Consider the following 56,160-nt stretch of genomic DNA (forward strand, 5'->3'; position numbering starts at 1 on the left):
CACCCCCAAGTCATCCTGAGGCACCACCCTCAGGAATAGCGCCCGTCAAGGCGCTGCGCGCCATGCCTGGCGCACCACTAAAAAGGGCGCCACTGCTGCAGTGGCGCCCTTTCACGTTATACCAGCAGAGCAACCCTACGCGCTTTTCTTAATGGTTTTACTGTCTTTCTGGTTACTATCGGGTTTTTTGCTGTCGTCAGCATCGCTGGGTTGGGGCAGCGAAGGTAGTGACTTGGCTAGCATCTCAACGCTGTGACGATAGTAGAGTTGGCTCTTGTTATGCTCGCCAAGGCTTGCATAGAGGCGAGCAAGTTCAGCGCATACTTCGCCATTGGGGCGCTGGCGCTGGCTGGCTTCAAAGTATTCCAGGGCTTTATCCCATTTGCCAGTGCGCAGCGAGAGACGGCCACAGGTCAGCAGTAGCTCGGGGTCGTTGGGGCGCTCCTGAAGCCACTTTTCGGCTTTGGCCAGTTGACGCCCTGCATCTACGTTGAGCAAACCATAGCGTTTTACCAGGCGCGCATCCCAGTGGTGATCTAGCGAGTGATTGAGTAAGCGTTCCGCAATCGGCTCTTCATTAGCTTGGATAAGCGCTTCGGCGTAAAGCACGATCAGCTCGGTATTACCGCGCAGGTAGTCGGGCATATCAGCCCACAGGCCGCGCACGCGTTCAATATCGCTAGGGTTCTGAGCTTCAAAAATAATCAGCTCGCGGTAGGCTTTAAACTCCAGCTGTTCGCGTTCTTGCTGAGTGATGAGCTTCTGCGCCGCCAAGCGTGGAATCAAGCGCCGTAAGCCTTCCCAGTCATTGACGCTTAAATGCACCTGCTTGAGTAGCTTGAGCACTTGAGGGTGGTTAGTGAGCTTTTTATCCAGCCGATTGAGAATTGCCTGCGCTTCTTCAGGCTGCTGGCGCTCGATCATCATTTGCGCCTGCATTAAGCCGACCGCCGTATCGGCACCCTCGGTGGTGAGCTGGGCCTGGTTGAGGTGCTCCTGGGATTGCGAGTGGCGGCCCTGATAATGCGCTGCCAGCGCTGCAGATAAGTAATTGACCAGCGGTGTGCTGGAGTCATCGGCGGCGTTCATCAAGGTTTTTTCGGCTTTTTTCCAGCGGCCTTCCGTTAGCGCCACCAGTCCGCGCACGGTGCGCTGCATGGCGCGACGATTGCGGGCGCGGCTGTTCCAGCTGCGAAAGCGCCCCATGGGGCGAATAATCCCGCTGAGTAAGCGGAGCACAAAATGTAGGACAATAAAGGCCGCGAACAACAGCACCAAGCCAAACCAGAACGAGGTTTGCACGGAGGAGTCGCCCACGCGTATCAGCCAGTAGCCGGGCACTGACATCATCAGGTGCCCAAACAGGGCCCCGACGGCGAGGCCTGCGACAATCAGGAGAACGAGCTTTCTCATGATTCACCTCCGCTCTGATTACGCGACTCGTAGCGGTTCTCGATAAAGCGAGCGAGTTCCTGCTGTGAGCCGCTGATATCGGGCAGCTCCGGCTTTACTTGGGCTTGTTGAAGCTCTTGAAGGCGCGTAATCACGCTTTGTGTTTCTTCGCGAGAGGTATCGTAGTAGTCGTTCAGCAGCTGTAGCGCTTTGTCGATACTTGCATCATAAAGCTCTTTCTCTTCGTTGAGCAAAGCTAGCTGAGTCTGCTCCAGCACCAAGCGCAGGCTTTGGCGTAGGTAAGACTCTTGTTCCGGCGTAATCAATGCTTCCAACGCTTCATCGTGATGACGAACCACCACGAGGTCTTTGAGTTCTTCTCCAAAGCGTGCCAGCTGGCGTTGGAAAGTGCCGGTGGGCGGCTCTTCGATGCTAGAGGTGACGGCCTGTTCTGCAATCTCCTGCGAAAGACGCAGGCTGGAGATGCGCTCCTGCTGAGCATTTAACGCTAAGTAGAGGCCAGTGCGGTCAACCTGGGGTACGGCATCCAGCGCGGCTAGCTCATTGGCAATCTCGCTGCGGACCGGGGTCAGTGCGGGGTTGTCGGCATCGGCCAGGCGAGCATCGGCGGTACGCAGCAGTGCGGCCGCGCCTTCAACATCACCCTCCAGCTGCAAGCGCTGGTTGGCCAGGCGGAGCAGGTAGGCGGCTTCGGCGTGCAGCCACTCACGTTCGTCGGTGTCCTGCTCTTGAGAGAGCTGGTCGAGCACTTGACTTAGTGTCTCGTCGACGTCGCTGCGATAGCTGTCAAATTCGTCGCGTAGTTCACTTAGCGTACTCTGTAGCGCTTCATCGCGTTCGGCTTCGGCGCTATCGAGACGCGACTCAAGGTCGCTAACCGCCTGCTGGGACGCGCTTTGTTCCGTTTGTTGCGCCAGTTCATCAAGGCGCTGCTGCTGATTCTCTAAGCGCTGCCAGCCTTGCCAAGCAACGAACGCTAAAGCAATGGCCAGGATAATCACCAGCGCAATGGCAAAACCGCTGCCTTTACCGCCACTGCCTTGGGGGCTAGCGGTCGGCGGTGTAGCGCCGCTGCCCGCGCCGCCAGAGGACGATTTGGACGCTGCAGTAGAAGACGGAGCACTTGAACCTCTCGCGTTTGCAGACGCCGTGTCAGCCGATTTCGCCTTACTATCCTTGCTGTTTGATGGGCTGCCCGAAGTGCTATCTGACGTACTGTTCGAAGTGCTATTTGACGTACTTTCCGACGCACTGGCAGCGGTTGAGCTCGCCGTAGACGAGCCTTTTCCGCGACGGCGTGAGCGGCTGTTTTTATTGCCACCTTGAGGTGTCGACGCTGAGCTCGATGATTGGGTCGGCGGTGTGCTGGGTTCCGTTGCCTGGGTAGTGGAAGCAGCCTTGTCGGTCGTCTTCGTGGCGTCTGGGGTGGCATCTTGGGACGCCGGTTTTACGTCATCCTGATCGTTTACTTGTTTGCTCATCTGTCGCTAGCCCTTGAGTTAAGTTCCTTGATCGACATCGGCACCCTGTGGGTCGCAGGTCTCCAACGCCGCTATCAACGCAGCTGGCGTAGCTCCGGACGCCACCTTGAGGTCACAAAAACCTAGTCTGCCAGCCAGTGTAGCCAAACGTTGGCTGGAGACGATTAGCGGTTGGTTCAACGCCGCTTGATTGCACCATTTTGCCAGATGTTCCAGCAGTTCGCTGCTGGTGACGATCAACGCCCGGTAATTACCTGAAAATAAGCGTGTTTGTAAGGCCGGTGCAAGGGGCTGAAACGTGCGTCGATAAACGCCAACACGGGTGATGTTTGCCCCTCGCTCAGCCAGTGTTTGTGCTAACAGCGGGCGGCCACCTTCACCTGCCACCAGTAGAATGCGCTGATGATCTACCTGCTGAAGTGAGGGCAGTGCCAGTAGCGCCTCGCTAGTATCCTCACCCGCATCGGGCGAGGGCACGTGGACGCGAACGCCTAGCTGTTCAAACAGCGTTCTCGCCGTGGTGTTGCCGACGCTGTAATAATCAATCCCCACCGGCAGTTGCGGCCAATAGCGATCCAACGCCTCACTAAAACATACGGCAGCAAAGGGGCTGATGACTATTATCTTATGGTACTGATCGATATTCAGCCAGATTTGCCGCTGCGCAGGATCTTCCAGCAACGGTTCCAGCTGCATCACGGCGAGTGATTCTACCTGCTCGCCCTGTTCTCGTAACGCCGCCGCTAACGCTTCACCGCGCTCACCGGGACGGCAGATCAGTACCGGTTGTGTCATATCTCGCGGCCGTAAACCTCGGCCAAAATAGCCCCTGCGCCTTGGTCAAGTAGTTCTTCGGCAATACGAATACCCAACGCTTCAGGCTCATGCATTGAGCCACGGCCTTCGGCGCGCAGCACTTCGGTGCCTTCTGGGGTGCCGACTAGGCCGCGTAACCACAGGGTTTCATTGTCGATGTCCAGCACTGCGTGGCCGGCAATCGGTACTTGGCAGCCGCCTTCCAGGCGTGTGTTCATGGCTCGCTCGGCGCGCACGCGCGTGGCGGTGTCGGCGTCGTCAAGCGGCGCTAACAACGCAATCAGTTCAGGGTCGTGCAAACGGCATTCAATGCCTAAAGCCCCTTGACCACAGGCGGGTAGGCAAATTTCCGGCGGCAGTGCTTGGGCAATCCGCTCATCCAGCCCAAGCCGTTTCAAGCCGGAGGTGGCGAGAATAATGGCGTCAAAGTCGCCCGCATCTAACTTGGCCAACCGGGTTTGCACGCTGCCGCGCAGGTTAAGAATTTGCAGATCAGGACGGGCTTCGCGCATTTGCAGGCCACGGCGTAGGCTTGCGGTGCCAATTCGTGCCCCTTCGGGTAGCTCGTCAATGTTAGTGTAGTGATTCGATACAAACGCATCCGTGGGGTCGGCACCCTCTAAAATGACCGACAGGCCAAGCCCTTCGGGGAAGTGCATCGGCACATCCTTCATGGAATGCACAGCAATGTCGGCGCGGCCATCGAGCATGGCATCTTCGAGTTCTTTGACGAACAGCCCTTTACCGCCAATTTTTGCCAGCGGCGTATCGAGGATTTTGTCGCCTTTTGTCGAGAGCGCAACGAGCTCAACCTCTAGGCCGCTGTGTGCCGCCATTAAACGGTCGCGAACGTACTCAGCCTGCCACATGGCCAGTTGGCTTTTACGCGTGGCAATGCGCAGTTTGGTGATAGATGGCACGTTATTCTCCCTATACCGCAGACACGGCGAGTCAATCTATGATAAACCTCATCATAAAGCACCCGGCCACACAGTAAAAATAACCGCTCCAATTAAACGTTGGCGCCAGGTTGTTATTCACTCATTTTAATCAGGCCATGCCATGCTTCCGGTAGCCTCTCAATGCCAGCTAGACCATTTTTTTCTGCTCTCTAGGGACCTGTTCTGCTGCATCGACTTTGAAGGCACGCTGCTACAAGTCAATCCAGCCTTCGAGTCGCTGCTGGGGTATTCATCCGAACAATTGATCGGGCGTGCTTGTGGAATGGTGGTTGAGCCGCAGGATCATCCCGTCATTGAAGAAGCGCTTGAGCGTATGCGTCAACATGCCAAGGTGACGCCCTTTGAGGTTAGAGCTATCTCTTCGGCGGGTAAGCGGCATTGGTTAGAGGTCACCCCGTCGTTGGGCGATAATGTTATTTATGTGATCGCCCGGGTGATTACCCGGCGCAAAGCGAGTGAACACCAGCTAAAGCTGCTAGAGCGTAGCGTTGAATCAAGCACCAATGGGATGATTATTGTCGATGCGCAGAGCAGCGATCTGCCCCTGGTGTACGTCAATAGCGCTTTTGAGCGCATTACCGGCTATTCGCGTAGCCAAGCCCTGGGCCGTAACTGCCGTTTTCTACAGGGAGAGGAGACCGACCCTGAAACCATCAAGCAGCTGCGGGTAGCGATTGCCGAACAGCGCGAAGTGCACGTGGTCATTCGTAATTATCGGCGTGACGGCACGGAATTTTGGAACGACCTGCATATTTCGCCCGTGCGCGATGATAACGCCCAAGTCACCCACTTTATCGGGGTACAAAACGACATTTCTGAACAGCGTGAATATCAGGCTCAGCTCACCTATAACGCCAATCACGATGCCCTGACAGGGCTGCCAAATCGCATGATGCTTGCCGAGCGTCTACAGCAGGGGTGCTTGCTGGCGCGCCGTTATCAGCGCTATTTGGCGGTGTTGTTTATCGATCTGGACGATTTTAAACCGATCAACGATACGCTTGGCCATGAGGTAGGCGACTTTATTTTGGTCGAGGTTGCCAAGCGGCTGGAAAATGAACTGCGCCCTTGGGATACCGTCGCGCGCTTTGGTAGCGATGAGTTCGTGGTGGTGCTGCCGGATCTAGCCCATCAAAATGACGTGATACAAGTGGTAGAGCGGGTGCTACAGGGGCTTTCGCCACCTTATTGGTACCGTGACAGTGAGCTGCGTATTACGGCCAGTATCGGCATTGCTATCAATGACGGCAGCGTAAAAAATCCTCGCCAGCTTATCCAGCAGGCGGATTTGGCAATGTATAAAGCCAAACGACGCGGGCGCAATACCTACCACTGGTATACCGAAGACTTGAATCGCAAGGTGAGCGAACGAGTCAGCTTGCGCAGCGCGCTACAGCAAGCCATTGAGCAGCAGCAATTTGAGCTTCATTATCAGCCGCAAATCCACGCGCCCAGTGGTCGCGCGGTGGGGGTTGAAGCGCTGATTCGCTGGCAGCACCCGGAGCGCGGTAATATCCCGCCGTCTGAGTTTATTAGTCTTGCAGAAGATACCGGTCAGATTATGCCGATCAGCGAATGGGTGCTGGCCACGGCCTGTCGTGATGCCCGGGCGCTCAACGCCATGGGCGTTGGCCCGATTACCATGGCGGTTAATATCTCGCCTATGCATTTCCAGCGGTCGGGGTTTTTAGCCTCAATTCAGCAGGTGCTGACCGATACGGGCTTACCACCAGCGCTGCTCGAGTTGGAGATTACCGAAGGCGTGCTCATGGAGAGTGCCGAGCAAGCCATGCAAGTGCTGCAAGGATTACGCCACCTGGGTGCGCTTATTGCCCTGGATGATTTTGGCACCGGCTTCTCTAGCCTGAGCTATCTAAAACGCTTACCGATTAACCGTATCAAAATCGACCGCTCCTTCGTTCGCGATGTCATCAACGACCGTCACGACGCGGCGATTATCGACGGCGTGGTCGCCATGGCCGGCAAAATGGGGCTGGAGGTGCTGGTCGAAGGCGTGGAGGAGGCCGAGCAGCTTAACTACCTTCGACAGCACGGCTGCGACTATTTTCAGGGCTACTACTTTGCTCGTCCCATGCCCCTAAACGACCTCCGCACGTTTTTGCACAAACCGCCGACGTTTATCACGTCCCTCGCTTAGCCACCTTGGCTACGGCGGGGCGCAGAAATAAAAACGGCGTGCCGCTGACCGGGGCGATTCTGGTACACTTTCGGCCAACGACTCCTTTGTATTGTCAGCAGGATATACCTTCGATGAGCCAAGCTACGAATCAGTCTTGGGGCGGTCGCTTTAGCGAGCCCACCGACGCCTTTGTCGCCCGTTTCACCGCATCTGTTAATTTCGATCAGCGCCTGGCCCCCCAGGACATCCAGGGCTCCATTGCCCACGCCACCATGCTGGCTCGGGTCGGCGTGCTGACCGATGACGAACGCGATGCGATTATCAACGGCCTGAAAGAGATTCAGGGCGAGATCGAGCGAGGCGAGTTTAATTGGTCGGTGCCGCTGGAAGATGTGCACATGAACATTGAGGCACGGTTGACCGAAAAAATCGGCATTACCGGTAAAAAACTCCATACCGGGCGCTCACGCAACGACCAGGTCGCCACCGATATCCGGCTGTTTTTGCGCGATGAAATCGACGTTATCGAAGTGGAACTCAAGCGCCTGCGCGAAGGCATGATCGAGCTGGCTGACCGTGAGGCCGAGACTATCATGCCCGGCTTTACCCACCTGCAAACCGCCCAGCCGGTCACTTTTGGCCACCATATTTTAGCTTGGCAAGAGATGCTCGCGCGCGATCACGAACGCCTGCTGGACTGCCGTAAGCGGGTTAATGTTTTGCCGCTGGGCGCCGCTGCACTGGCGGGCACTACCTACCCGATTGACCGCCACGTTACCGCAGAACTGTTGGGCTTTGACCGTCCAACGGAGAACTCGCTTGACGCGGTCTCGGATCGTGACTTCGCTATCGAATTTACCAGCTTTGCCAGCATTTTATTAATGCACCTGTCGCGGATGAGCGAAGAGCTGGTGCTATGGACCAGTGCTCAGTTTGATTTTATCGACTTACCCGACCGCTTCTGCACTGGCTCCTCAATCATGCCGCAGAAGAAAAACCCCGACGTACCCGAGCTGGTACGCGGCAAAACCGGGCGTGTATACGGCCACCTGATGTCGCTGCTAACGCTGATGAAGTCCCAGCCGCTGGCCTATAATAAAGACAATCAGGAAGACAAGGAGCCGCTGTTCGACGCCGTGGACACCGTGCGCGACTGCCTGAAAGCCTTCGCCGATATGGTGCCCGCCATTGAACCCAAAAAAGCCAGCATGTATGAAGCGGCGCGTCGTGGTTTCTCTACCGCGACGGACTTGGCCGACTACCTGGTGCGTAAAGGCGTGGCCTTCCGCGATGCCCACGAAATCGTTGGTCAGTCCGTGGCTTACGGCCTTAAAACTGAAAAAGATCTCTCCGAAATGAGCCTTGACGAGCTTAAGCAGTTCTCCGCCACTATCGATCAGGATGTGTTCGAGGTGTTAACCCTGGAAGGCTCGGTAGCCGCCCGTAATCACATTGGTGGCACGGCGCCGAATCAGGTGCGGGCGGCCGCCCAGCGAGCGCGTGAGGCGCTGAATGTGCTCAAGGCGGGCGCATGAAAACGCTGGCATCTATGGCCCTTTTAGCGCTGCTGTTAACCGCGGTGGCCGGTTGTGGGCAAAAAGGGCCGCTGTATATGCCCGACGATGAAGTCGCCACCGAACAGTCGAACCCGTCGGCTAACTAGACAGGCGCTGGCGTAGGAGAAGGGGAGAGCAACATGGATTATTTTAACTACCGCGATGGCGTGCTGTACGCCGAAGATGTACCGCTATCACGGATTGCCGACGAGCACGGTACACCCTGCTATGTCTATTCAAAAGCGACCTTAACGCGCCACTTCCGCGCCTATACCGAAGCGCTGGGCAGCCACCCGCACCTGATTTGCTATGCCGTTAAGGCTAACTCCAACCTGGCGGTGCTAGGCCTGCTAGCCAAACTGGGCGCTGGGTTCGATATCGTCTCCATCGGCGAGCTTGAGCGGGTACTCAAGGCCGGTGGCGACCCGGCCAAGGTGGTGTTTTCCGGCGTTGCCAAACAGGCCCACGAAATGGCCCGTGCGCTGGACGTGGGCATTAAGTGCTTTAACGTTGAATCGCGCCCCGAGCTTGAGCGCTTGAATCGCGTCGCTGGCGAACAGGGTAAAATTGCCCCCGTTTCGCTACGCGTGAACCCCGATGTGGACGCGGGGACCCACCCGTATATCTCTACCGGTCTGAAAGACAACAAGTTCGGCATCCCAGTAGATGAAGCGCTGGCGGTTTACGAATTGGCGGCAAGCCTGCCGAACCTGCGGGTTAAGGGGCTCGATTGCCATATCGGCTCCCAGCTCACCGAAACTGCTCCGTTCCTTGACGCCCTCGATCGCTTGCTGATGCTCATGGAGCGCCTGCGTGAACGGGGTATTGAAATCGACCACCTCGATCTCGGCGGCGGCTTGGGCGTACCTTACCGCGATGAAAAACCACCCCAGCCGTTTGATTATGCCAGCCAGCTGTTGGCGCGGCTTTCGCGCTGGGAAGGCGGCGAAGCGCTGACATTGCTGTTTGAACCGGGACGATCCATTGCGGCCAATGCCGGGGTCATGCTGACCCGGGTAGAGTTTTTGAAGCCTGGCGAGACCAAAAATTTTGCCATTGTCGATGCGGCCATGAACGATTTGATCCGCCCGGCGTTGTATCAGGCGTGGCAGGCGATTGTGCCGGTGGATACCCGCGAAATACGCGCAAGCGCCCTTTACGATGTCGTCGGCCCGGTATGCGAAACGGGCGACTTTCTGGGCAAAGAGCGCGAACTGGCGATTGCCGAAGGCGACCTGCTGGCGGTGCGCTCAGCAGGCGCCTACGGTTTTGTCATGGCGTCGAACTACAACAGCCGCCCACGCGCTGCGGAACTGATGGTCGATGGCGATAGCTGCCACGTGGTACGCGAGCGGGAAACCGTTGCCAACCTATGGGCGGGTGAAGCGCTGCTGCCCGAAGGGGGGCACTGATGCTGTTGCACTTCACCAAAATGCACGGCCTGGGCAATGATTTTGTCATGGTCGACCTGGTTACTCAGCGTGCCCGGCTGGATGAGGCGCAAATTCGCGCATTGGCTGACCGGCGTTTCGGCATTGGCTTTGACCAGCTTTTAGTGGTCGAACCGCCCCGTGACCCAGAGATGGACTTTCGCTACCGTATTTACAATGCCGACGGCGGTGAAGTGGAGAACTGTGGCAACGGGGCGCGCTGTTTCGCCCGCTTCGTGCGCGATCAGCGGCTGACCCACAAGCATGAAATCCATGTGGAAACCGCCGGTGGGCCGCTGATGCTCACCGTGCAGCACGACGGCTTGGTGCGTGTGGATATGGGCCGCCCGCGGTTTAGCCCCGTGGCGATACCCTTTGACGCGACTGGCGACCAACCGCTGCACCCGCTGGAAGTAGGCGGCGAAACGCTGAGTATCGCCGTCGTTTCGATGGGCAATCCCCACGCGGTGCTACAGGTCGATAGTGTGGAGAATGCGCCAGTTGAACGCTTGGGGCCGTTGGTAGAAGCCCATCCCCGCTTTCCCAAGCGTGTTAACGTAGGTTTTATGCAGGTACTCTCGCCGAGCGAAATTCGTTTGCGTGTTTACGAGCGCGGCAGTGGTGAAACGCTTGCCTGCGGTACCGGCGCCTGCGCAGCAGTGGCCAGCGGCATTCGTCAGGGGCTGTTAAAAAGCCCGGTAAGAGTCCACTTATCCGGTGGCGAGCTCAGTATTGAATGGCCCGACCCCGAAGGGGCGCTAACCATGGTGGGTCCCGCTACACGCGTCTTTGATGGCCGCGTAGCACTGTATTAACTTGAGGAGAACGGCGATGTCAGAAGCCCCCGAACCCCGCAAAACGTTCGATCCTGATCAGGTGGCGTTCTGGCTGGCGCGTCATCCCGATTTCTTCGTCGGCCGCGAGGGATTGCTCCAGCAGCTGCAGGTGCCCCACCCGCATATTGATGGCGCGGTGTCACTGCTAGAGCGGCTGGTCTTTGACCTGCGCAAGCGTGCTGAAACCGCCGAAGGCCGTCTGGAGCACCTGCTGGAAACCGCCCGCCATAACGAGTCCCAGTACCGGCGGCTACGCGAAACGCTGATTGCACTGGTTGAGGCGCAGGACCGCGATGCGTTGGCGCAGGCGTTGGCTACCCAGCTCAGCGAACGCTTTGAGACCCCCGCCATGGCGCTGTGGTGCCCTGCGGCGTTAAGCAATGATGAGCCAGCGCCGCCGCAGCCGCCGCGTCACGTGCTCAATCAACACGCGAGCGCACGGTTGTCGGCGCTGTTGGACGGCCGCACGAGCCGCTGCGTTAAACTGAGCGTCAGCGACTGGAAGTGCTTGCTGCCCCACGTCAAAGCGCCCCGTAAGGCGGGCTCCTGCGCGATTTCACGGCTTTCGGCGGGCGAACCTTTAGGTTATTTGCTGCTAGCCAGCCCCAGCCCTGACGCTTATCGTGCCAGCATGGATACGCTGTTCACCGAGTACCTGGGTGATATCGTCGCGCGCTTGCTGGTGCGCCTAGGCGATCATGGCTGAATCCTTAATGGTGGAATCAGCCATGACCCAGCGCGTTGCGGCATTTCTGAGCGCGCTGGAGAGTCATGCAAGCCCGGCCACCGTTGAGGCCTACCGGCATGATCTGGCGGCGCTGTGTGCCTTTACCCAGCGGCGCGAAGTAACGAACCCCGCTGCATTAGACACCGCGCTGCTGCGGGCGTTTTTAGGCGCCGAGCGCAGCCGGGGCTTGGCGGCTAGAAGCCTTGCCCGGCGCCGTGCAGCGCTTTCCCGCTTCGCCGATTACCTGGTTAAGCAGGGCGTTCTGGCCGATAACCCAGTGGGCTTACTGCGAACGCCCAAGCAGCCCAGCCACCTGCCACGTCCGGTGGATGTCGACGCCCTGGCGCGCTTTCTCGATACATCCCACGACGGTTCGCCGCTCGGCGTGCGGGATCAGGCCATTCTTGAGCTGTTTTACTCCAGCGGCCTGCGCTTAGCGGAACTGGCAGCACTTGATCTGGGCGATTTGCAAAACCACCGCGTCAGAGTGATCGGTAAAGGCGGCAAGCCGCGCCAGGTGCCGGTTGGCGCGCGTGCTCAGCAGGCCCTGGCCGAATGGCTGGGATGTCGCTCAGCGTTGGCGCCCATTAATGAGCAGGCGCTGTTTGTGGGCCAGCACGGGCAGCGGTTAGGTCATCGCGCCATTCAAAAGCGCTTAGCGCAGCTGGCGCTTGCCCGTGGCCTGCCCGAGCACCTTCACCCGCACCGCTTGCGCCACTCTTTTGCCAGCCACCTGTTGGAATCGAGCCAAGATCTGCGTGCGGTGCAGGAGCTGTTGGGTCACGCCAATTTGTCGACCACGCAAATTTATACCCGGCTTGACTGGCAGCACCTCGCCACCAGCTACGATGCCGCCCACCCTCGAGCTAAACGTGGGCCTAGCCCTAGGAGCAAGCCATGACAACGCTGAAGGCAATTACTTTCGATCTTGATGACACGCTATGGGATAACCACGGGGTGATGGCGCGTACCGAAGAGGGGCATTATCGCTGGTTGTTGGAGGCGCTTGCCGCGTGGCGGAGCACACGCCAGGAGCCCATCCTTGGATTAAACCACGACGATGGCGGGCACGATTATCTGCAGCGTCGTCAACAGTTGACCAAAGAGGTGCCCGAACGGCGTGGTGACTTCACTTGGCTGCGTTTGCGCGCCCTGGAAGCCCAGTTAGAAGATGCCGGTCTGCATCGCAGTGCTGCGTTAATGTGGGCAGCCGCGGCGATGAATGAGTTTCACCGCCTACGCGTGCAGGTCACGCCCCACCCCGAAGCGGCCGGTTTGCTGACCGCCCTGGCGGAACGCTATCAGTTGGCGGCGATCACTAATGGCAATATTCATCTTCAACGTCAGCCGCTGGCCAGCTACTTTCCAGTTGCCATTGCTGCGGGTGAGTTACTAGCGCCCAAGCCTGACCCTACGCCGTTCCTCACCGCGCTCTCGCGCTTAAACGTGGCCCCTGAATGTGCCATGCATGTGGGCGACTCATGGCAGGAAGACGTATTGCCCGCCCAGCAGTTGGGCATGCACGCCGTATGGGTTTCCGCGACGGAGGACCAGGCGCTTCCACCGCGTGTGCACCGCATAGCGCATATTAAAGAGCTGCCTAGCGTGCTTGAGAGGCTATAAAAAGGGGCCTAGAGCGGTATCACTCAGGGGGTGTATACAGCCACTGATTGAGTTTTTGTGACAAGGTATCGACGCCGTCGCGCTTGAGAGAAGAGAACAGCTGTACGGAGACCATGTCTTCCCATTCCTTCAAGCGCGAGCGTACTTTTTGCAGGGAGGCGCTGGCAGGCCCTTTTTTAAGTTTGTCGGCTTTGGTGAGCAGAATATGCACCGGCATTTCGCGCTGGTCGGCGTAATCGAGCATCATCTGATCAAATTCGGTGAGCGGGTGACGTACGTCCATTAGCAGCACTAAGCCGCGCAGGCTAAACCGGTTGCGAAGGTACTCGGCGAGGTGTTTTTGCCACTCCAGCTTGACCGATTCGGGAACTTTGGCGTAGCCGTAGCCTGGTAAGTCGACCAACCGCCGCGACTCGTCGTTCATCACGCTAAAAAAGTTAATAAGTTGGGTACGGCCTGGGGTGCGCGAGGTGCGCGCCAAAGCATTTTGCTGGGTTAGCGCATTGATAGCGCTTGATTTGCCTGCGTTTGAACGCCCGGCAAAGGCCACCTCGGCGCCGGTGTCGTCCGGGCATAGCGCCAGGGTTGGCGCGCTGATAATAAATTGGGCCGTCGGGTAGTTCAGCCGAGGGACTGGGTTATCATGGGAGGTAGACATGGAATTAATCCTGGAAAACGAACATAAGAGCGGCTTGCTCAACACCCTAACCGCTGATTATCACCTAATCATGGCGTAGCGGGCGTAGTAATGAAGCATGTTAGAGCGCTGTGAGCAGTACTGCGACGAATTACCCTTAAAGCAGGCCAGGACTTGCATTCCCGCCGCTGGGGTGATTCGTTATAATGCAAGCGGTTCATATCTGCGACCTGGGGCGCTAGTATACCATCATCGCCCTCTAGCCGGCAGCGACCAACGCGATACGTTGTTCGTTTTGGCGGAGCTAACCCTGGTAATTTGTGGAGCCTGGGAAGCGCCCAGGGTGCGTACCAGTCAAACATAAAACGGCATAGTGGAATAGCAATGAGACAGTTACTGGCAAGCCTAGCAATTACCATGGGCGCCGTTGGCATCGCCCACGCTCAAACGGACTACCAAGCCGATGCCGACGCATCCGCTGGTAAGGAAATGGCCCAAACATGCGCCGCCTGTCACGGGCAGCAGGGCATTAGTGCCGTGCCGACATTTCCCAATCTGGCAGGGCAGCAAATGTCCTATCTGGCCAAACAGATTATGGATATCCGTGACGGCAATCGTATGGTTGCTCAAATGGCCGGGCAGGTGGATGACTTCTCTGACCAAGACGCCTGGGATGTGGCGGCGTACTTTGCTCAGCAAGACGCCAACTTGGGACAAGCCAGCGATGAAAACGCTGAACTATTGGCTCGTGGCGAAGAGCTTTACCGCGCTGGCGATATATCCAAAGGTATACCCGCCTGTTCCGCTTGCCACACGCCCACTGGGGTCGGCATCGGTAGCGCCGTTTATCCGGCCCTTTCCGGTCAGCATCCCGAGTATACGGTGTCAACGCTTCAGGACTTTGCGGCCGGCGAGCGTAACAACAGCCCCAATAACATCATGGGCGATATCGCTTCCAAGATGAGCGATAACGACATGCAAGCTGTGGCTAACTACGTTTTAGGCTTGAACTAGTGTATTAGGCCTGAACTAGTTTTTAAGCTGATCAGCTTTGTAAACGAAGGCATGGACGCCTAAATAGTGCCCTATGCTATTGGCGGGAGAGTTAATCTGGCGATGTGGGCCCGCCGAGGGAACCCGTTGCGGTATCCTAGGTCTTAGTATGCGCTTACCCATGGAGAAACTTACACGATGTCAATAAAAACGATCTTTAAAACGCGCCCGATGTTCAAAACACTAATCGTCGCGCTGGCCGGTTTGGGGCTTTCCGCGGCAGTCAGTGCGCAAGAAGTGGTAGAAGACCAGGACTACGAATTGCTTGAATCACCGGTAGAAACCCAGGTTGGCGATGGGCAAATTGAAGTCACCGAAGTGTTTTGGTTTGGCTGCCCACATTGTTATCGGCTGCAAACGCCGGTGAACGAATGGTACGAGACGTTGGAAGATGACGTTAGTGTTGTCAAAATGCCTGCCACCATGGGCGGCGATTGGAATACCCATGCGACCGCTTTCTACGCCGCCAAATCGTTAGGTATTGAAGACGAGTTGCATGCGGATTTCTTTAATGCGATTCATCAGGAAGGCCGCTCGCTGACTGAAACCGATGACATTGCTGACTTTTTTGCCGACTATGGCGTGAATGAAGAAGAAGCTAAGCAAGCACTCACTGCCTTTAGCGTACGCAGCGAAGTGAATAGCGCTAACAGCCGCATGCGTGAAATGAAGTTGATGGGGGTACCTGCACTAGTGGTTGATGGTCGCTACCTTGTCACACCGAGCTCCGCTGGCAGCCTGGATAATATGCCTCAGGTCGCTGACGCGCTGGTTGAACAGATACGTGCAGAGCGCGAAGAATAACCGTGTTACGTGAGGTAAGAGGCGGCGATGAGGCGGCCATGAGTAATGCTCGTTCATCGCTGCAAGAAGATGGTCATCTGCGCTTGTTGACGTTTAACCTGCAGGTAGGCATTCAGACGTCTGCGTATCATCACTATCTCACTCGCAGCTGGCAGCACCTGCTGCCCCATCCGCGTCGCCAGCAACGTCTGGATATTATGGGCGACGTGTTGAGTAAGTTCGATATAGTAGGGCTGCAAGAGGTTGATGGCGGTAGTTTCCGTTCCAGCCGTGTCAATCAAGTGGAATATCTCGCTACCAAAGCGGGATTTCCTCATCATTTTCAACAGCTAAACCGTAACCTGGGGCGCATCGCGCAACACAGTAACGGGTTGCTGTCGCGCTTGACGCCCAGTCAAATCGAAGAGCACCGTTTGCCCGGCGCAATGCCGGGTCGCGGGGCGATTCACGCCCGTTTTGGCGAGGGTCCCGATGCGCTGCATATCTTTGTGGCCCACTTAGCGCTCAGCCACCGGGGGCGTGTGCGTCAGCTCAACTATTTAAGCGAGATTATTCAGCCACTGCGTCATGTGGTGGTCATGGGGGATCTCAACTGTACTCCTGATCAATTGCACGCCCACGAGCGTTTTAGCGCGTCGTTGCCGCTGCACCCGGTTAAGCCACTGCTGAGCTACCCCTCCTGGCAGCCGCGTCGCGCGCTTGATCATATTCTGTTGTCGCAGTCGTTAGAGGTCTCTGAGGTGCGCGTGTTGGACCATCTATTCTCTGATCACCTGCCGATCGCCGTGGATCTACCGCTGCCTGCGGCTTGCTTAACAGCGATTCACGCAAGCGATTAGCCGGCGCCCTTTTAGCCAAAGTCCTTAGCCCAGTAGTGTAGCCAGCGTCCTTTTAGCCACAGCACTTAGCCTAAGTGTTTAGCTTCACAGGCACATCTTGCCGCCCCTGGGCGCTGCATTGTCCGTGTATATGCGCTATTGTCTGGGGCGCTGACTCCCCTTAGTCGTATTACGCGAGACACTGCTATGTCGGACACAACACAACTACCTGCGTTTATTACTGCGCTGGACCGCGCTTCAGAGTGGTTCGGGCGTACACTTGCCTGGCTAATCGTCATTATGATGTTGATTCAGTTCGCGATTGTACTGCTTCGCTACGTTTTCAGTGTGAACAGTATTTTTATGCAAGAGCTAGTGATGTATATGCACGCCAGCGTGTTTATGCTCGCTGCTGCCTATACCTTTCGCCACGATGGTCACGTGCGGGTAGATATCTTCTATCGAGGAATGACCCCACGCCGTCAAGCGCTCGTCAATGTGGTGGGCATTATTACGTTATTGATGCCCGTTATGGTCTTCATCATTGCTTCCAGCCTGGGCTACGTTTCCAACTCATGGCGCATTCTGGAAAGCTCCCCGGACTACGGCGGCATTCCGGCTGTTTTTGCGCTGAAAACCTTAATACCGCTGTTTGCGCTGCTGATGATCGTGCAAGGCGTGATCGAGATTTTGCGTAATGGCTATGTGATGGCAGGGCGAATCGTGCCGTCCGCTACCGGTGGCAACCACCTCGAGGAGCGCGTTTGATGCTGGAATTTATGCCGCTTATTTTATTTGCTGCCATCTGTATGGTGTTGATGTTCGGCTTTCCAGTGGCGCTTTCGCTGGCGGGCACGGCGCTGCTGTTTGCCGGTATGGGGCTGGGTCTGGAAGCCATCGGCATCGACGCTAACTTTGATAGTGGCTACCTCGCTGCCCTGCCCAACCGGCTTTACGGGATTATGACCAACCAAACGCTGTTGGCGGTGCCGCTCTTTGTGCTAATGGGCGTGTTGCTGGAAAAATCCAAAGTGGCTGAGACGCTGTTGGATGCTATGGCTCTATTGTTTGGCTCGTTGCGCGGTGGTTTGGGCATTTCGGTAACCCTGGTGGGCATGCTGATGGCCGCCTCTACCGGTATTGTGGGAGCTACAGTGGTCACCATGGGCTTGATGTCGCTGCCCACCATGCTAAAGCGTGGCTACAGTACCTCGTTGGCAACTGGCACTATCTGTGCCACCGGCACGCTGGGCCAGATTATTCCACCCTCCATCGCGCTGGTGCTGCTGGGGGATGTGCTGTCATCGGCGTATCAACAGGCGCAGCTGGATATGGGGATTTTCAGCCCTAAAACAGTCTCTGTGGGCGACCTGTTCATGGGCGCACTGGTGCCGGGGTTGCTGCTGGTCATGATGTACATGGCTTACGTGGCCGTTGTCGCGTGGTTACGCCCGCAGATGGCCCCCGCCGCTGACCGTGAAGAACTAATGGCCGAGCTTGGCCACACCTCTGGGCTGGGCATGCTGCTACTTAAAGGCCTCGTGCCGCCGGTGGTGTTGATTGTGGCGGTGCTGGGGTCGATCCTAAGCGGCTTTGCCACGCCGACCGAAGCCTCATCGGTCGGTGCGTTTGGTGCTTTGGTGTTAGCGCTGGCTTACCGTCAGCTTGATATGCAGACCCTAAAAGAGGTGCTGCGCTCGACCACTCACGTCACCACCATGGTATTTATGATTTTGATTGGTGCGGCGCTGTTTTCGCTGGTCTTCCGGGCCTACGGCGGGGAACACATGGTGACCGAGCTGTTCGAGGGAATGCCCGGCGGTGTGGTGGGCGCGACGCTTATCGTCATGCTAGTGATCTTTCTGCTCGGCTTTATTCTCGACTTTATCGAGATTACCTTTGTGGTCGTGCCCATCGTTGGGCCGATTCTGCTCGCCATGGGGCTTGACCCCATTTGGCTGGGCATCATGATCGCGATCAACCTGCAAACATCTTTCTTAACGCCGCCGTTTGGCTTCGCGCTGTTTTATCTGCGTGGCGTGGCGCCTCCCTCGGTGCCTACGTCGGCTATCTATCGCGGCGTTATTCCGTTTATTCTGATGCAGCTGGGTATGTTGCTGATGCTGACGTTTTTCCCACAGTTGGCAACGTGGCTGCCCGCGCAGTTTGGCTAACTAAGGGTTAGTTGAAAAATATGGCTGCTATCAACGTTAAGAAGTGGCAGCCTAAACAAAAAGCAGTTAACAGCCATTAATGGCCTGTAGTAAACCGCTTGGTGTTCTACGCTAGGCGGAGTATTTCCTACTCATAATAGTAATAATAGACAGTAAGAGGATTGTCCGTATGAAAGCCAAAACACTCCCCGTCGCCATCGCCACGACGACCGCGCTCTCCGCCAGTCTGCTGGTGATATCGGGTGTTGATAACCAGGCGCAAGCTCAAGAAGACGAGTTTCGTTGGAAAATGGTCACCTCCTGGCCGAAGAATTTCCCCGGCGTTGGCCAAGGCCCCGAGCGCCTTTCTCAACTGGTCGACGACATGTCAGATGGTCGTTTAACCATTGAAGTCTTCGGCGCAGGCCAACTGGTACCGGGTTTTGAGGTCTTTGACGCCGTTTCCGAGGGCACCGCCGAGCTGGGCCACTCCGCCTCCTACTACTGGAAAGGCAAAGCCCCCGCCGCCCAGTTCTTCGCTGCCGTACCGTTTGGTATGAACGCCCAAGAGATGAACGCCTGGCTAAGCTATGGCGGCGGCATGGAGCTGTGGAACGAACTGTACGATGACTTCGGCGTTGACGTAATGGTTGCGGGTGCCTCAGGCGTGCAGATGGGCGGCTGGTACAACAAAGAGATCAACTCGGTTGACGACCTGAACGGCCTTAAAATGCGTATGCCCGGTTTGGGTGGCGAAGTGATGAGCCGCATGGGCGTCGCGATTGTAAACATGCCGGGCGGCGAGATCTTTACCTCGCTGCAGTCCGGTGCGATCGACGCCACTGAGTGGATCGGCCCTTACAACGACCTAGCATTCGGCTTGCATCAAGCCGCCGATTATTATTACTACCCAGGCTGGCACGAGCCGACGGTCATGTTCGAGGCGATTGTTAATGAAGAGGCTTTCGCCGAATTGCCATCGGATTTGCAGGCGATTCTGCGTACCGCCATTAGTGACGTTAACCAAAGCGTGCTAGACGAGTACACTGCCCGTAACAACGATGCGCTGGAAACCCTGGTCAACGAGCACGATGTTGAACTGCGCCGCATTCCTGACGACGTACTGGCTCAGGCGCGGGAGCACTCAGCTGATGTTGTCGCAGAGTTGGCGGAATCGAGCGAATTAGCCACGCGTATCTATGACTCCTATCAAGCGTTCCAAGAGAAGGTTGAGGATTACCACGCTATCTCTGAGCAGGCGTACTACAACGCCCGCAACCCGGAAGGTGACACCGCGCAATAGTTTGACGTGCTTGACGCACACTAACGAGCCGCCTTCGTGAACTGGCTCCGAAAATAGGGACAGTAAAAACTAAGCGGGCAAGGCCTGATTTCGGTACTGAACCGGACTCAGGCCTTTTAGTTTGGTCTTAACCACATTGGCCGATGCCCGTCTGTAACTGCTCAATGTTGTCGAATTCCAGCCAAGCTTTGCTATTCCTTAGTTGCATTTCTCAACCCTAGGACATCATCTGCGTGCCACCGGGGCTGCAAACCGTGCACGCCCGAGATCGCCGTAGCAGCAAACCCCTTGGTCTTGTCCTTTCCCCTAGGTTAGTACCAGTGGCTCAATGAGATTCTCCGCATTATGCCGCTCTTTGCGCATATTCAACAGGCGACAATTAATTGAGTGAGCTGGGAGGGTGAATGTGATTGATTAAAATGGGCTTGAGGTTAGTCCCATTTTGGGATATAATGCCTCTATCAAGGAGGCCGCATGAGAATAATATCGACAAAAAACCTAAAGGATTTCTGGGAACAGCATCCTGATGCCAAAGGCCCGCTGGAGGCCTGGGTTGACGAAGTAAAGCACGCTAAGTGGAAGAGTTCGCATGACATCAAGGCGAGATACCCAAGAGCCAGCATACTGGGTAACAAGCGCGTCGTATTTGACATCAAGGGCAACGACTACCGACTCATCGTGAGTGTTGCCTATCGATTCGACGCGGTCTACATCAAGTTCATCGGCACCCACGCTGATTACGACAAAGTGGACGCCGAGACAGTTGAAATGGAGTGATCCTATGAATATTCGCCCGATTCACACTGAGGCCGACTACAAGGCAGTGCTGCGCGAGGTATCCGCATACTTCGACAACGAGCCTGAACCTGGCACCGAGGACGGCGACCGCTTCGATATCCTACTGACCCTGGTCGAGGCTTACGAAGCAAAGCAATTCCCTGTGGACTTGCCTGATCCCATTGAGGCGATCAAGTTCCGCATGGATCAGGAGGGGCTTACCGCTAAAGACCTGGAGCCGGCAATAGGCAAGCGCAACCGTGTTTACGAGATACTCAACGGTAAGCGCAATCTGACTCTAACCATGGTCTGGAAGCTACACAAGATGTTCGGTATCCCAGCTGAGAGCTTGATCAAGCCTCCGCGCGATACTCACCCCGCCTGATAGAGCAACCAGAAACCACTACAAAGCCGCCCAGCTGTCCATTCGGGCGGCTTTTGTGTGTTTGGCATGTCGTTTTCGGCAGCATAAGGCGCGCAGCTTGGGTATCCTAGGCGTACAGTGACGTTTTTGTCGTGAAGGAGCCCCATGTCTACCCATTCCCGTCTTTGCAATGTGCTTACCATCGCCGGCTCTGATCCTTCGGGGGGCGCCGGGCTGCAGGGTGACCTGAAAACCTTTTCAGCCCTTGGCGTTTACGGCACCAATGTGATCACCGCGGTGATCGCCCAGAATACCTGCGGTGTGGCCTCAGTGTATCCCGTCTCGCCCCAGGCCATTCGCGAACAGCTGGAGCACCTGCTGGATGATGTGGCAATAGAGGCTGTCAAAATCGGCATGGTCGCCAGCCGTGATGTGGCCGAGGTGATCGCCGAGGTGCTGAGCCAACGCCGCCCACGTTGGATCGTACTTGACCCTGTGATGGTGGCCAAAAGCGGCGATATTCTGGTCGATAATGACGGCATCCGCGCAGTGCGCGATATCCTGGTGCCGCTTGCCGATGTGATAACGCCCAACCTGCCGGAAGCCGCGGTGCTGCTTGATACGCCGACGCCCACAACGCCGGACGCGATGGAGGCAATGCTGCCAGGCCTAACACAGCTGGGTGCGCCCTACGTGGTGCTGAAAGGCGGCCATTTACGCGGGGCAACCTGTCCCGACCTGTTGGCCACACCCAGCCACCATGAGTGGCTGCCCGCCTCGCGTATTGATACCGAAAACTTGCACGGTACCGGCTGTGCGCTTTCCTCGGCGATTGCCGCCTGCTTGGCGAAGTTATCCGCTGATGCAGCCGCTGATGCGCCGGTGGCGGCGATCAGCGAGGCCAAGCAGTGGCTGCATGCCGCCTTAGAGGCGAGTGTGCGTCTAAGTGTGGGTAAAGGGCGCGGACCGGTGCACCACTTTCACGCTTGGTGGTAATTTGGTGTGCTGCCCGGGGGCATTTGGGCACAGGTAGCTTGCGAGAATGGGCATTGCCCACCATGCTAAGGAGTGTGTTTGCTTAACGGCTTACCGGGCTAAGCTGCTCGGCCAAGGAGCTTCTCGCCATGCTTCGCACTGTCTCAAGCTCAAGTACGATCCTGTTTGCCACCGATCTTTCCGCTGACAATCGCGCCGCTTTTGCTCGGGCGTTACGTTTGGCTTATGCCCAAAGTGTTCAGCTAGATGTGCTGCACGTGGTGGACCCCTATCTCCCACGGCGGATACTGCGTGATATTGAAAGCGCAGTGGTCGAAGATATTACTGCCACTGCGACCGACCTGCGCGAAGATTACGGCCTCGAAGCGCCCAAAACGCTGATCCAAACCGTCGCCGGCTCGCCTCACGTTGAGATTGTCCGCGAAGCCCATGAGCGCAATGTCGCGCTAATTATTTTGGGCATGCACCGCAAGCGGGGCCAAAAAGACCTGCTGGCGGGCACCACCGTGATGCGTGTGCTGCGCAGCGCGCCATGCCCTGTCGTTGTCTCTTCTCACCAACCGACCCAGCCATGGCAGCATATTCTGGTACCTATCGATTTTTCGCTGACGGCGCGGCATACCTTGAAAGAGGCACTAATCCGCTTCCCCGAGGCCTCGCTGACGTTGCTGCACGCTTGGTCGCTACCCGGTGAGCGCGAGCTGGGTTCCCAGGCGTATTACGCCCATTGGCGTGATTATGAAGTGCAGCGACTGCGCGAGCAGTTGAACAACGAAGTCGATACGCTGATGCGCGAGTTAGACGGAGTACCCGAGGTAGAGCTAGTGCTAGAGCAGGGCGCACCCTGCGATGTATTGCAGGCGTATATGAAGCGGCATTCCCCCGATTTGGTAATGATCGGCAGCCGGGGGCAGCCTCATCATGCTAGCCAAGTCACAGAAATGTTGTTGAGTGAGCCTCACTGCGACCTGATGCTTTGCCGCGCCTGGTGAGTGCTCACGTTTAACGGGTGTTGGTTCATGCCCAACATGTTGTAAAGAGCTATTGTACGGAACCTATGTTGGCTGTAATGGTATGTATAACAATGCAGCCATTAGGAGGTTTTATGTCCATCGCAAAAGCTCGGCACGCCGTTCAATTTGCAACACTATTGGCGGGTCTATTGATGATTCCCTGGGCCATGGCAAGTAGTGTGACCGTAAAAGGCGAAGCGTTTGAGCGCATAGTAGAGGAGCATGGCCAGCGCTATAGCCTCATTGGTAGTGGGGTTTTGCGCTATATGATTTGGACGGCCTATGCGGGTGCGTACTACCAAGCGGCAGACAAAACCCAGCCGCAGCCATTGAGCGATGTACCGCGGCGCTTAGAGTTAGCCTATTTTCACGCCATTGAAGCCAACGAGTTTGTCGAAGCTACCACCGAAACGCTACGCGACAACCTAACTGCCTACGAGTATTCCCAGCTGGAAACTCAAATTGATGCCTTCAACGAAAGCTATCAGGGTGTCGAGCCACAAGATCGCTATGTACTGAGTTGGGACGGCGATACCCTGCGGCTGGTGCTAAATGGCGATAGACTATTTGAGGGCGGTAACGCAAAACTGGCCAGCGCGATGTTTGGAATCTGGTTAGGCGAGCGGCCTTTAAAAGAAGGCTTTCGCGATGCACTATTAGGCAGAGACTAACTAGTCAGAAACGAACGCAGTGAGGGAAAAGAACGTTGAAAGCTTTGATTCAGCGGGTAAAGCGCGCAAGCGTAGAAGTGGACGGCTATATTGTCGGCAGTATTGATCGCGGGCTGTTGGCGCTGGTGGGAGTGGAAAAGCATGACGACGCGGCCAGCGTGGAGAAGCTGCTGCATAAGCTACTCCACTACCGCGTATTCAGCGACGCCGACGGTAAAATGAATTACAACCTGCAGCAGACCAATGGCGGTCTGCTGCTTGTCTCCCAGTTCACCCTGGCGGCGGATACTCACAAAGGGCTGCGTCCGGGCTTCTCTAGCGCTGCTTCCCCAGCCCAGGGCGAAACGCTGTTTAACTTGCTGGTTGAGCAGGCTTACACCGCCTGGCCGTATGTCGACAGCGGTAAATTTGGTGCTGATATGCTGGTGGGCCTGGTCAACGATGGCCCGGTAACGTTTTTGCTCGAAAGCTAGCCCCGGTTTTGAGCACTAGCTTTCCGCACCTTCGCTGGCGAGCAATTCGGCTTCCATTGTTTCCAATGACTCTTCGGCGCTTAGCCACTGTCGTTCCGACTCGTCCAAACGCGCTTTAATTTCAGCCTGCTGGCTAAGCGTCTTGGTCAATTCGGCTTTGCGGCTGCTGTCTGTGTAAAGCTCAGGGTCCGCCAGCACTTGTTCGACCTTATCAAGTTCCTGTTGGGCCTTTTCCATGGCTTTTTCGGCCTGGTCACGCTGCTTTTTCAGCGGGCGCAGTTTCTCGCGCAGCTCGGCGGCCGCTTTGCGCGATGCCTTGCGTGCTTCACGGCTGTCACCGCTAGGCTGTTGGCTCTGACGCTCGGCTTTTTCGCCGCGTGAATCCCGCCGGCTCTCCTCCAGGCGCGCTTTAAGCCAAACCCGGTAGTCCTCCAAATCGCCATCAAAGGGCTCAACGCGGTGATCCGCTACCCGCCAGAACTCATCGACCGTAGCGCGTAGTAAGTGACGGTCGTGAGAGACCAAAATAACCGTGCCTTCGAAGCTTGCCAGCGCCTGGGTCAGCGCTTCGCGCATTTCTAAGTCCAAGTGGTTGGTGGGCTCATCGAGCAGTAGCAGGTTGGGTTTTTGCCAGGCGACGAGCGCCAGTGCCAGGCGGGCTTTCTCACCCCCTGAATAGTTAGCGACTTTGCCGAAAGCATCATCGCCCTTAAAGCCAAAGCCACCCAGGAAGTTGCGGATCTCCTGATCGCTGGCGGTGGGCGAAAGGCGTTGCACATGCACAAAGGGCGTCGACGACACGTCCAGACTCTCCAGCTGGTGCTGGGCGAAGTAGCCAATCGCCAAATGCTCGCCGGGTATGCGTTTGCCGTTAAGCAACTCAAGTTCACCGGTTAGCGATTTAATCAAGGTCGATTTACCCGCCCCATTGGGGCCTAGCAGGCCAATGCGACTGCCGGGGAGCAGGGTAACGTTGACCTTGTCCAACTGGACGTTGTCGTCACTGCCGTCGCCGCTTTTGCCCCGATAGCCGAGCTGAGCCTGATCCAGCACCAGCAGGGGGCGCGAGGTTTTATCAGCGGCGGGCAGCGTGAAGTGGAAAGGGGAGTCGACGTGGGCGACGGCGATATCTTCCATCCGCTCAAGCATCTTGACCCGGCTTTGCGCCTGCTTAGCTTTGGTTGCCTGGGCCTTAAAGCGGGTAATAAAACGCTCGATCTCCTCCCGGCGGGCCTGCTGTTTGGCGGCTTCAGCTTGCTGTAGAGCAAGCTTTTCGGCGCGGGTACGCTCAAATTGGGAGTAGTTGCCGCGGTAAAGCTCCAGCGTTTGATGGTGCATATGCACAATGTGATCACACACCGCATCCAAAAAGTCGCGGTCATGGGAAATTAGTAGCAGCGTCCCTGGGTAGCGCGTTAGCCACTGCTCCAACCAGAGTAGAGCGTCCAAATCCAGGTGGTTGGTAGGCTCATCAAGCAACAATAAGTCGGAGGGCATAAACAGCGTGCGGGCGAGGTTGACCCGCATCCGCCAGCCGCCGGAAAACGCCGAGAGCGGGCGAGTGAGGTCCGCCTGGAGGAAGCCTAGCCCCACCAGCAGCTGCGCCGCACGTGATTCCGCGCGGTAGCCATCCAGGGTTTCAATTAAACCGTGCAGTTCGGCTTCGCGGTGGGCCTCACCGGCTTCGCGGGCAGCGCGCAAATCGGCTTCTGCTTGACGCAGCGCTAGATCGCCATCAAGCACATACTCGATAATCGGGCGGTCGAGGGTGCCGACTTCTTGGGCCATGTGCGCGATGCGCTGGCCGCCGCTCATCTCTATATCGCCTTGGTCGGGTCCCAGCTCGCCCAACAAGAGTTTGAACAGGCTCGATTTGCCGGCGCCGTTTGCCCCGATAATGCCGGCCTTTACCCCACTGTTCAGGGTAATATCCGCGTTGTCGAGTAGCGTTTGCGTGCCGCGTTGCAGGGCGACTTGGCGCAGTGCGATCATGCCTTCTCCCGAAAAAAGTGACTCATTTGATGCTTGATTCTACCCGATTGCAGCGCCTACAGCAGACACCCTTGTGGGATTTCGCTTTGGCGCTATACGCCAAGCCCGGCGTCGAGACGGCTTGCCTAACGCTTCAAGAGGAGGCTGAGCTCGACGTGTGCGAGGTAATGTTCCATTGCTGGCTCTATACCTGCGGCTTGGAAGCCGAGCCCGCAGCGCTCGTTCGCCAGCGTGAACAGCGCCGTCTTTGGCAGTGCCATGTAACCACTGTATTGCGTGGATTACGCCGCGATTTAAAAGCCTCCGCGGCCTCGAGCGAGTCCGTGGCGAGGCTGCGCGAGACCATCAAGCAGGCCGAATTAATGGCCGAGCGTGAGAATCTTCAACGTTGGCAAGCGTGGGTTTGGGAAGCGTCTAGCGTTGGCGAGCCTGTTAGAAATATCGCTGAAATATCGCTAGATTCGGCAAAATGGTTGCGAAAACAGCTACTTTACGCCACTGAAGCCTCCCTGCCGTTAGCGGCGTTGAAAAGCCAAACGGCCTCGCTTCAGGCGCTACAAACGCTTACTTCCCAGCTTGACCCCCATCAAGGAGCGCGCTAGCCTGAATTTAAGCTGATTTTAAATTACCTAGCGTTATTCGCTTGCTAACAGGTAGTAACAACCACATCACTGCTTGTTAGCGATCGGTTAGTAGCTAATGTAAGTAGCCAAAACCGGTCGGTGAATAATAGCGTCGTGTTAAGAAACGCGAGGCGGACTCCAATGTAAAACATCGAGTTTTAACCATTGGATTTTCAAAACTAGGTTATTGCGCACTCGTACAGCGCGCTTACCACTGCAAGGGGAACATCGCATGAAGGCAAGCAAATCCGTTTCTACTCGTTCTGTAACCACTAAATTAATGACAACGGCAAGCGTAGGTGCACTGCTGTTTGGTCTTAGTGCTGCTGCTCAAGCAGATAACTGGCGCTATGCCCACGAAGAGTATGAAGGTGATGTTCAAGACGTATTTGCCTACGCTTTTAAAGAGTATGTTGAAGATAACTCAGACCATACCGTACAGGTTTACCGGTTTGGTGAGCTGGGCGAGTCTGACGACATTATGGAGCAGACCCAGAACGGTATTCTTCAATTCGTCAATCAGTCGCCTGGCTTTACCGGCTCGCTGATTCCTGAAGCGCAAATCTTCTTCATACCTTACCTACTGCCTACCGACGAAGAGACCGTTTTAGAGTTCTTTGAAAAAAGTGAAGCGATCAACGAGATGTTTCCAGAGCTTTATGCCGAGCAAGGTCTAGAGCTGCTGAAAATGTACCCAGAAGGCGAAATGGTCGTGACCACCGACGAGCCGTTTACCTCGCCGGAGGAGCTGAATAACAAGAAAATTCGCACCATGACCAATCCGTTGTTAACGGAAACCTATGATGCCTTTGGCGCGACGCCGACGCCATTGCCATGGGGTGAAGTTTACGGTGGCCTGCAGACCGGCATTATCGATGGCCAAGAAAATCCGATTTTCTGGATTGAATCCGGTGGTTTGTATGAAGTGTCGCCACACCTGACCTTCACCGGTCACGGCTGGTTTACGACCGCAATGATGGCCAACCAGGACTTCTACGAAGGGCTATCTGAAGAAGATCAGGCGCTAGTACAAGAAGCCTCTGACGCCGCTTATGACCACACGATTGAGCATATTCAAGGCTTAGCTGATGAGTCGCTTGAGAAGATTCAAGAAGCATCCGATAAAGTGACGGTGACGCGTCTGAACGAAGAGCAAATTCAAGCCTTCCGTGAGCGTGCACCACAGGTCGAAGAAGCCTTCCTGAAAATGACCGGTGAGAGAGGTGAAGAGCTACTCAACCAATTCAAAGCCGATCTTGAAGCCGTCACTAACGAGTAATCACCGTTAAGCCGCACGGCAAGATGGGTGATTAGCACCAGGGGCAGCACAGGCTGCCCTTTTTTGTTTTGTGGCGGTTCAGCGTTCGGCCTGGGTGTTAACTGCGTTGCGCTTGAATGGCGTACATCTAGCGTTGAATCACCTGTGACGTCATGCCGTTACGCTAAGGTTAATTCCTCGTTGATGGGTACGAGGTATTGATAGGGCATTAATAGTGTAACGTTGTGTTAATTGTGCCGACGGCACAGATTCGATGCCGTTAGAGCCGTTAGTAAGGAGTCCGGCCATGACCGATGAAGAGATGGAAAAGGATTATCGCTCCGGTTTGCCGGGGGTATTAGGGGTGATCGACACTGCCATTAGTAAAATAGAGGCTGTGATCCTTGCGATGGGCGTTTTGCTAATGGCACTGAATACGGTTACCAACGTGGTTGCTCGCTTTGTATTTGGCAACAGCATTATGTTTTCCGGCGAGCTAAACCGCATTTTAATCATCATGATTACCTTTGCGGGGGTGGGCTATGCGGCAAGGCATGGGCGGCATATTCGCATGTCGGCTATCTACGATGCGCTGCCGGTCGGCGGCCGCAAAGTATTGATGATCTGTATCGCGCTGTTTACCTCCTTGGTGATGTTCTTCCTACTCTACTATTCGATTTTTTATATTATTGATTTGCAAAGCAAAGGTCGTGTGTTGCCCTCTTTGGGCTTGCCGATTTGGATTATTTACCTATGGGTGCCGATGGGCTTTGCGATCACGGGTATTCAATACCTGCTGACCGCTGTTAAAAACTTCACCTCCCGGGATGTCTATCTCTCAACGGGCGTGGTGGATGGTTATAAAGACACTGAAACTGAAGTCTAACGCAGGGCACTGCACCTTAGGGGAACCGCTATGACGACAATAATGGTCACCACCATGATTGCCCTGCTGCTGCTGGGCTTTCCAATGATGATCCCGCTAATTACGGCGGCGGTCATTGGCTTCTATATGATGTTTAACGGCTTCGGTCAGATGGAAACGCTGATCCAGCAAATGATGGCGGGCATACGCCCAGCCTCACTGATTGCCGTGCCGATGTTTATTCTTGCCGCCGATATTATGACCCGAGGGCAGTCGGCTAACCGCTTAATTGATATGGTAATGGCATTTATCGGCCATATTAAAGGCGGCTTAGCAGTGAGCACGGCGGCGTCGTGTACGCTGTTTGGTGCCGTTTCGGGCTCTACCCAGGCAACAGTGGTGGCTGTCGGCTCGCCACTGCGGCCCAAAATGTTGAAAGCGGGCTATTCTGACTCCTTTACGTTAGCGCTGATTATTAACGCCAGCGACATTGCGTTTTTGATTCCGCCCAGTATCGGCATGATTATTTACGGGGTTATTTCCGGGACTTCTATCGGCGAGCTCTTTATTGCTGGGATCGGGCCCGGGTTGATGATCCTGTGCATGTTCTCGGCTTACTGCATTATCTACGCTATCGTCAAAGACGTGCCCACGGAAGCAAAATCGAGCTGGAAAGAGCGCGCTGTAGCGGTTCAGCAAGCGCTATGGCCGCTAGGCTTTCCGGTGATTATCGTGGGCGGGATTTACGGCGGGGTCTTCAGTCCGACCGAGGCCGCAGCCGCCTGCGTGCTGTATGCCATCCTGCTTGAGTTTGTGGTATTTCGTTCGCTGAAGATGAACGATATTTACGCTATCGCCAAATCGACCGGCTTGATCACCGCCGTGGTGTTTATTCTGGTTGCGGTGGGTAACGGCTTTTCATGGATTATTTCGTTTGCGCAGATTCCGCAGATGATTCTGGAGTCGGTAGGCGTCAATGAAGCAGGGCCCACGGGTGTACTGATCGCGATTTGTATCGCCTTTTTCGTTGCCTGTATGTTCGTTGACCCGATTGTGGTGATTCTGGTGCTGACACCGATCTTTACCCCCGCCATTGAAGCAACCGGGCTCGATCCGGTGTTGGTGGGTATCTTGATCACGCTACAGGTGGCCATTGGGTCGGCAACGCCGCCCTTCGGGTGCGATATCTTTACAGCGATTGCGATTTTTAAACGTCCTTATCTGGATGTGATCAAAGGAACCCCGCCGTTTATCTTCATGCTCATTTTAGCGGCCGCCTTGCTGATTATGTTCCCACAAATTGCGCTATTCCTGCGCGATGTTGCCTTCCGCTAAACAGCCACAAGGAGTACGCGAATGTTTAATCGCATTTTGGTTCCGGTGGATGGTTCTAAAGGCGCCCTTAGGGCGCTGGAAAAAGCGGTAGGCTTGCAGATGCTAACCGGCGCCGAGCTTTATCTACTGTGTGTGTTCAAACACCACAGCCTGATGGAAGCCTCACTTTCCATGGTGCGGCCTAACCAACTGGACATTCCCGACGATGCGCTGAAAGAGTACGCCACCGAGATCGCTGTGCATGCGAAATCCCATGCGATAGAACTGGGCGCCGACGAATCGCGTGTGCGCGCCTTTGTTAAAGGCGGGCGCCCCTCGCGTATTATTGTGCGTCTTGCTCGTAAGCGAGAGTGTGACCTGATTGTGATCGGCGCGCAGGGCACCAACGGTGAAAAAAATCCGCTGCTGGGTAGCGTCTCACAGCGCGTGGCTGGCGCCGCCCACTGCCCAACACTGGTTGTTTAAATCGACTAAACCTCTCTTTTATTGTGTGGTCTTATCAGCACCTACCCTCCCGAAGATGCAGCTCGGGGCGGTGGGTGTTAATCTTTGCGAATCACCGTTTGGCGTTCGGCGCCGCTCTATTCAAGATAAAAGGATCTTTCATGAAACGACTGCTCTCCACCACGGCACTGACGGGTTTGCTTTTGGTTGCCCCTTTTGCAGCGGCAGCGCCAGAAACCGATGAACAGCGCTTGGCTTATAGCTTAGGGGTCACCCTGGGTGAAAGCATGCAAGCGGACATTGAAGACCTCGACTTGGACGCCTTTAATGACGGCATGAGCGATGTTTTTGAAGGTAATGACCTAGCGCTAAGTGAAGAAGAAATGCGCGAAGCGCTAATGGCGTTCCAAGAGCAATCAATGCAAGCACGGGAAGCCGAAGCCGAAGCAATAGCGCAAATGAATCTTGATGAAGGCGAAGCCTTTCTCAACGAGAACGCTGAGCGTGAAGACGTCACCGTGACTGATTCTGGCTTGCAGTATGAAGTGCTTGAATCTGGCGATGGCGCCACGCCTGGCCCTGAAGATACTGTCGAAGTGAATTACGAAGGCATGCTGCTGGACGGCACCGTTTTCGATAGCTCTTTCGAACGCGGTGAATCCGTCAGCTTTCAGGCCAATCAAGTCATCGAAGGCTGGCAGGAGGCACTTCAGCTAATGAGCGTTGGCGATACTTGGATGCTATATATCCCTGCGGATCTTGCTTACGGTGAGAGCGGTCAAGGGCCGATCGGACCCAACGAAGTGCTGACCTTCCGCGTTGAACTGTTAGGCGTCGAATAAGCATGCGTCCAACTGCTTACGCGCTGCTTTGCATCGGTGTGTGCGCGTCGGCGCCGCTGATGGCCCAAGATGAGACGCCTAGCGAGCCCGATGATTTACCTGCTCTGGGCGCCTCTTCTGATCAAGCCAGTGCCGTCGGGGTGTCGTCTGGTGGTTATATGGCGACCCAACTTGTCGTGGCTTGGCCAGAGCGTTTTAGCGGCGTGGGCGTGTTGGCGGCGGGGCCCTGGAGCTGTGCCCAGGGTTCGCTGAGCTTGGCGCTAAACCAATGCATGATGATGCGCCGTGGCGCGCCTTCATTGGAAGATTTGGAGGCGCGCCATGACCGTTACCTGTCACTTGAACAGGCTGGCAGTGTTGATGCACTTAGCCAATTAAGAGCCTTTTTGTGGCACGGGGAAGAGGACGAGGTCGTTGAACCGGCGCTAGGCGACCTATTAGCAGAGCAGTTGAAAGGCTGGCTTGCCTCGCCTGAGCAATTGCGTGTAGTGCGCAGCGCAGATACCGGCCACGGCTGGCCCGTGCGCTTGCCTCGTAACACAACCCCAGGCCCCCAAGAATGGGGCAACTGCGAGCGGGGAGGGGGTAGTTACGTATTAGCCTGCGATGAAGATATTGCTGGCGACATGCTGGATTGGCTCTATCCCGAGCGTGAGGAAACAGCGCAAAACGGCGCAGCGCTAACCGCGTTTGATCAATCGGAGTTTGCGGTAAAAGGCCTAGCCGACACCGGCTATGTGTTTATTCCTGAAGGCTGTGAAGCAGGCGAATGCCCGGTAACGCTGGCACTACACGGCTGTCAAATGAGCGCAAACGTGATCGGCGATACGTTTGTGCGCTATACCGGGTTAAACAACTGGGCGGCAGCGCATCAGCAAATCGTGCTTTATCCCCAAGCGGAGAGCAGTATCGCGAACCCCCAAGGCTGCTGGGACTGGTGGGGTTTTGCCGAAAGTACCTGGCAGCTAAGCCCTCAGCACGATACGCGTAACGGCACCCAAATTGGCGCGCTGATGGCGATGTTGGACCGTTTGCAGGCTACCCCTGAGCAACCCTCAACTGATTAACCGTCTAATGTACTTTCTAGTGCGGAAACCAAACCGTGTGGGGTCGGCGAATAGAGTACGCGCTGGAGAATATCGCCCTCGCGGTTGACCAGAAATAGCGAGGCGCTGTGGTCGATGGTGTAAGCCATCGCCGAATCCGGCGCTTCGACCTTCCGCCATATGACTCCATAGCGCGACGCTACATCCTCAAGCTGTTCCTGACTGCCCACCGCACCGATAAACGTATCGCCGAAAAAGCCCATGTACTCCTGCATGCGCTCAATGGTGTCGCGTTCGGGATCGACGGTAACCATCACCGGTACCACACGCGCACGCTGCTGTTCAGAAAGCTGGGCCAGGGCTTGACGCTTAACCGACTGGGTCATGGGGCATATATCGGGGCAGTAGGTGTAGCCAAACGACAGGATCGCGATCTGATCGTCGTCCAGCTGGGTTAGCGAAAAATCACCCTGAGTGGAAGGAAGCTCTACCGGGCCGCCCACCGCTTCGCCGTCTTGCGGTGCGAACGCATACTGATAGAGGCCGATTCCACTGACCACTAGCAATAATGCGACGATTCCAGCGCCAAGCCATAACGATTTTCTTACCATCTGTGCTAACTCCGAACGACGTCAAAATCGAACCAACTACCCACCTTACCTTCTTGGGTTTCCAGTATTACCCGCGCGCGCCAGGGCATAACGGATTGGGTACACATTCCCACTTGGCCTTGACCTTTAAAATGACGGGGGGAACTGGCACTGAGCGCAAAACGGTGGAGCCCCAAATCCATGTCGCGGCCGATAAAATCGACCTCAACTTGGGTAGCCTTTACGCCTTCAACCTTGACGTCCAGTGGTAATATTTCCAGCGCATCGATTCTTCCACTGGCTTGAACGTGAAGCGTGATGCGGCCTTTATCGCCCAGCGTGGCTGAGCAGGGCGCAGCATGCAAGTTGCAGCTAGCCGTTGGGGGAAACCATGTGACATCGCTATCGCGATGTAGCCAATGCGCAAAGGCGTACCATGCACAGGCGGCCAGCGCTAAGCCGGTCACCAGTATCAGTACCCTTAAGGCGGGGAAGGCCGCAGAGTGTACAGTTTTTGACGTCATCTTCATGGCAGAATAGTCGCTACGCAAGCCGTGAGGCGGGAGATTCCATCATGGTAACAGTAATCGCGCCGATATCGCTGTGCTGGGATGTCGCAGGCAAAAGGGATGCAAATGGAGAGTATCACCGGCGCTTTAGGGCCACTGTTTTTATTAATTTTATTGGGTCCTGCGCTGGGCTACGGACGCTGGCCCAACGACAAGTTTTGGCCACAGATGGAGCGGCTGATTTACTTTGTGCTGTTTCCGGCGATGCTGGTGGAGACCTTGGCGACCGCCGATGTGGCCCAAGTGCCGGTGAGTCGTCTCGCCTGCGTGCTGCTTGGCGCGATGGGGTTGTTTGGGCTATTGCTGTGGCGTTTGCGCCGTTGGCTACAGTTAGCTCCTGCGGCGTTTACTTCCGTGTTTCAGGGCGCAATACGTTTTAATACCTATGTGGGTGTCGCGGGTGCCGCTGCGCTGCACGGCAGCTTAGGCGCCACCACTGCTGCGGTCGCTGTGGCGCTAATGGTGCCGGTGGTTAATGTGATGTGCGTGGCAAGCTTTGTGGCTGTGGGCGCTTTGGGCAGCGCAAGTATGGGTAAAAGCATGATGGCGCTGGTCAAAAATCCGCTGATACTGGCCTGCCTGTTGGGTATCGGCTTAAACCTGTCGGGCATTGGTTTGCCCGGCTGGAGTCAAGATACGGTGGCGCTACTGGGTCGTGCGGCGTTGCCGCTGGGGTTAGTAGCCGTGGGTGTGGCACTGCGACCAGCGGCCCTGCTGCGCGTTGACCGCGGCGTGCTGGCGACCAATAGTGTTAAACTGCTGCTTATGCCTGCGCTGGTGCTGGCACTTAGCTGGGTATTACAGCTCGATCCGGTCAGCCGCGATGTAGCGCTACTGTTTGCCGCACTGCCTACCGCCACGTCGGCGTATATTTTAGCGCGTCAGCTGGGCGGCGATGCCGAGCTGATGGCGGCGATCATCACCGGACAAACCGTATTAGCAATGCTCACGCTGCCGCTGTGGCTACAGCTGGTTAGCTGACCCAAGATGCTTATAAAAAAATCAAATAAAAAATATTCGTATTTGTATTGACGCGGTAAATGAGAACTATTACATTGTTGGTGTCAGCGTTTGATGAGTCGCTGGCAACCACGACAGTTGTTGATGTAAAAATCATCGCCAGTTTCCTGTCATGGTTTCTCCCTCTCATTGCTAGTCACGGTCTTTTGCCGCTCCTTTGGAGCGGCTTTCTTTTTTGGTCCTGCTAGCTGCCGCCTTAGCCTCTGTCCAGTAGGCTGTCTGCTTCCGCCTCCCCATACTATCGGTTTAAAGCCTCTTACCTTGCAGCGAAACATTGGCTGGCGTAGCGATATTGCCGGTTTGTGTTTTGGCGTCTACGTTTTGTAGGGGACGCCTAAAAGGCGTTTCTTGACATGCCTACTAACGGAGGAGTTTGCCATGAACGATACCCAAGATCTTTTTCCTACTCGCTTGGAACGTAAGCTAGGAATGTTCGAGCGCATCGACCCGGTGGTGTCCGGGGATGAGTCTCAACTGGCCAATGGCCCATTGGATAGGTCGAGAATTGAGGAGTACGAGCGGAAGGGCTTCCTCTCGTTTGAAGGGTTCTTTGACGCCGACGATATGCAGGTTTTTCTTCAAGAACTGCGGGAGTACGAGGACGATGCCGACCTTAAACTTTCCGAAGGCACGATCCTTGAACCGGGGCGTGAAGAGATCCGCACCATTTTTGGTATCCACGATGTTTCAAAGCGTTTTCAGCGTTTGACCCGCGATCCCAAATTATTAGCGATTGTTAAGCAGCTACTGGGCAGCGATGTGTATATCCATCAGTCGCGGATTAACTACAAGCCAGGCTTCAAAGGCAAAGGGTTTGAGTGGCACTCCGATTTTGAAACATGGCATAGCGAAGACGGCATGCCACGTATGCGCGCGCTCAGTTGCTCTATCGTTCTCACCGACAACGGCGAGTTTAACGGGCCACTGATGTTGATTCCCGGTTCGCACCGTTATTTTATCCCTTGTGTGGGGCGAACGCCGGAAGACAACTATAAAGAGTCGCTTAAAAGCCAAGAGGTAGGCGTCCCGCCCGCCAGCAGCCTCCGTGAACTAATGTTGGAAAACGATATTGAAGCACCTAAGGGGCCCGCTGGCTCGCTGGTGATTTTTGAATGCAATACCATGCATGGCTCTAACATCAATATGTCTTGCTGGCCGCGAAGCAATCTGTTTTTTGTTTATAATAGCGTTGATAACACGCTCCACGACCCTTACTGCGGTAACCGGCCTAGGCCCGAGTTTCTGGCCAACCGTTCCGACTGGGAACCGCTGGAGCCGCTTGAGGAGTAACCCTGATGCGCGTCGCCGTGTTTAGCGCTAAGCCGTATGATCGCACTTTTTTGAACCGCGCCAATGTGGCAGAGCGCCACTCGATCAGCTTTTTCGATGCGCGACTAACAGTGGATACGGCGCCTTTGGCTAAGGGCTTTGACGGCGTCTGCGCCTTCGTTAACGATAGTCTTGATGCGGCTGTCTTACAGCAGCTGCATGACCATGGCACAACGTTAGTCGCGCTGCGTTCGGCAGGCTTTAATCATGTAGATTTGGCTGCCGCCGAGCGCTTAGGCATGACGGTGGTGCGGGTCCCAGCTTACTCACCTCACGCCGTGGCCGAGCACGCGGTGGCGCTGGTGCTAAGCCTTAATCGCATGACCTATCGCGCCTACAATCGAGTGCGCGAGGGAAATTTCGCCCTGGATGGCTTACTAGGGTTCGATCTGCATGGCAAAACCGTGGGCGTTATTGGCACTGGGCATATTGGGCTTATTTTTGCCGATATCATGCACGGTTTTGGTTGCCGTATCGTGGCCAACGACCCCTTTCCCAGCCCAGACGCTAAATCCTTTGTAGCGTACGTACCGCTGGAAACGTTGTATGCCCAGGCGGATATTATCTCGCTACATTGTCCGCTGACCTCAGACACCGACCATTTAATTGATGCCTATGCCATCGCGCAAATGAAGGAAGGCGTGATGCTAATCAACACTGGCCGCGGGCGAGTAGTCGACACCCAAGCGGTAATCGCTGGCCTGAAAAGCGGCAAAATCGGGCGCTTAGGGTTGGATGTCTACGAAGAGGAAGAGCAGCTGTTCTTTGAAGACCTCTCCCAGGGTGTGATCGACGATGATCAATTTATGCGCCTAACCACATTCCACAATGTCCTCATTACCGGCCATCAAGCCTTCTTTACCGCCGAGGCGTTGACCAATATTGCCGAAACTACTCTGGCCAATATTGATGCCTTTGATAGCGGAGAAGGAACCATGCATCGTGTCGTTAACGCTAAGTTGGACTAGTCTTGCGCTACTTAGCAAGTGTTTAACATTATGATGAGGTCGCCATGCAGCTCTATTTAAATACCTCCTCCCCCTATGCGCGCATTGCCCATGTGTGCCTGTACGAAAAGCAGCTTATCGAGCGTACCGAGCTTTGCTGGTGCGACCCTTGGGCGGCGGATAGCGAGCTTTTGCAGATTACGCCGCTAAGCCGCGTTCCAACACTGGTGACCGATGAGGGTGAGGTGCTGACGGAATCCCTTCTGATTGCTCACTATTTGGATGCAATGGGTGAGGGGCCGTCTCTGATGCCCAATCAGACATTAGCGGAAACCCTAGCGCTGGCAGGGCTGGGGCAGGGCTTGATGGACGCCGCCTTTAATGTGGTGATTGGCCGCAAGCATAATGGTAACGAAGTGGATACGACGCTGTTGGGTCAGCGCCGTTTAAAAGCCATCGAACGTACGCTAGTCACACTCAATGAGCACCCCCGGGTGCTGGCGGGCAGCGCCCAGCGCACGTTGGGGGCGATTACCGTTGCCGTCGCGCTGGCGTATCTCAGTTTCCGCCTACCGGCCTTTGACTGGCAAAACCGCTACCCAACGCTACACGCCTGGCAGGCAAAGGTGGTGGAGGGCGAGAGCTTTGCACTGACGGCGTTTGAGTAGCGCCGATTATTCGCTTCGCTGGTAGATCAAATCCCAAACCCCATGGCCCAGTTTTTCGCCCCGGGCTTCAAATTTGGTTAGCGGGCGGAACGCCGGGCGCGGCACGTAGGGGGCGGTATCGGCGCTGGCGGTATTGGCATAGCCGGGGGACGCGTCCATAACCTCGGCCATCCACTGTGCGTAGGCCTCCCAGTCGGTAGCCAGATGAAAAGTGCCGCCGGATTTTAAGCGAGTACGAATCAGCTCAACAAACGCAGGCTGCACGATGCGCCGCTTGTGGTGCTTCTTCTTCGGCCAAGGGTCGGGGAAGAAGAGCTGCAGCGTGGTCAGTGAGCCTTCGGGAAGGCAGTGCTCAAGCACGGCAAGTGCGTCTTCACGGTAAACGCGGAGGTTCGTCAGGCCGCGTTTATCGACCTCATCTAATAGCTTACCAACGCCAGGGGCATGGACTTCGATGCCGATAAAGTCGCTATCCGGATGGGTTTCGGCCTGCTCAATCAGCGAGTTACCCATGCCAAAACCGATTTCTACTACCCGCGGCGCCTGGCGACCAAACAGGGCGTCCAGGTCTTGACGGCCATCGGCGATGGTGAGGCCAAAGCGCGGCCAAACGTCTTCCAATCCACGGTTTTGGGCCGGGGTCATACGCCCCGCGCGAATTACATAGCTTTTAATCCCGCGGCGGTGCAGCGGAGCATCCTGTTCTTCCGGGCCGGGAACGCTGCTTTCGGGGGCGACGTGGCTTTCGGTTACGTCATCATTAGGTTCAGTCATGGGGTCTCGAATCAATTAACCGTTAATACGGCCTGCGAAAGGTGATGAGGGGTCAGCCCCCTGGCGACGTTGCATGCGGCCGGCCAAAAAGGCGTCGCGACCCGCCTCAACGGCGAGCTTCATGGCGTTGGCCATGCGTAGTGGCTCGCGGGCGTGAGCAATGGCGGTATTGAGCAGCACACCATCGCAGCCCAGTTCCATGGCCATGGCGGCGTCCGAGGCCGTGCCAATGCCTGCATCCACCAGCACCGGCACCTTGCTTTGCTCAACAATGAGGCGAATATTGTAGGGGTTCTGAATACCGTGGCCGGAGCCAATCAGCGAGCCTAGCGGCATGATGGCGCAGCAGCCCATGGCTTCTAATTCGCGTGCCACAATGGGATCGTCGCTGGTGTACACCATGACGTCGAAACCGTCGGCGAGCAGCGTTTCGGCGGCTTTTAGCGTTTCCACCACGTTGGGGTAGAGCGTCGCTTCGTCGCCGAGTACTTCCAGCTTGATTAAGTTGTGGCCATCAAGCAGCTCGCGGGCGAGGCGACACGTGCGCACGGCGTCTTTAGCGGTATAACAGCCAGCAGTGTTGGGCAACAATGTATAGCGCTCGGGGGAGATAGCGTCTAATAGATTGGGCGCCTCGGCGTCCTGGCCTAAATTAGTTCGCCGTACGGCAAACGTTACGATTTCAGCGCCGCTCTGGGCAATGGCGGCGCCGGTTTCAGTAAAATCTTTGTATTTGCCTGTGCCCACCAGTAGGCGCGAGTGAAAGTCGCGCCCGGCAATGGTTAACGGCGTATCGGCTAGCGATGCATGGGTTAGTTGGGTCATAGTGCTTCCTTTAGCCGCCGCCAATCGCGTGGACAACTTCCACGTGGTCGCCATCGATCAAGCGGGTGTCGGCGTGTTGGCTGCGGGGAACGATCTCTTCGTTTATCTCAACGGCAATGCGGCGGCCGCTAAGGCCCAGTTGCTCAACCAAATCGGCAACGGTGTGACCAGCACTTAACGTATGCGGTTCGCCGTTGAGGCGTATTTGTGTCGCGCCGGCTTGAGTAGACTCGGTTTGAATAGACATAGATAACGGCGTCTCATCGATTGAGGCAATGTATATTCTATTATTGTAGCGGTTTCGCGCCTTTCAAGGTACGCCGTTGGTGTAAACAGTCCGACAGATAAAGGGCTATATGGATCAGGAGAGCAGCGTGCAACGAACAGATAAAGCCTGGTGGTGTATCGCGGCGCTGTCGGGCGCCGTTATGGTAATGCTGGGGGCTTATGCGGCTCACGGTTTGGCAGCGCGCACAACCGAGGCAATGGTCAGTGCCGTTGAAACCGGCGTGCGCTACCAAGCATGGCACACGCTGGCCATCATGATCGTGCTGGTGTGGCGCCAAGTAAGGCCGCTGACGGGGCAGCGCTGGGTGCTGGCGCTATGGGCGCTCGGCATGGCGTGCTTCTCAGGATCGCTCTACTTAATGGCGTTAGCGGGGCTGAACCTGGGGATTATCACGCCGATCGGCGGCGTGTTGCTGATGGCCGGTTGGTTGGCACTTGGGGCAGCGGTACTTTTTGGGCGTCAGCAGTGCGAGGTAAAGCGCCGTTAACAAGTGACCTTCACACAGTGTGGGTGACGGGTAGCGCCTTGGCAAAGGCTAACGCAGGCGCGGGGCGGCCAAACAGAAAGCCCTGATAAAAGTGGCAGCCCAAATTGAAAAGTACTAAGCGCTGGCCGTCAGTTTCAACCCCTTCAGCGATAACCCCAAGCCCCAAACTTTCCGCAAGCGCGATAATGGTGGCAGCGATTGGCTTGGCCTGCATATCCTGAGTTAAATCGCGTACAAACGCGATGTCGATTTTGAGGGTGTCGAGGGGTAAGAGCTTGAGGTAGGCAAGCGACGAGTAGCCGGTGCCGAAGTCATCAAGGGCAAAGCTAACGCCGAAATCACGAAGCTTTTTCATCTTGCTGATAGTGCCCTCGAGATCGCTGAGTAGTAGCGATTCGGTTAACTCCAGCGTTAATCGCTCGGGCGGTGCCCCGTACTCTGCCACTACGGCCATCACCTGGTCGGCAAAATCAGGCTGCTGAAACTGACGAACGCTGACGTTCAATGAAAGCTTTAAATGCTGCAGCCGCGGGTCTTGACGCCATTCGCCCAGCAGTCGGCAACCGTCTTTCAATACCCAATGCCCCAGCGGTAGGATCAGCCCGGTTTGTTCGGCCAGGGGGATAAACTGCCCCGGCGAAATCATGCCCCGTTCAGGATGTTGCCAGCGAACCAGTGCTTCGGCACCCACTGTCTTTCCTGCCTCGTTTACCTGCGCCTGGAGGTAGAGGCACAGTTCATCATGGTCAATCGCGTGGCGTAATTCGCGTTCAAGCGTTAGGCGCTCTTCTAACGCATCTTCTTGGGCTTGTTGAAAGAACTGGGGTCTACCATCGCCTAGCCGCTTGGCTGCCAGCAAGGCAAGGTCTGCTCGTTTGAACAACGGTGCGCTACTATCATGCTCGAGGGGATTGAACATCAAAACCCCTACGCTTAGCCGGCAGAGGTAACGATGGCCTTGAAGCGAGTATTCGGCAGTTAGTGCGTCTACTATCTGCTCGATAAGAGCGTGGGCTTCGTGCTGCGCACTGGCTTCGTGCGTTGATGTAAGTGTACCCAGTAAGGCGAATTCGTTGCCGTCGAGCCGCGCTACGTTGAGCCCGTTTGCTGCCCATTGCTGCAACCGCTCGCCTAATTGGCGCAAAAGCTCATCGCCAATATCTTGTCCCAGACTGTCGTTAAGCACCTTAAAGCGGTCAATATCCAACAATGCCAATAGCACTCGGCGGTGGTTGGCCTGGGGCGTTTGAGAGTAGGCGGCTAGGCGTTCTTGTAGGGCCTGACGATTGGGAAGCCCCGTTAGCGTGTCATGGTAGGCTAAATAGCGGATCCGCTGTTGGGCCTGGTGCTCTTCAGAGCGGTCGCTGAGGAGCGCTACATAATCGCGGTCGTCGCTGTCGGCGTAGGTGACACGACTAACGCTCAACCAAGCCGGAAACCTGGTGCCGTCAGCTCGCAGGGCGGTGATCATCCCGTTCCACTGGCCTTTTTTCTCCAATACTTGGCGGATGTGCTGACTCAGCGTGTAACTGTCCTCGGCGTAGTCAAGCTGTGACACAGGCAGGCCCATCAACTGATCGGAACGCCTCCCTACCTGGCGTTCAAACGCTGCGTTACACAGGCGAATGCGAGCCTGCTCATCCAGCAGGATCACGCTGTCCTGAAGCGAGGAGATGACTTCCAGCAAGCGGGTATGGGTCATGTGTTCATGGCGCTGGCTGTCATCCAGGCGTCGCTGTACCTGGGTCGCCACCAGGGCAAGCAGTGCTGTTAATACGGCAACGCCACCAATAACAGCAATAAGCCAATGCGAGGCTGACGATAAGGAAGACGCTGCGGCACTGGGGTCTGGCACAAACCAGGCGGCCTGCATGGCAACATAATGCATGCCACATACCGCAACGGAAACACACAGCGCGGCAATGAAGGCGCAGGTCCTGGAGCGCTGCATTCCCCACTCATGCTGGCAGAGGCGGTAGGCATAAACGCTTAACACGCCGAGGCCAATCGCCACGAGCAGCGAAATCAAGAAAAGGTCCAGGGCGTGATAAAGCTCTGCTGGCGCGCGCATCGCGGCCATGCCGCTATAGTGCATCACTCCGATACCGGCGCCGAGGCCTAGCCCGGCCAATAGCAGGGCGCGATGTGAAGGGGCATCGCGGGAAAGTACCCACATAGCGCTAAAGCTGCCCAGAATGGCGGGAATAATCGACAGTAAGGTAAGCATGGGCGCATGGCTTACCGGAAAATCAAGCTGGTAGGCATACATGCCAATAAAGTGCATGCTCCAAACCCCCAGCCCCATAGCGCTGGCCCCTGCCCAAAGCCATACGCGACGCCACATCGGCCGAGACATGTTGCTGACCAGCTTGATAATATCCAGACCTGCGTACGAAGCTGCTAAGGCCACTAGCCAGGAAACCAGTACCAGAGAGGCCTCGTGCTCACCCTGAATGGCATTCAGGGTTTGGGGGTCGGGCAAAATATTGGATATGAGCATTAAAAAACCGCCAACCCTGGTGGGAAAATGAGCAAATGTTTTAGGATGGCGTTTAAAACGGTGACGATAACGCACCTGAAAATCGTAACACGAAAAGTATTCCGCTGGCGCGCCCTTGATTAATATTTAAAATCAGTGGCTTATAGGTAGTGTTAGGTTTTTCCCGGCAACATATAGCTGGCGGTGACATGGATCACCGGCTTGGTCTCATCGGCGGCGGAAACCACCAGAACTTCACCAACGGCCAGGCGGCGGCCGAGCTTGAGCAGTTTGGCGTGGGCGATAATGTCATGGTCGCCCGATGCCGCGCGCAGGAAGTGGCAGTTGAGGTCGCTGGTCACGGCCATGGGTTCGGGGCCTATTTGCGCCAGAATGGCGACGTACATGGCAACATCGGCAAAGCCCATCATGGTGGGGCCTGAAACCCGCGGGCCTGGGCGCAGGTGCTCAACGCCAACCTTCAAGCGCATGGTGGAGGTCATGTCACCCACGCTTTCGATCTTGCCTATCCGCTGGGGAAATACATCGTCGAGGAAGTGTTCGATTTGTTCGGCGGTCATGATGGTCATTGTTGTTTTCCTTTATCAAAAAAGCCCCGAGGGTTGAGCCTCGAGGCTGATGTCATCATAAAACGAAGTGACTACGCTTTATGCACCTTGGCCTTATGCACCTGGCGCCACTCGTGCAGTAGCGGTTCGGTGTAGCCGGAAGGCTGTACGCGGCCTTTGAAGATCAGGTCAGAGGCGGCTTTGAAAGCAGTCGAGCCTTCAAAATCAGCGCTCATGGCGGTGTAGGTCGGGTCGCTGGCGTTCTGTTCGTCGACTACTTTGGCCATGCGCTTGAGCGTCTCTTCCACTCGCGGTGCATCGACAATACCGTGGTGTAGCCAGTTGGCAATGTGCTGGCTGGAGATACGCAGCGTGGCGCGGTCTTCCATCAGGCCCACGTCGTGTATATCCGGTACCTTTGAGCAGCCTACGCCGTGCTCTACCCAGCGCACTACGTAACCCAAAATACCCTGGCAGTTGTTGTCCAGTTCCTGCTGCTTCTCTTCATCCGACCAGTTGGCGTTTTCCGCTACCGGCACGGTGAGTAGGTCGTCCAAGTAGTCGGGCTCACCCAGCTCTTCCAGCTCGCGCTGAACGTCGGTGACGTTTACTTGGTGGTAATGCAAGGCGTGCAGAGCGGCAGCCGTAGGGGACGGCACCCAAGCGGTGTTGGCACCCGCTTTGGGATGGCCGATTTTCTGCTCCAGCATGTTGTGCATCAGGTCAGGCATCGCCCACATGCCTTTACCGATCTGGGCGCGGCCGCGCAGCCCGCAGGCTAGGCCTACTTGCACGTTGCTCTTCTCGTAGGCCTGAATCCAGGCGGCGCTCTTCATATCGCCTTTACGCACCATAGGGCCCGCTTCCATCACGGTGTGCATCTCGTCGCCGGTGCGGTCGAGGAAGCCGGTGTTGATAAACGCCACCCTGGAGGCCGCTTCAGCGATACACGCTTTCAGGTTAACCGTGGTGCGGCGCTCTTCGTCCATGATGCCCATTTTCAGGGTGTCGCGGTTCATGCCCAGAATATCTTCAACGCGACTAAACAATTCGTTGGCGAACGCGACTTCTTTAGGGCCGTGCATCTTTGGCTTAACGATGTAAACCGACCCGGTGCGCGAGTTGCGCGGTTGATCGGCATCTTTTTTCAAGTCGTGCAGCGCGAGCAGCGAAGTCACCACGGCGTCCAAAATGCCTTCCGGCAGCTCGTTGCCGTTCGCATCCAAAATCGCTGGTGTCGTCATCAGGTGACCCACATTGCGAACGAACATCAGCGAACGTCCGGGTAGCGTGACGCTGCTGCCATCGGTAGTTTGCCAGGTGCGGTCGGCGTTAAGCTTGCGGGTAAACGTCTTGCCACCTTTGTCGATCTTCTCTTCCAGGTCGCCTTTCATCAGGCCGAGCCAGTTACTGTAAACACCGACCTTATCTTCTGAATCCACCGCCGCAACTGAGTCTTCGCAATCCATAATGGCGGTCAGGGCGGCTTCGGCCACCACGTCTTTCACGCCAGCCGGATCGGTTTTGCCGATGGAATCGTTGGCGTCGATCTGGATTTCCAGGTGTAGGCCGTTGTTGCTCAGCAGGATGGCCTCCGGTGCGGCGGTATCGCCGTTGAAGCCGATCAGCTTGCCCGCATCCTTCAGGCCGGTTTCGCGACCGCCTTCAAGGGTTACCACCAAGTGCTCGTCGCGAATGGCGTATTTAACCGCATCACGGTGAGAGCCAGTCGCTAGCGGGGCGGCGCGGTCAAGCACGCCACGGGCGTAGGCAATGACTTTGGCACCACGTTTTGGGTTGAAAGTGGTGCCTTTTTCCGCACCGTCTTCCTCGGGAATCACGTCGGTGCCGTACAGCGCGTCGTAAAGGCTGCCCCAGCGTGCGTTAGCCGCATTCAGCGCATAGCGGGCGTTGCTGACCGGTACGACCAGCTGCGGGCCTGCCTGAACGGCGACTTCACGGTCAACGTTGGCAGTGGTTGCTTTAACGTTAGCCGGGGCTTCTGCTAGGTAGCCAACCTCTTTCAAGAAGCGGCGGTATCCCGGCATATCGCTGACTGGGCCAGGATTTTCACGGTGCCATGCGTCGAGTTTTTCTTGCAGTGAGTCGCGTTCTTCTAGCAACTGGCGATTTTTGGGTGTCAAATCATGAAATAAGGCATCGACACCGGTCCAAAAAGCATTTTCTTCAATGCCCGTTCCCGGTAGCGCCTGCTCATTTATAAAACGATTTAAATCGGCTGCCACTTGTAGACGGTGGCGCGTGATACGCTCGCTCATGGGGTTTCTCCTGTGATGATGCCCGTGGGCAATATAGTTGCCGCGAGCAGAGTAAAATATATTTATGGAAAATAATTCCACAGCTGCTCGGGCATGTAAACAGCGTAGACTGTAAAGCACTAAAATGCTCGACCAAATGACTAGTTAGGTTGTTGGGTACGCGATCCATCTGCCGTGTCTAGGCCAACGGAAAATGGCGTTATGGAGAAACAACGATGGGCGATTTCCAACATCTGGAAGGCATATTCCGCCACGCCTCAGGCGATAGCGCCCTAATGAGGCTACTGCCAGGTAATGAACTGGCAGACGCGGTACAAGATTATTTTCAGCTTTATGGCCTAGAAACGCTGCTCGTGGATACGCACGCAGTCCACGCAGGTTTTATCGATACGGGGCGTTTTGCGCTGTGGTGCCAGGTTTGGAGCCCGCCACAGCCGATAGGCACCGCCTTTGTGGTACACGGCTACTTTGATCACATGGGGCTATATCGCCACCTGCTCGAACGCCTGCTGGCCAAGGGCTGGCGGGTGGTGCTGTGGGACCTGCCCGGCCACGGTCTTTCCAGTGGCGCACGGGCTGAAATAGACGATTTTGACGACTACCAGCACTGCCTCGACCATTTGCAGACAACCTTAAAGAGCCAGGGCATGGCACCCACGCCGTGGCTGGGGGTGGGTCAAAGCACCGGCGGGGCGATTCTAGCCACTGATGCGCTCACCCGGCGCGAGGCCGCAGGCTGGTCAGGTTTGGTGTTACTGGCGCCTCTGGTTCGCCCTTGGGGGTGGAGCCAAACAAGCTGGTTGCACCTGATAGCCAGTCCGTTTTTAAAGGAGTTGCCGCGTAAATACCGGCCCAACTCTACTGATGAGCAGTTCAACAAATTCTTACGTGAGGGCGACCCGCTGCAGCCAGAGCGCTTAAGCGTTGCCTGGGTGAGCGCGATGCGCCGCTGGATGCCACGCCTGTTGGCGTTACAGCCCAACCCGCTACCTACCTTGATCCTCCAGGGTGAAGAGGACCTGACCGTCGATTGGGAGTGGAATTTGGCGATTCTGGCGAAGAAGTTTCCCAACGCCGACATCCATCGCCACCCGGAAGCCCGCCATCACTTGGTCAACGAGGCCGGGCCTATCCGTGAAGATCTGTTTGAAGCACTGGATAGGTTTGTTGATCAAATCAGCCAACCCCCTAGCGCAGGAAAGTAATAAAAACCTCAAGCTTAATGACGTATCCCTGCTAACCGCCCTTCTTTGGGGTTCTGAAAATGGCGTATGAAACTCTTTTATTTTCATTATAAGCCACTGAAAATATGGAGTATTTTGAGGCGGGTTTTGCACGTCTCTTATCCGCGTATCAATACTATGTAACTGAGTGTTGGGAAAAATGATGCGCCAGTTTAAAGTTTTGTGCTGAGTATTTTTAAAAATTAAATCTTTAAAATACAATTGTTTATAATAAAAAATTCATTAAAATTAGCAAATATGGCATTTTCCTATCACCGCCCCACGCTGCGCCTAATCCTCAAAAAGCGATCCTTTGGTAGTACGAAACCCGCCTTTAGTGTTGCGAATCGGTTTATAAACGTGTAGAAAAGTAACTAGGATTTCTCGGAATAGAAAAAAATTGCTTGTATGCTGGGTTCGTCAGTGAAAAATTAAGCCGCTTTGATGGATTTAAGTGTTTGTTTATTAACTATTTATAGAGAAATTTTAGATTTTTCTAGGATTCATACGGCAAAATTAAAAATGTAATTTACTGTTAAGATTAAGTAAGTATAAGTGGCATGGCTCATTAGTTGTTGGCGATTGGGTATTGGCAGGGTCAAACATGGGGAAGCCGTTATGATGTTTTTCATCAAGACGTTATTCGGGTTAACAAGACGCCACAAGCAGCTGATTCAGCTCCTTGTTGACACCTTGTTGATGGTTGGCAGCTTTATGCTGGCGATGCTGTTGCGGTTAGATTCGCTAGCGTTTTTGGTCAATGGTTCGGTGTGGTTGGCTTTGCCGGTCATGGTGCCCGTCAGCTTGTTCATTTTTATCCGCCTTGGTTTTTATCGTTCAATCGTGCGTTTCATGGATATTAAAGCGTTGCAGGCGTTATCAGCAGGTGTTCTTGGTTCGGCATTGACGCTATACATCGTCAGCATGGTGCTTAATTTGCCCGTGCCTAGATCGGTGCCTTTCATCTACGCAATGCTGGCCTTCATTACCATTGGCGGCATACGGCTGGCGCTACGGCTAATGTATCAGCGCGGTCAGCAGCTACAAAAAACCCGGGTGTTGATTTATGGCGCGGGTGCTGCAGGGCGCCAGTTGGTGGTTTCTTTACGCCATGGGCGCGACTACGAACCGGTAGGTTTTGTTGATTATGCGCCCCTTTTGCAGGGGACTCATGTGCAGGGGTTAAGAGTTTATAGCCCTGAATCGACCCCAAAAATAATTGAAGATTTTGGGGTAGAGAAGTTCCTGTTAGCCATTCCTGAGGCAACACGCGCAAGGCGACAAGAGGTCATCGAATCCATAGAACCGATGTCGATACCGGTACAAACCATTCCAGACATGGCAGATATTGTCTCAGGCAAGGCGAAGTTCAATGAGCTTCGCGATGTGCGTGTTGAAGATTTACTCGGTCGTGATCCTGTCCCCCCTGACCCCAAATTAATGGGTGCTAATATTGCCCATAAATCGGTCATGGTAACGGGGGCTGGTGGCTCAATTGGTAGTGAGTTATGTCGACAGATTATTCGGCTGCTTCCTGAACGACTAATCATCGTTGATTCATCTGAATACTCTCTTTATAAGATCGATCAAGATCTTGCTCAATTGATTGAGAAGGATAAGCTAAGCGTTGAGGTTAAGCCTGCATTGGCCTCGGTGCGAAATGGTGACGTTATATCCCGCCTGATCCGTACCTTTAAAGTCGACACTATTTATCACGCTGCTGCTTATAAGCATGTGCCTCTCGTTGAGTTTAATCCCGCAGAAGGTGTGCTTAATAACGTTTTTGGCACTATGGAAGTCGCCAATGCCGCTATAAAAGAAGGCGTTGAGTCTTTTGTGCTGGTCTCCACGGATAAGGCGGTTCGGCCAACGAATGTGATGGGCGCCAGCAAGCGCATGGCCGAGCTGGTTTGCCAAGCCTGTGCAGATAAACAAACGGATACGCGTTTTTCAATGGTGCGGTTTGGCAATGTGCTTGGTTCTTCAGGCTCGGTGGTGCCACTCTTTCGTCGGCAAATAGAGAAGGGGGGGCCTATCACCGTTACCCACCCCGATATTACCCGCTACTTCATGACTATTCCTGAAGCCTCCCAACTGGTGATTCAAGCCGGTGGCATGGCAACAGGAGGGGATGTCTTTGTGCTGGATATGGGCAATCCGGTGAAAATTGTCGAGCTTGCTACTCGGATGGTGAAGCTGTCGGGGTTGAGCTATCGCTTTATGTCCGTTCCTACTGATGCAAAGACAGTCGCCGTTCAAGCAAAAGAAATCCTTCTCGATAAAAAGGGCGAAATCCTGATCAAGTTTACCGGGTTGCGCCCAGGTGAGAAGTTATATGAGGAATTGTTAGCAACAAACAGTGCAACGAAAACGCGGCATCCTCGAATAATGACAGCATCAGAAGGTTTTTTAGCTTGGAATGAGCTTGAACCCGTTCTCTCTCAGCTAGAGGCAGCATGTAAAAATCAAGATGCTGTGAAAATACGTGAACTACTGATTGCAGCCCCTACGGACTACCAACCCCAGTCAGATATCGTCGATCATTTTTGGCTGTCTTCTCCTCTCCATCATTTGGCAAAAAAAGCGTCTACTAAGACGCCCGCTCATTCAGAAGGGCTTGCTGACGGCGTATTAACAAATAATACGGGCCAACTTGGAAAAATTAAGCTTTCTATGGAAGAGGTAGAAGCGATCCCGAAGGTGGGTTTAGTGATTAATAGTGTCAATGGCAGGCAAAACTAATTGATTAATAGGCCAGTATTTTGTGTATGAGAAGGCCACAGCGTTGCCGAAAAAATTCAACTGCGCCTGCGGATTAGAGTAAGTCATGGTAGATGGTTTTTACGTTGTCTGAGTGCGGTAATAAAACCGCTTTGACCCTGAGTCTATGCGCGTTCAGGAACAAATAACTGATAAATTAGCCGGCCTCGAGGATGCGCCAATAATACCTCGGGGCGGTAGCGTGTCTAAAATCACGAAGATAAAAAACGCCAAACGTACGCTACAAACGACCGGGAATCGCCTCTTATAGAAACGTAGTCCTCACGGTCTCTCACTCGATTCACGCTCAGGTAGATGTTGTTATGAGAAAACAAACTATTTTTCGCTTACTGATTGTTGCCTCGCTTGCACTACTGATAGGAGGTTGCTCCTTAGCGCCAGGGGGGAATATTGATTACGATGCTCCAGAGTCGGAGTCGCCTAATTTAAAGCGACTAGTCGATATCAAGCCGATTACGCCGGAAATGATTTGGTCGCAAAAATTACAAGAAAGGCGTGTGCACCCTGTTACCCAAGAGCTGCGTGAAGAAATTTCAGCGTATGAATATACATTGGGGGTAGGTGACATACTAAGTATCATTGTTTATGACCACCCAGAACTAACAATTCCTACTGGCGGCGAACGTAGTGCCGCTGAGTCAGGCAACATAGTACGTTCAGATGGAACGATCTTTTACCCTTTTATCGGTCGTGTCCATGTGGAAGGAAAAACCACCGAAGAGGTTCGCCAGCAATTAACACGGAGATTGGCCGATTATCTAACAGAACCGCAAATAGACGTGTTTATCGCCGCCTTTAACTCTAAACGCTTTCATGTCACTGGCGCGGTTGCTTCGCCTGGATCGGTTCCTGTCACCAACGTGCCGATGACCATACTGGATGCTGTTAATGAAGTGGGGGGGCCAACAGAAAATGCTTTTTGGCATGAAATGCTTTTATTTCGCAACGGTATAGAAGAGCAGCTATCACTTTTCGACTTGTTAAGTGAAGGCGATCAACGTCAAAATCGCTTGCTTAGAGATGGGGATTTATTGCACTTTCCCAGCGCTGATAACCAAGGCGTCGCTATGTTGGGTCAGGTGCGCTCGCCTGGAAACCTACGCATGAACCGTGAGCGCTTATCACTAACAGATGCATTAGCACGTGCAGGTGGGGTCAATGAACAGACCGCAGAGCCTTCTGGTATCTTTGTACTGCGTCGTAATGAGCCTGGTGCGGCAAAACTCGCCACTGTTTATCAGTTAGATATTAGCAATGCGATCGCCTTCGTGATGGCAAGTAATTTCCAATTAGAGCCCAAAGACGTGGTCTACGTAACCACCGCACCAATAGCTCGCTGGAACCGCGTTATTAGCCTTCTTCTGCCTTCCCTCAACTTACCTGGTAGTTTGGGCAATAGTAGTGATGGCCTGAACGACTTACTTTAATATGCTAAAACGTATCCTTGTTGTTTGTACCGGCAATATCTGCCGAAGCCCGCTTGCTGCTGCCATGTTGCAGCAGGGGCTTACTGACATTGCAGTGATGTCGGCAGGTCTCGCCGCGGGGAAAGGCGGAGCAGATAAGCGGATAGCGGTGCTTGCGAAGGCAGATGGGTACGACCTCGACCAGCATCAGGCGCGGTCGGTTGACCGTCGTCTACTAGCCAATGCCGATCTTATTCTTGTGATGAGTGCCAAGCAAAGGCAGGTCATTGCGCGTAAATGGCCTGAGATGTTGGGGAAAACGCTACTGTTTGGTATGTGGAGAACCGATAAACCAATTGATGATCGAGATATCCCTGATCCTTATCAGCGTAGCGATGAGGTCTGTCAGCTAGTTTATGACACGATTAAAACGGCAAGTTTAGCGTGGCGAAAAAAGCTTAAAAATACCGACGGTAAAAGCGTGTGGTAAACAATTTAAAGCTTTTTAATTATCCATTTTCATATGCCTAACGGTGTGTGACTGAGAGTGTAGCGATAGAACCAATGTCAGACTCATTACAGCAGAGTACCCAGGAAGAGACAATAGATCTGAGCCGACTGTTTGGCGCGCTCTTTCGCAGAAAGTGGCTAATCATTGTCGTTACTTTAATATTTGCCTTCATTGGTATTGTACACGGCATGCTGGCAACGCCCGTTTACCGTGCCGATGCGCTGGTTCAAGTTGAACGACGTAATACCGTTAGCCCCCTAGGTGGTGTTGAGAATGTTACCGGTCCAGCTGCAGGAGAATTCAATACATCGGCAGAGCTGCAAATCCTGCAGTCGCGGATGGTGCTGGGCCAGGTCGTGGAGCGGGTAGGAAGCGATTTCATTATTTCGCCCGTTGAATTACCTTTCATCGGTGGCTTGGTATTACGTAGAGGCATCCCCCGGCCTGATTTTATGGCGGGTTATCCGCATGTATGGGGTAATGAGAGCATTAATGTGGCTCGATTTAACACCGATGATAGTAGTCGAGGGCAGAGGTTTATCGTTGAGCGTGGCCCCGAAGACACCTATTACGTTATGCAAGGTGATAATCGTGTAGTCACGGGTACGCTAGGTCGCCCAGAGGTCTTTTTTAATGGTGGCCTTGAGCTCACTATTGAAAGCTTTGACGCTGCCGAAGGCGCCCAATATGTGCTGATTCGACAGCACAAGACCTCGGCCATTCGACGTATTGCCAGCCGATTGCAAGTAGTCGAAGTCGCTGGTGGCGGCGGTGCCACCGGTATGATTCGCTTAATGATGCAAGGGGAGGAGCCCAGGGAAATTATCCGTAGTTTGGACGCCGTAGCACAAACCTTTTTAACCCAAAATATCGAACGTCAATCCGAACAAGCGCAGCAAAGCCTTGAGTTTCTTAAAAAACAAGCGCCTGAACTACGTGAACAGCTAGATTTAGCGGAGCAAAATCTAAACGACTACCGGTCAAATCTGGATAGCGTAGATCTTAGCAGTGAGGCTCAGGCGGCTATTCAGCGTTATATCGAGCTTGATACACGTCTTGACGAGTTGGAATTTCAAGAAGCTGAGCTTGCTCAGCGGTTCACCCCCAGCCACCCTAATTATCAAGCGCTACTTCGTCAGCGTCGTCAGATTGAAAAAGACCTACAACAGCTCAATGCCAGGGTTAAAGAGCTTCCGGCAGCCCAGCAAGAAGTGTTAAGACGGACGCGGGAGGTCGAGGTTACTCAGGCGATATACGTCAATATCCTTAACAAAGTGCAAGAACTCGAAGTCGCCCGGGCAGGCACAATCGGTAATATCCGGATTATTGATAATGCTGTGCTTAGTGGGCAGATCGCGCCTAATTCATTTCGTCTTTTAGTACTCTATACGGCGCTAGGTTTTCTATTAATTACCGGTTATATATTGTTGAGGGAGCTATTAAAGCGCGGTATTGAGTCATCCGAGCAGTTAGAAAGTGTAGGCCTTACGGTGTATGCCTCGGTGCCGCAGTCTTCAGCCCAGCGAAAACTCAATCGGGCGTTAAAAAGGCGTGGGAAAAAAGCGTCAAAGAGCGTGGTCGGAGGCGTGCTAGCACAGCGAGACCCTATGGACCTCTCCCTTGAGTCATTGCGTGGCCTACGTACCAGCCTGCACTTTACCATGATGGATGGTCGCAATAACCGTATTATGTTGACAGGGCCGAGCCCTGGTGTCGGTAAAAGCTTTGTTAGCATCAATTTAGGCGCCATTTCGGCAATGGCGGGCAAGAAGGTTCTCATCATTGATGCAGATCTTCGTAAAGGTAATTTGCATCATGCCTTTGGCCAAGCGAGCTCAGGCGGTCTGGTAGAGTTTCTCAGTGGCGAACTGACGCTTGAGGATATTATTAAGCCCACGGGGATCGCTCATTATGATGTTATTACCCGGGGTGTCGTCGCTAATAATCCTTCTGAATTGCTAATGCGCCCTGGATTTGAGCAGGCCCTGGAAGATTTAAGCGAAATGTACGACATGGTGATTGTCGATACTCCGCCTGTGCTCGCCGTAACCGACGCCTGTGTAGCGGGTAAATATTGTGGCACTACCCTGCTGGTAACAAGATTTGATAAGAACTCAGTACGTGAAATACGAATGGCGAAAAAGCGCCTCGAAGGTAGTGGACTTGAAATACAAGGTGCGATTTTGAACGGCGTTAAAATTTCCTCTAGAGGCGCGTCGGGCTATTACGGATACGGCACCTACAAATATCAGTAGGTAAGCTAAGGATTTAAAAGGGGATAAGTATGAAAATTCTGGTGACCGGCGCTGCAGGTTTTATTGGCTTCCACACCGCCATCCGTCTATTGGAGCGGGGCGACGAAGTCGTCGGTTTTGATAGTGTCAATGATTATTACGATGTCGACATTAAAGAGAGCCGTCTTGAAAAACTGCATGCTTTATCGGCAGAGATAGGAACTCCGTTTCATTTCATTCGTGAGAATCTAGCCAATCAAGCAGCGGTGACGGTTTGTTTTGAAGAACACAAATTTGATCGAGTTATTCATTTAGCAGCGCAAGCGGGAGTGCGCTATTCCATTGAAAATCCACACAGCTATGTGGAGAGCAACATCATCGCGTTTACCAATGTGTTGGAAGCCTGCCGCTACGCGAAAACACCGCATTTAACTTACGCTAGCACTAGCTCGGTTTATGGCGCTAATACGCGGATGCCGTTTTCGGAACACGATGGTGCCAATCATCCCTTACAGTTTTATGCGGCGACGAAAAAGGCCAATGAAATGATGGCGCACAGCTACAGCCATTTGTTTGGATTACCAACGACCGGGCTTCGCTTCTTTACCGTTTATGGCCCTTGGGGCCGGCCAGACATGGCGCTGTTCAAGTTCACCAAAAGCATATTGGCGGATGAGCCAATTACGGTGTTCAACCATGGCAACCATACCCGTGATTTTACCTACGTGGATGACATTGTAGAGGGCGTGGTAAGAGCCAGTGATCAGATTGCTGAACCTAATGCCGAGTGGAATAGCGATGATCCAGATCCTGCCACCAGTAATGCGCCTTATCGTCTGTTTAATATTGGCAATAATAACCCTGTGAAGCTGAGTACTTACATTGAGGCGCTTGAGCAAGCGCTAGACAAAACTGCCAAGCAGGATTTATTACCCCTTCAGCCAGGTGACGTTCCAGATACCTATGCCGATAGCACCGAGCTCAAAAAGGCGGTTGATTATCAACCGGCAACACCGGTAAAAGAGGGCGTTGCAAGTTTTGTTGCTTGGTATCGTGATTATTATCAAGTGTGAGCGCTTTCGCGGCCGAACACTGCATCTGTGCAGTAGTGAGAGCTACCAGAAATAGGAAAGGAACAGCATGAACGTTACGGTATTTGGGACAGGTTATGTAGGATTAGTACAGGGCGCCATTTTGGCTGATGTAGGGCATCATGTGGTATGCGTTGATGTGGACGCTGATAAAGTCGAGCGACTAGTTCAAGGGCACATTCCTATTTATGAGCCTGGCCTGGAATCCCTAGTGCGGGAAAATTATGCTGCGGGACGAATAGAATTCACGACCGATGCCGAGGCAGGCGTCAAGCATGGCCAAGTGCAGTTTATTGCTGTCGGAACGCCACCAGAAGAGGATGGCTCGGCTGATCTCAAATATGTTCTGGCGGTGGCGCAAACTATCGCCGAGCATATGCAGAGCGATCAGATCATCATTGATAAGTCGACGGTGCCTGTAGGCACTGCCGATAAAGTGAAAGCTAAAGTAGAAGAAGTTCTCGCCAAGCGTGACCGAGGTGACCTGAGATTTGATGTGGTTTCCAACCCTGAGTTTCTGAAAGAAGGCAGCGCCGTTGCCGACTGCCAGAAACCCGACCGTATTATCATCGGTACTGAAAACGACGACACCATAGAAGTGATGCGTGAGCTTTATGCGCCATTTAATCGCAACCACGACAAAGTTATCGTCATGGACGTACGAAGCGCCGAGTTAACAAAGTATGCGGCTAACTGCATGCTAGCCACCAAGATCAGTTTCATGAACGAGATGGCCAACCTTGCCGAGTTGTTAGGTGCCGATATTGAAATGGTTCGTCAGGGCATTGGCTCTGACCCGCGTATTGGCTATCACTTTATTTATCCTGGGGTGGGCTATGGGGGGTCATGCTTTCCCAAAGATGTTCAGGCACTGATTCGCACGGCAGGTAACATCGATTTTGATGCCAAATTGCTCAAGGCCGTTGAAGCCCGAAATCAAGAGCAAAAGACGACGCTTTTCGCGAAAATTCATCGTCACTTTGCGGGTCAGCTAGAAGGCAAGACTTTTGCGTTATGGGGGCTTTCTTTTAAGCCAAACACCGATGATATGCGGGAAGCGCCTAGCCGCGTGTTGATGGAGGCACTATGGCAAGCTGGCGCTAAAGTGCAAGCTTATGATCCTGAAGCCATGGAAGAGACGCAGCGCATTTATGGTACGCGTGACGACCTTACACTGTGTGGTACGAAGGAGGCTGCTCTCAAAGGTGCCAATGCGCTCGTGATCGTGACTGAATGGCAGAGCTTTCGGGCGCCGGATTTTGATCTTATCAAGTCCCAACTTAATGAAGCCACGCTGTTTGATGGGCGCAATATTTTCCAGCCAGCACGTATGCGCAAGAAAGGGTTTACTTATTACTCGGTTGGGCGCGATATCAAGTCAGTGTAATCAATAGTGATAGGTTTATTGAACAACCTCCAGTTTCCTAAATGCCTGTCGCGCATATTTCATTCTTTTAAAAAGTTGATAATAGGTTTTATATGTTTAAACGTGTACTGCGGCTTTGGAAACTGCTTACCCAAGAGCAGCGTAATAAACTTCTCAGTCTGCAAGTACTCGTGGTGCTAAGTGACTCACTATAAATTTTCTTATATAAAGAGCACTTGTTCCCCCAGTCTAGGATCCCCTCATGACAAGGC

Annotated in this window: 55 protein-coding genes; 40 read left to right on the top strand and 15 right to left on the bottom strand. The window is 54.6% G+C overall.

The genetic code is table 11. From position 1 onward, the window contains the following. Positions 1-135: 135 nt before the first annotated feature. Both RZA33_RS17110 and RZA33_RS17115 read right to left on the bottom strand, forming a co-directional pair. Complete coding sequence (locus tag RZA33_RS17110) at positions 136-1,413, bottom strand: heme biosynthesis HemY N-terminal domain-containing protein (RefSeq protein ID WP_317508916.1); 1,278 nt, start codon at positions 1,411-1,413, stop codon at positions 136-138. Then, positions 1,410-2,414 carry a uroporphyrinogen-III C-methyltransferase gene (locus RZA33_RS17115; protein WP_317508917.1) on the bottom strand — a complete coding sequence of 335 codons (1,005 nt, stop codon included), beginning with the start codon at positions 2,412-2,414 and terminating at the stop codon, positions 1,410-1,412. Before RZA33_RS17115 ends, RZA33_RS17110 begins: the two co-directional genes overlap by 4 nt. Before the next feature lie 7 nt (positions 2,415-2,421). On the opposite strand from RZA33_RS17115, the gene RZA33_RS17120 reads away from it, so the two are divergent. Further along, entirely contained in the window at positions 2,422-2,739 is a 318-nt protein-coding gene (locus RZA33_RS17120) for a hypothetical protein (protein WP_317508918.1), read from the top strand. A gap of 173 nt (positions 2,740-2,912) precedes the next feature. On the opposite strand, the gene RZA33_RS17125 is transcribed toward RZA33_RS17120, so the two are convergent. Together RZA33_RS17125 and hemC are read right to left on the bottom strand one after the other, a co-directional pair. Continuing rightward, positions 2,913-3,689: a uroporphyrinogen-III synthase gene (locus tag RZA33_RS17125; RefSeq protein WP_317508919.1), complete on the bottom strand. Its 777-nt coding sequence runs from the start codon at positions 3,687-3,689 to the stop codon at positions 2,913-2,915. Next, complete coding sequence (hemC, locus tag RZA33_RS17130; RefSeq protein ID WP_317508920.1) at positions 3,686-4,630, bottom strand: hydroxymethylbilane synthase; 945 nt, start codon at positions 4,628-4,630, stop codon at positions 3,686-3,688. Before hemC ends, RZA33_RS17125 begins: the two co-directional genes overlap by 4 nt. 142 nt (positions 4,631-4,772) lie before the next feature. Here hemC and RZA33_RS17135 point away from each other — a divergent pair, with 142 nt between their 5' ends. The 8 genes from RZA33_RS17135 (at position 4,773) to RZA33_RS17170 (ending at position 12,984) form a co-directional block, all read left to right on the top strand. Then, complete coding sequence (locus RZA33_RS17135) at positions 4,773-6,830, top strand: putative bifunctional diguanylate cyclase/phosphodiesterase (RefSeq protein WP_317508921.1); 2,058 nt, start codon at positions 4,773-4,775, stop codon at positions 6,828-6,830. Positions 6,831-6,943: 113 nt separating this feature from the next. Continuing rightward, positions 6,944-8,347 carry an argininosuccinate lyase gene (argH, locus tag RZA33_RS17140; RefSeq protein WP_317508922.1) on the top strand — a complete coding sequence of 468 codons (1,404 nt, stop codon included), beginning with the start codon at positions 6,944-6,946 and terminating at the stop codon, positions 8,345-8,347. Then, positions 8,344-8,475: an LPS translocon maturation chaperone LptM gene (gene lptM / locus RZA33_RS17145; protein WP_317508923.1), complete on the top strand. Its 132-nt coding sequence runs from the start codon at positions 8,344-8,346 to the stop codon at positions 8,473-8,475. The genes argH and lptM overlap by 4 nt, the downstream gene beginning before the upstream one ends. Before the next feature lie 33 nt (positions 8,476-8,508). Beyond that, the gene (lysA, locus tag RZA33_RS17150) at positions 8,509-9,780 is read left to right on the top strand and encodes a diaminopimelate decarboxylase (RefSeq protein WP_317508924.1); all 1,272 of its coding nucleotides are present in this window, start codon (positions 8,509-8,511) and stop codon (positions 9,778-9,780) included. After that, positions 9,780-10,613 (top strand): diaminopimelate epimerase, encoded by an 834-nt coding sequence (gene dapF, locus RZA33_RS17155; RefSeq protein ID WP_317508925.1) that lies wholly within the window; start codon positions 9,780-9,782, stop codon positions 10,611-10,613. Before lysA ends, dapF begins: the two co-directional genes overlap by 1 nt. A gap of 16 nt (positions 10,614-10,629) precedes the next feature. After that, positions 10,630-11,340: a DUF484 family protein gene (locus tag RZA33_RS17160; protein WP_317508926.1), complete on the top strand. Its 711-nt coding sequence runs from the start codon at positions 10,630-10,632 to the stop codon at positions 11,338-11,340. 22 nt (positions 11,341-11,362) lie between these two features. Continuing rightward, positions 11,363-12,262, top strand: coding sequence for a tyrosine recombinase XerC (locus RZA33_RS17165; RefSeq protein WP_416337882.1), 900 nt, complete (start codon positions 11,363-11,365; stop codon positions 12,260-12,262). Then, a complete protein-coding gene (locus tag RZA33_RS17170) occupies positions 12,259-12,984 on the top strand; it encodes an HAD family hydrolase (protein ID WP_317508928.1) in 726 nt (241 codons plus the stop codon). Before RZA33_RS17165 ends, RZA33_RS17170 begins: the two co-directional genes overlap by 4 nt. 19 nt (positions 12,985-13,003) lie before the next feature. On the opposite strand, the gene yihA is transcribed toward RZA33_RS17170, so the two are convergent. Continuing rightward, positions 13,004-13,642: a ribosome biogenesis GTP-binding protein YihA/YsxC gene (gene yihA / locus RZA33_RS17175; protein WP_317508929.1), complete on the bottom strand. Its 639-nt coding sequence runs from the start codon at positions 13,640-13,642 to the stop codon at positions 13,004-13,006. 363 nt (positions 13,643-14,005) lie between these two features. On the opposite strand from yihA, the gene RZA33_RS17180 reads away from it, so the two are divergent. The 6 genes from RZA33_RS17180 (at position 14,006) to RZA33_RS17205 (ending at position 19,752) form a co-directional block, all read left to right on the top strand. Then, positions 14,006-14,635: a c-type cytochrome gene (locus RZA33_RS17180; RefSeq protein ID WP_317508930.1), complete on the top strand. Its 630-nt coding sequence runs from the start codon at positions 14,006-14,008 to the stop codon at positions 14,633-14,635. Positions 14,636-14,845: 210 nt separating this feature from the next. Further along, a complete protein-coding gene (locus RZA33_RS17185; protein ID WP_317508968.1) occupies positions 14,846-15,478 on the top strand; it encodes a thiol:disulfide interchange protein DsbA/DsbL in 633 nt (210 codons plus the stop codon). Positions 15,479-15,516: 38 nt separating this feature from the next. Beyond that, the gene (locus RZA33_RS17190) at positions 15,517-16,317 is read left to right on the top strand and encodes an endonuclease/exonuclease/phosphatase family protein (RefSeq protein ID WP_317508931.1); all 801 of its coding nucleotides are present in this window, start codon (positions 15,517-15,519) and stop codon (positions 16,315-16,317) included. 186 nt (positions 16,318-16,503) lie between these two features. Next, complete coding sequence (locus RZA33_RS17195) at positions 16,504-17,064, top strand: TRAP transporter small permease subunit (RefSeq protein ID WP_317508932.1); 561 nt, start codon at positions 16,504-16,506, stop codon at positions 17,062-17,064. After that, complete coding sequence (locus tag RZA33_RS17200; RefSeq protein WP_317508933.1) at positions 17,064-18,470, top strand: TRAP transporter large permease subunit; 1,407 nt, start codon at positions 17,064-17,066, stop codon at positions 18,468-18,470. Before RZA33_RS17195 ends, RZA33_RS17200 begins: the two co-directional genes overlap by 1 nt. A gap of 169 nt (positions 18,471-18,639) precedes the next feature. Then, positions 18,640-19,752: a TRAP transporter substrate-binding protein DctP gene (locus tag RZA33_RS17205; protein WP_317508934.1), complete on the top strand. Its 1,113-nt coding sequence runs from the start codon at positions 18,640-18,642 to the stop codon at positions 19,750-19,752. Between the two features lie 69 nt (positions 19,753-19,821). On the opposite strand, the gene RZA33_RS19945 is transcribed toward RZA33_RS17205, so the two are convergent. Beyond that, on the bottom strand, positions 19,822-19,887 hold the full coding sequence (locus RZA33_RS19945; RefSeq protein ID WP_416337883.1) for an IS3 family transposase: 66 nt from the start codon (positions 19,885-19,887) through the stop codon (positions 19,822-19,824). Between the two features lie 339 nt (positions 19,888-20,226). Between RZA33_RS19945 and RZA33_RS17210 the strand changes: the two genes are divergently transcribed. From RZA33_RS17210 to dtd, 6 genes are all read left to right on the top strand, one after another. Further along, positions 20,227-20,529 carry a type II toxin-antitoxin system HigB family toxin gene (locus tag RZA33_RS17210; RefSeq protein WP_317508935.1) on the top strand — a complete coding sequence of 101 codons (303 nt, stop codon included), beginning with the start codon at positions 20,227-20,229 and terminating at the stop codon, positions 20,527-20,529. Positions 20,530-20,533: 4 nt separating this feature from the next. Continuing rightward, complete coding sequence (locus RZA33_RS17215) at positions 20,534-20,914, top strand: helix-turn-helix domain-containing protein (protein ID WP_317508936.1); 381 nt, start codon at positions 20,534-20,536, stop codon at positions 20,912-20,914. Positions 20,915-21,058: 144 nt separating this feature from the next. Further along, positions 21,059-21,889, top strand: coding sequence for a bifunctional hydroxymethylpyrimidine kinase/phosphomethylpyrimidine kinase (gene thiD / locus RZA33_RS17220; protein WP_317508937.1), 831 nt, complete (start codon positions 21,059-21,061; stop codon positions 21,887-21,889). Positions 21,890-22,017: 128 nt separating this feature from the next. Then, positions 22,018-22,881, top strand: coding sequence for a universal stress protein (locus tag RZA33_RS17225; protein ID WP_317508938.1), 864 nt, complete (start codon positions 22,018-22,020; stop codon positions 22,879-22,881). Between the two features lie 113 nt (positions 22,882-22,994). Then, a complete protein-coding gene (locus RZA33_RS17230; protein WP_317508939.1) occupies positions 22,995-23,573 on the top strand; it encodes a chalcone isomerase family protein in 579 nt (192 codons plus the stop codon). A 35-nt stretch (positions 23,574-23,608) separates the two neighbouring features. After that, complete coding sequence (gene dtd, locus RZA33_RS17235) at positions 23,609-24,046, top strand: D-aminoacyl-tRNA deacylase (protein WP_317508940.1); 438 nt, start codon at positions 23,609-23,611, stop codon at positions 24,044-24,046. Between the two features lie 15 nt (positions 24,047-24,061). On the opposite strand, the gene RZA33_RS17240 is transcribed toward dtd, so the two are convergent. After that, the gene (locus RZA33_RS17240; protein WP_317508941.1) at positions 24,062-26,038 is read right to left on the bottom strand and encodes an ATP-binding cassette domain-containing protein; all 1,977 of its coding nucleotides are present in this window, start codon (positions 26,036-26,038) and stop codon (positions 24,062-24,064) included. Positions 26,039-26,067: 29 nt separating this feature from the next. Here RZA33_RS17240 and RZA33_RS17245 point away from each other — a divergent pair, with 29 nt between their 5' ends. The 7 genes from RZA33_RS17245 (at position 26,068) to RZA33_RS17275 (ending at position 32,472) form a co-directional block, all read left to right on the top strand. Continuing rightward, positions 26,068-26,640, top strand: coding sequence for a TIGR02444 family protein (locus tag RZA33_RS17245; protein ID WP_317508942.1), 573 nt, complete (start codon positions 26,068-26,070; stop codon positions 26,638-26,640). Between the two features lie 253 nt (positions 26,641-26,893). After that, on the top strand, positions 26,894-27,940 hold the full coding sequence (gene dctP, locus RZA33_RS17250; protein ID WP_317508943.1) for a TRAP transporter substrate-binding protein DctP: 1,047 nt from the start codon (positions 26,894-26,896) through the stop codon (positions 27,938-27,940). Between the two features lie 286 nt (positions 27,941-28,226). After that, complete coding sequence (locus tag RZA33_RS17255; protein ID WP_317508944.1) at positions 28,227-28,805, top strand: TRAP transporter small permease; 579 nt, start codon at positions 28,227-28,229, stop codon at positions 28,803-28,805. A gap of 30 nt (positions 28,806-28,835) precedes the next feature. Next, entirely contained in the window at positions 28,836-30,119 is a 1,284-nt protein-coding gene (locus tag RZA33_RS17260; RefSeq protein ID WP_317508945.1) for a TRAP transporter large permease, read from the top strand. Positions 30,120-30,140: 21 nt separating this feature from the next. Beyond that, positions 30,141-30,584, top strand: a complete 444-nt coding sequence (locus RZA33_RS17265; RefSeq protein WP_317508946.1) for a universal stress protein — start codon at positions 30,141-30,143, stop codon at positions 30,582-30,584. Positions 30,585-30,724: 140 nt separating this feature from the next. Beyond that, a complete protein-coding gene (locus RZA33_RS17270; RefSeq protein WP_317508947.1) occupies positions 30,725-31,405 on the top strand; it encodes an FKBP-type peptidyl-prolyl cis-trans isomerase in 681 nt (226 codons plus the stop codon). A gap of 2 nt (positions 31,406-31,407) precedes the next feature. Beyond that, positions 31,408-32,472 (top strand): prolyl oligopeptidase family serine peptidase, encoded by a 1,065-nt coding sequence (locus RZA33_RS17275; protein WP_317508948.1) that lies wholly within the window; start codon positions 31,408-31,410, stop codon positions 32,470-32,472. Here RZA33_RS17275 and RZA33_RS17280 read toward each other — a convergent pair. Further along, complete coding sequence (locus tag RZA33_RS17280; protein WP_317508949.1) at positions 32,469-33,062, bottom strand: SCO family protein; 594 nt, start codon at positions 33,060-33,062, stop codon at positions 32,469-32,471. The two genes, RZA33_RS17275 and RZA33_RS17280, sit on opposite strands and share 4 nt — an antisense overlap. Positions 33,063-33,067: 5 nt before the next feature. Next, positions 33,068-33,571, bottom strand: a complete 504-nt coding sequence (locus RZA33_RS17285; protein WP_317508950.1) for a hypothetical protein — start codon at positions 33,569-33,571, stop codon at positions 33,068-33,070. 105 nt (positions 33,572-33,676) lie between these two features. Between RZA33_RS17285 and RZA33_RS17290 the strand changes: the two genes are divergently transcribed. From RZA33_RS17290 to RZA33_RS17305, 4 genes are all read left to right on the top strand, one after another. Beyond that, positions 33,677-34,591 (top strand): AEC family transporter, encoded by a 915-nt coding sequence (locus RZA33_RS17290; protein ID WP_317508969.1) that lies wholly within the window; start codon positions 33,677-33,679, stop codon positions 34,589-34,591. A gap of 417 nt (positions 34,592-35,008) precedes the next feature. Further along, on the top strand, positions 35,009-35,920 hold the full coding sequence (gene thpD / locus RZA33_RS17295) for an ectoine hydroxylase (protein WP_317508951.1): 912 nt from the start codon (positions 35,009-35,011) through the stop codon (positions 35,918-35,920). A gap of 5 nt (positions 35,921-35,925) precedes the next feature. Next, positions 35,926-36,927, top strand: coding sequence for a 2-hydroxyacid dehydrogenase (locus tag RZA33_RS17300; RefSeq protein ID WP_317508952.1), 1,002 nt, complete (start codon positions 35,926-35,928; stop codon positions 36,925-36,927). 44 nt (positions 36,928-36,971) lie between these two features. Further along, positions 36,972-37,574: a glutathione S-transferase N-terminal domain-containing protein gene (locus RZA33_RS17305; protein WP_317508953.1), complete on the top strand. Its 603-nt coding sequence runs from the start codon at positions 36,972-36,974 to the stop codon at positions 37,572-37,574. 6 nt (positions 37,575-37,580) lie between these two features. On the opposite strand, the gene trmB is transcribed toward RZA33_RS17305, so the two are convergent. From trmB to thiS, 3 genes are read right to left on the bottom strand one after another with little or no spacing between them, the layout of a single operon-like run. Further along, positions 37,581-38,348 (bottom strand): tRNA (guanosine(46)-N7)-methyltransferase TrmB, encoded by a 768-nt coding sequence (gene trmB / locus RZA33_RS17310; protein WP_317508954.1) that lies wholly within the window; start codon positions 38,346-38,348, stop codon positions 37,581-37,583. A gap of 15 nt (positions 38,349-38,363) precedes the next feature. Next, a complete protein-coding gene (locus tag RZA33_RS17315; protein WP_317508955.1) occupies positions 38,364-39,173 on the bottom strand; it encodes a thiazole synthase in 810 nt (269 codons plus the stop codon). A 10-nt stretch (positions 39,174-39,183) separates the two neighbouring features. After that, positions 39,184-39,420 (bottom strand): sulfur carrier protein ThiS, encoded by a 237-nt coding sequence (gene thiS, locus RZA33_RS17320; protein WP_317508956.1) that lies wholly within the window; start codon positions 39,418-39,420, stop codon positions 39,184-39,186. Between the two features lie 127 nt (positions 39,421-39,547). On the opposite strand from thiS, the gene RZA33_RS17325 reads away from it, so the two are divergent. Beyond that, positions 39,548-39,949 (top strand): DUF423 domain-containing protein, encoded by a 402-nt coding sequence (locus tag RZA33_RS17325; RefSeq protein WP_317508957.1) that lies wholly within the window; start codon positions 39,548-39,550, stop codon positions 39,947-39,949. 10 nt (positions 39,950-39,959) lie between these two features. On the opposite strand, the gene RZA33_RS17330 is transcribed toward RZA33_RS17325, so the two are convergent. The 3 genes from RZA33_RS17330 to RZA33_RS17340 form a co-directional block, all read right to left on the bottom strand. Next, on the bottom strand, positions 39,960-42,449 hold the full coding sequence (locus tag RZA33_RS17330) for an EAL domain-containing protein (RefSeq protein WP_317508958.1): 2,490 nt from the start codon (positions 42,447-42,449) through the stop codon (positions 39,960-39,962). A 152-nt stretch (positions 42,450-42,601) separates the two neighbouring features. Continuing rightward, complete coding sequence (locus RZA33_RS17335) at positions 42,602-43,018, bottom strand: PaaI family thioesterase (RefSeq protein WP_317508959.1); 417 nt, start codon at positions 43,016-43,018, stop codon at positions 42,602-42,604. A gap of 71 nt (positions 43,019-43,089) precedes the next feature. After that, positions 43,090-45,276, bottom strand: coding sequence for a malate synthase G (locus tag RZA33_RS17340; RefSeq protein ID WP_317508960.1), 2,187 nt, complete (start codon positions 45,274-45,276; stop codon positions 43,090-43,092). A 215-nt stretch (positions 45,277-45,491) separates the two neighbouring features. Here RZA33_RS17340 and RZA33_RS17345 point away from each other — a divergent pair, with 215 nt between their 5' ends. The 7 genes from RZA33_RS17345 to RZA33_RS17375 all read left to right on the top strand — a co-directional run bounded on the left by RZA33_RS17345 (position 45,492) and on the right by RZA33_RS17375 (position 55,909). Continuing rightward, a complete protein-coding gene (locus RZA33_RS17345; protein ID WP_317508961.1) occupies positions 45,492-46,481 on the top strand; it encodes an alpha/beta hydrolase in 990 nt (329 codons plus the stop codon). A gap of 636 nt (positions 46,482-47,117) precedes the next feature. Continuing rightward, positions 47,118-49,241 (top strand): nucleoside-diphosphate sugar epimerase/dehydratase, encoded by a 2,124-nt coding sequence (locus RZA33_RS17350; protein ID WP_317508962.1) that lies wholly within the window; start codon positions 47,118-47,120, stop codon positions 49,239-49,241. 341 nt (positions 49,242-49,582) lie between these two features. Continuing rightward, complete coding sequence (locus RZA33_RS17355) at positions 49,583-50,707, top strand: polysaccharide export protein (RefSeq protein WP_317508963.1); 1,125 nt, start codon at positions 49,583-49,585, stop codon at positions 50,705-50,707. Between the two features lies 1 nt (position 50,708). Beyond that, positions 50,709-51,176 carry a low molecular weight phosphotyrosine protein phosphatase gene (locus RZA33_RS17360; RefSeq protein WP_317508964.1) on the top strand — a complete coding sequence of 156 codons (468 nt, stop codon included), beginning with the start codon at positions 50,709-50,711 and terminating at the stop codon, positions 51,174-51,176. A 74-nt stretch (positions 51,177-51,250) separates the two neighbouring features. Next, entirely contained in the window at positions 51,251-53,452 is a 2,202-nt protein-coding gene (locus tag RZA33_RS17365; protein WP_317508965.1) for a polysaccharide biosynthesis tyrosine autokinase, read from the top strand. Positions 53,453-53,481: 29 nt separating this feature from the next. Further along, complete coding sequence (locus tag RZA33_RS17370) at positions 53,482-54,504, top strand: NAD-dependent epimerase (protein WP_317508966.1); 1,023 nt, start codon at positions 53,482-53,484, stop codon at positions 54,502-54,504. Between the two features lie 67 nt (positions 54,505-54,571). After that, entirely contained in the window at positions 54,572-55,909 is a 1,338-nt protein-coding gene (locus RZA33_RS17375; RefSeq protein WP_317508967.1) for a UDP-glucose/GDP-mannose dehydrogenase family protein, read from the top strand. Positions 55,910-56,160: the final 251 nt, after the last annotated feature.

The organism is Halovibrio sp. HP20-59, assembly GCF_033052795.2.
In the GTDB taxonomy this organism is placed as follows: Bacteria; Pseudomonadota; Gammaproteobacteria; order Pseudomonadales; family Halomonadaceae; genus Vreelandella.

Coding starts and splice junctions, on each gene's coding strand:
- RZA33_RS17110 (WP_317508916.1), bottom strand. CDS start 1,413: ATGAGAAAGCTCGTTCTCCTGATTGTCGCAGGCCTCGCCGTCGGGGCC.
- RZA33_RS17120 (WP_317508918.1), top strand. CDS start 2,422: ATGGCAAAACCGCTGCCTTTACCGCCACTGCCTTGGGGGCTAGCGGTC.
- RZA33_RS17125 (WP_317508919.1), bottom strand. CDS start 3,689: ATGACACAACCGGTACTGATCTGCCGTCCCGGTGAGCGCGGTGAAGCG.
- RZA33_RS17135 (WP_317508921.1), top strand. CDS start 4,773: ATGCTTCCGGTAGCCTCTCAATGCCAGCTAGACCATTTTTTTCTGCTC.
- argH (WP_317508922.1), top strand. CDS start 6,944: ATGAGCCAAGCTACGAATCAGTCTTGGGGCGGTCGCTTTAGCGAGCCC.
- lptM (WP_317508923.1), top strand. CDS start 8,344: ATGAAAACGCTGGCATCTATGGCCCTTTTAGCGCTGCTGTTAACCGCG.
- lysA (WP_317508924.1), top strand. CDS start 8,509: ATGGATTATTTTAACTACCGCGATGGCGTGCTGTACGCCGAAGATGTA.
- dapF (WP_317508925.1), top strand. CDS start 9,780: ATGCTGTTGCACTTCACCAAAATGCACGGCCTGGGCAATGATTTTGTC.
- RZA33_RS17160 (WP_317508926.1), top strand. CDS start 10,630: ATGTCAGAAGCCCCCGAACCCCGCAAAACGTTCGATCCTGATCAGGTG.
- RZA33_RS17165 (WP_416337882.1), top strand. CDS start 11,363: ATGACCCAGCGCGTTGCGGCATTTCTGAGCGCGCTGGAGAGTCATGCA.
- RZA33_RS17170 (WP_317508928.1), top strand. CDS start 12,259: ATGACAACGCTGAAGGCAATTACTTTCGATCTTGATGACACGCTATGG.
- yihA (WP_317508929.1), bottom strand. CDS start 13,642: ATGTCTACCTCCCATGATAACCCAGTCCCTCGGCTGAACTACCCGACG.
- RZA33_RS17180 (WP_317508930.1), top strand. CDS start 14,006: ATGAGACAGTTACTGGCAAGCCTAGCAATTACCATGGGCGCCGTTGGC.
- RZA33_RS17185 (WP_317508968.1), top strand. CDS start 14,846: ATGTTCAAAACACTAATCGTCGCGCTGGCCGGTTTGGGGCTTTCCGCG.
- RZA33_RS17190 (WP_317508931.1), top strand. CDS start 15,517: ATGAGTAATGCTCGTTCATCGCTGCAAGAAGATGGTCATCTGCGCTTG.
- RZA33_RS17195 (WP_317508932.1), top strand. CDS start 16,504: ATGTCGGACACAACACAACTACCTGCGTTTATTACTGCGCTGGACCGC.
- RZA33_RS17200 (WP_317508933.1), top strand. CDS start 17,064: ATGCTGGAATTTATGCCGCTTATTTTATTTGCTGCCATCTGTATGGTG.
- RZA33_RS17205 (WP_317508934.1), top strand. CDS start 18,640: ATGAAAGCCAAAACACTCCCCGTCGCCATCGCCACGACGACCGCGCTC.
- RZA33_RS17210 (WP_317508935.1), top strand. CDS start 20,227: ATGAGAATAATATCGACAAAAAACCTAAAGGATTTCTGGGAACAGCAT.
- RZA33_RS17215 (WP_317508936.1), top strand. CDS start 20,534: ATGAATATTCGCCCGATTCACACTGAGGCCGACTACAAGGCAGTGCTG.
- thiD (WP_317508937.1), top strand. CDS start 21,059: ATGTCTACCCATTCCCGTCTTTGCAATGTGCTTACCATCGCCGGCTCT.
- RZA33_RS17225 (WP_317508938.1), top strand. CDS start 22,018: ATGCTTCGCACTGTCTCAAGCTCAAGTACGATCCTGTTTGCCACCGAT.
- RZA33_RS17230 (WP_317508939.1), top strand. CDS start 22,995: ATGTCCATCGCAAAAGCTCGGCACGCCGTTCAATTTGCAACACTATTG.
- RZA33_RS17240 (WP_317508941.1), bottom strand. CDS start 26,038: ATGATCGCACTGCGCCAAGTCGCCCTGCAACGCGGCACGCAAACGCTA.
- RZA33_RS17245 (WP_317508942.1), top strand. CDS start 26,068: ATGCTTGATTCTACCCGATTGCAGCGCCTACAGCAGACACCCTTGTGG.
- dctP (WP_317508943.1), top strand. CDS start 26,894: ATGAAGGCAAGCAAATCCGTTTCTACTCGTTCTGTAACCACTAAATTA.
- RZA33_RS17255 (WP_317508944.1), top strand. CDS start 28,227: ATGACCGATGAAGAGATGGAAAAGGATTATCGCTCCGGTTTGCCGGGG.
- RZA33_RS17260 (WP_317508945.1), top strand. CDS start 28,836: ATGACGACAATAATGGTCACCACCATGATTGCCCTGCTGCTGCTGGGC.
- RZA33_RS17265 (WP_317508946.1), top strand. CDS start 30,141: ATGTTTAATCGCATTTTGGTTCCGGTGGATGGTTCTAAAGGCGCCCTT.
- RZA33_RS17270 (WP_317508947.1), top strand. CDS start 30,725: ATGAAACGACTGCTCTCCACCACGGCACTGACGGGTTTGCTTTTGGTT.
- RZA33_RS17275 (WP_317508948.1), top strand. CDS start 31,408: ATGCGTCCAACTGCTTACGCGCTGCTTTGCATCGGTGTGTGCGCGTCG.
- RZA33_RS17280 (WP_317508949.1), bottom strand. CDS start 33,062: ATGGTAAGAAAATCGTTATGGCTTGGCGCTGGAATCGTCGCATTATTG.
- RZA33_RS17285 (WP_317508950.1), bottom strand. CDS start 33,571: ATGAAGATGACGTCAAAAACTGTACACTCTGCGGCCTTCCCCGCCTTA.
- RZA33_RS17290 (WP_317508969.1), top strand. CDS start 33,677: ATGGAGAGTATCACCGGCGCTTTAGGGCCACTGTTTTTATTAATTTTA.
- thpD (WP_317508951.1), top strand. CDS start 35,009: ATGAACGATACCCAAGATCTTTTTCCTACTCGCTTGGAACGTAAGCTA.
- RZA33_RS17300 (WP_317508952.1), top strand. CDS start 35,926: ATGCGCGTCGCCGTGTTTAGCGCTAAGCCGTATGATCGCACTTTTTTG.
- RZA33_RS17305 (WP_317508953.1), top strand. CDS start 36,972: ATGCAGCTCTATTTAAATACCTCCTCCCCCTATGCGCGCATTGCCCAT.
- trmB (WP_317508954.1), bottom strand. CDS start 38,348: ATGACTGAACCTAATGATGACGTAACCGAAAGCCACGTCGCCCCCGAA.
- RZA33_RS17315 (WP_317508955.1), bottom strand. CDS start 39,173: ATGACCCAACTAACCCATGCATCGCTAGCCGATACGCCGTTAACCATT.
- thiS (WP_317508956.1), bottom strand. CDS start 39,420: ATGTCTATTCAAACCGAGTCTACTCAAGCCGGCGCGACACAAATACGC.
- RZA33_RS17330 (WP_317508958.1), bottom strand. CDS start 42,449: ATGCTCATATCCAATATTTTGCCCGACCCCCAAACCCTGAATGCCATT.
- RZA33_RS17335 (WP_317508959.1), bottom strand. CDS start 43,018: ATGACCATCATGACCGCCGAACAAATCGAACACTTCCTCGACGATGTA.
- RZA33_RS17340 (WP_317508960.1), bottom strand. CDS start 45,276: ATGAGCGAGCGTATCACGCGCCACCGTCTACAAGTGGCAGCCGATTTA.
- RZA33_RS17345 (WP_317508961.1), top strand. CDS start 45,492: ATGGGCGATTTCCAACATCTGGAAGGCATATTCCGCCACGCCTCAGGC.
- RZA33_RS17350 (WP_317508962.1), top strand. CDS start 47,118: ATGATGTTTTTCATCAAGACGTTATTCGGGTTAACAAGACGCCACAAG.
- RZA33_RS17355 (WP_317508963.1), top strand. CDS start 49,583: ATGAGAAAACAAACTATTTTTCGCTTACTGATTGTTGCCTCGCTTGCA.
- RZA33_RS17360 (WP_317508964.1), top strand. CDS start 50,709: ATGCTAAAACGTATCCTTGTTGTTTGTACCGGCAATATCTGCCGAAGC.
- RZA33_RS17365 (WP_317508965.1), top strand. CDS start 51,251: ATGTCAGACTCATTACAGCAGAGTACCCAGGAAGAGACAATAGATCTG.
- RZA33_RS17370 (WP_317508966.1), top strand. CDS start 53,482: ATGAAAATTCTGGTGACCGGCGCTGCAGGTTTTATTGGCTTCCACACC.
- RZA33_RS17375 (WP_317508967.1), top strand. CDS start 54,572: ATGAACGTTACGGTATTTGGGACAGGTTATGTAGGATTAGTACAGGGC.